Source organism: Nocardia sp. NPDC003693 (genome assembly GCF_053981095.1).
Genome location: NZ_JBSFNO010000035.1, coordinates 1 through 57127, shown reverse-complemented (window position 1 = coordinate 57127; position 57127 = coordinate 1). Strand labels below are relative to the sequence as shown.

At 70.6% G+C, this 57127-nt stretch carries 50 protein-coding genes and 2 tRNA genes; 29 read left to right on the top strand and 23 right to left on the bottom strand.

The annotated features are described in order from the left end of the window. Positions 1-99: 99 nt before the first annotated feature. Both ACWDOP_RS30160 and ACWDOP_RS30155 read right to left on the bottom strand, forming a co-directional pair. A tRNA-Leu gene (locus tag ACWDOP_RS30160) sits at positions 100-182 on the bottom strand. 61 nt (positions 183-243) lie between these two features. Next, positions 244-561, bottom strand: coding sequence for a hypothetical protein (locus ACWDOP_RS30155; RefSeq protein ID WP_456347753.1), 318 nt, complete (start codon positions 559-561; stop codon positions 244-246). 186 nt (positions 562-747) lie between these two features. On the opposite strand from ACWDOP_RS30155, the gene ACWDOP_RS30150 reads away from it, so the two are divergent. Further along, positions 748-3036, top strand: coding sequence for an ATP-binding cassette domain-containing protein (locus ACWDOP_RS30150; protein WP_456347752.1), 2289 nt, complete (start codon positions 748-750; stop codon positions 3034-3036). Between the two features lie 192 nt (positions 3037-3228). Here ACWDOP_RS30150 and ACWDOP_RS30145 read toward each other — a convergent pair whose 3' ends face one another. Further along, positions 3229-4080, bottom strand: a complete 852-nt coding sequence (locus ACWDOP_RS30145; RefSeq protein WP_456347751.1) for a tetratricopeptide repeat protein — start codon at positions 4078-4080, stop codon at positions 3229-3231. 252 nt (positions 4081-4332) lie between these two features. On the opposite strand from ACWDOP_RS30145, the gene mihF reads away from it, so the two are divergent. Together mihF and ACWDOP_RS30135 are read left to right on the top strand one after the other, a co-directional pair. Continuing rightward, positions 4333-4647, top strand: a complete 315-nt coding sequence (mihF, locus tag ACWDOP_RS30140; protein WP_354990665.1) for an integration host factor, actinobacterial type — start codon at positions 4333-4335, stop codon at positions 4645-4647. A 127-nt stretch (positions 4648-4774) separates the two neighbouring features. Next, positions 4775-4857: transfer RNA gene (locus tag ACWDOP_RS30135), tRNA-Leu, on the top strand. Between the two features lie 68 nt (positions 4858-4925). Here the strand turns inward: ACWDOP_RS30135 and ACWDOP_RS30130 are convergent. The 3 genes from ACWDOP_RS30130 to ACWDOP_RS30120 form a co-directional block, all read right to left on the bottom strand. Beyond that, the gene (locus ACWDOP_RS30130) at positions 4926-5915 is read right to left on the bottom strand and encodes a linear amide C-N hydrolase (protein WP_456347750.1); all 990 of its coding nucleotides are present in this window, start codon (positions 5913-5915) and stop codon (positions 4926-4928) included. Between the two features lie 181 nt (positions 5916-6096). After that, complete coding sequence (locus tag ACWDOP_RS30125) at positions 6097-6741, bottom strand: hypothetical protein (RefSeq protein ID WP_456347749.1); 645 nt, start codon at positions 6739-6741, stop codon at positions 6097-6099. Positions 6742-6917: 176 nt separating this feature from the next. Next, the gene (locus ACWDOP_RS30120; protein WP_456347748.1) at positions 6918-7847 is read right to left on the bottom strand and encodes a DUF808 domain-containing protein; all 930 of its coding nucleotides are present in this window, start codon (positions 7845-7847) and stop codon (positions 6918-6920) included. Positions 7848-8065: 218 nt separating this feature from the next. Between ACWDOP_RS30120 and ACWDOP_RS30115 the strand changes: the two genes are divergently transcribed. Then, entirely contained in the window at positions 8066-9223 is a 1158-nt protein-coding gene (locus tag ACWDOP_RS30115) for an AI-2E family transporter (RefSeq protein WP_456347747.1), read from the top strand. Positions 9224-9282: 59 nt separating this feature from the next. On the opposite strand, the gene ACWDOP_RS30110 is transcribed toward ACWDOP_RS30115, so the two are convergent. Continuing rightward, positions 9283-9792, bottom strand: coding sequence for a hypothetical protein (locus ACWDOP_RS30110; protein WP_454208531.1), 510 nt, complete (start codon positions 9790-9792; stop codon positions 9283-9285). Positions 9793-9905: 113 nt separating this feature from the next. Then, positions 9906-10631, bottom strand: a complete 726-nt coding sequence (locus ACWDOP_RS30105) for a FadR/GntR family transcriptional regulator (RefSeq protein WP_456347746.1) — start codon at positions 10629-10631, stop codon at positions 9906-9908. A gap of 142 nt (positions 10632-10773) precedes the next feature. Here ACWDOP_RS30105 and ACWDOP_RS30100 point away from each other — a divergent pair, with 142 nt between their 5' ends. The 6 genes from ACWDOP_RS30100 (at position 10774) to ACWDOP_RS30075 (ending at position 18569) form a co-directional block, all read left to right on the top strand. Further along, positions 10774-11904, top strand: coding sequence for a glycosyltransferase (locus tag ACWDOP_RS30100; RefSeq protein ID WP_456347745.1), 1131 nt, complete (start codon positions 10774-10776; stop codon positions 11902-11904). A gap of 127 nt (positions 11905-12031) precedes the next feature. Next, positions 12032-13624, top strand: coding sequence for an aldehyde dehydrogenase family protein (locus tag ACWDOP_RS30095; protein WP_456347744.1), 1593 nt, complete (start codon positions 12032-12034; stop codon positions 13622-13624). Between the two features lie 9 nt (positions 13625-13633). Then, positions 13634-14647 (top strand): hypothetical protein, encoded by a 1014-nt coding sequence (locus ACWDOP_RS30090; RefSeq protein WP_456347743.1) that lies wholly within the window; start codon positions 13634-13636, stop codon positions 14645-14647. Between the two features lie 14 nt (positions 14648-14661). Further along, a complete protein-coding gene (locus ACWDOP_RS30085) occupies positions 14662-17028 on the top strand; it encodes a GMC family oxidoreductase N-terminal domain-containing protein (RefSeq protein WP_456347742.1) in 2367 nt (788 codons plus the stop codon). A 102-nt stretch (positions 17029-17130) separates the two neighbouring features. Then, entirely contained in the window at positions 17131-17352 is a 222-nt protein-coding gene (locus tag ACWDOP_RS30080; protein WP_454208537.1) for a hypothetical protein, read from the top strand. After that, on the top strand, positions 17349-18569 hold the full coding sequence (locus tag ACWDOP_RS30075) for a hypothetical protein (RefSeq protein ID WP_456347741.1): 1221 nt from the start codon (positions 17349-17351) through the stop codon (positions 18567-18569). Before ACWDOP_RS30080 ends, ACWDOP_RS30075 begins: the two co-directional genes overlap by 4 nt. A gap of 301 nt (positions 18570-18870) precedes the next feature. Here ACWDOP_RS30075 and ACWDOP_RS30070 read toward each other — a convergent pair whose 3' ends face one another. Further along, positions 18871-19740, bottom strand: a complete 870-nt coding sequence (locus ACWDOP_RS30070; protein WP_456347740.1) for an NAD(P)-dependent oxidoreductase — start codon at positions 19738-19740, stop codon at positions 18871-18873. Between the two features lie 145 nt (positions 19741-19885). Between ACWDOP_RS30070 and ACWDOP_RS30065 the strand changes: the two genes are divergently transcribed. Next, the gene (locus tag ACWDOP_RS30065; protein WP_454208540.1) at positions 19886-20242 is read left to right on the top strand and encodes a winged helix-turn-helix transcriptional regulator; all 357 of its coding nucleotides are present in this window, start codon (positions 19886-19888) and stop codon (positions 20240-20242) included. Between the two features lie 79 nt (positions 20243-20321). Here ACWDOP_RS30065 and ACWDOP_RS30060 read toward each other — a convergent pair whose 3' ends face one another. Continuing rightward, positions 20322-21755, bottom strand: coding sequence for an FAD-dependent oxidoreductase (locus ACWDOP_RS30060; protein ID WP_456347739.1), 1434 nt, complete (start codon positions 21753-21755; stop codon positions 20322-20324). Positions 21756-21934: 179 nt separating this feature from the next. On the opposite strand from ACWDOP_RS30060, the gene ACWDOP_RS30055 reads away from it, so the two are divergent. The 4 genes from ACWDOP_RS30055 to ACWDOP_RS30040 all read left to right on the top strand — a co-directional run bounded on the left by ACWDOP_RS30055 (position 21935) and on the right by ACWDOP_RS30040 (position 26187). Next, entirely contained in the window at positions 21935-22483 is a 549-nt protein-coding gene (locus ACWDOP_RS30055) for an adenylate kinase (RefSeq protein ID WP_456347738.1), read from the top strand. A 434-nt stretch (positions 22484-22917) separates the two neighbouring features. Continuing rightward, the gene (locus tag ACWDOP_RS30050) at positions 22918-24135 is read left to right on the top strand and encodes a hypothetical protein (protein WP_454208543.1); all 1218 of its coding nucleotides are present in this window, start codon (positions 22918-22920) and stop codon (positions 24133-24135) included. 131 nt (positions 24136-24266) lie between these two features. Then, positions 24267-25616 (top strand): M20/M25/M40 family metallo-hydrolase, encoded by a 1350-nt coding sequence (locus ACWDOP_RS30045; RefSeq protein ID WP_454208544.1) that lies wholly within the window; start codon positions 24267-24269, stop codon positions 25614-25616. 34 nt (positions 25617-25650) lie between these two features. Continuing rightward, on the top strand, positions 25651-26187 hold the full coding sequence (locus ACWDOP_RS30040) for a YbhB/YbcL family Raf kinase inhibitor-like protein (protein WP_456347737.1): 537 nt from the start codon (positions 25651-25653) through the stop codon (positions 26185-26187). Positions 26188-26267: 80 nt separating this feature from the next. Here the strand turns inward: ACWDOP_RS30040 and ACWDOP_RS30035 are convergent, their stop codons facing one another. Beyond that, a complete protein-coding gene (locus ACWDOP_RS30035; RefSeq protein WP_456347736.1) occupies positions 26268-28097 on the bottom strand; it encodes an AMP-dependent synthetase/ligase in 1830 nt (609 codons plus the stop codon). A gap of 363 nt (positions 28098-28460) precedes the next feature. Here ACWDOP_RS30035 and ACWDOP_RS30030 point away from each other — a divergent pair, with 363 nt between their 5' ends. Next, positions 28461-29294 carry a GTP cyclohydrolase II gene (locus ACWDOP_RS30030; RefSeq protein WP_456347735.1) on the top strand — a complete coding sequence of 278 codons (834 nt, stop codon included), beginning with the start codon at positions 28461-28463 and terminating at the stop codon, positions 29292-29294. A gap of 7 nt (positions 29295-29301) precedes the next feature. Here the strand turns inward: ACWDOP_RS30030 and ACWDOP_RS30025 are convergent, their stop codons facing one another. Then, positions 29302-30825: a carbohydrate kinase family protein gene (locus tag ACWDOP_RS30025; protein WP_456347734.1), complete on the bottom strand. Its 1524-nt coding sequence runs from the start codon at positions 30823-30825 to the stop codon at positions 29302-29304. A gap of 1122 nt (positions 30826-31947) precedes the next feature. Between ACWDOP_RS30025 and ACWDOP_RS30020 the strand changes: the two genes are divergently transcribed. Then, positions 31948-32334, top strand: a complete 387-nt coding sequence (locus ACWDOP_RS30020) for a hypothetical protein (RefSeq protein WP_456347733.1) — start codon at positions 31948-31950, stop codon at positions 32332-32334. A gap of 6 nt (positions 32335-32340) precedes the next feature. Here ACWDOP_RS30020 and ACWDOP_RS30015 read toward each other — a convergent pair whose 3' ends face one another. The 3 genes from ACWDOP_RS30015 to ACWDOP_RS30005 are packed head-to-tail and all read right to left on the bottom strand — an operon-like array spanning position 32341 to position 34717. Continuing rightward, the gene (locus ACWDOP_RS30015; protein ID WP_454208576.1) at positions 32341-33420 is read right to left on the bottom strand and encodes a quinone-dependent dihydroorotate dehydrogenase; all 1080 of its coding nucleotides are present in this window, start codon (positions 33418-33420) and stop codon (positions 32341-32343) included. Positions 33421-33437: 17 nt separating this feature from the next. Next, positions 33438-33701: a DUF5703 family protein gene (locus ACWDOP_RS30010; protein WP_454208551.1), complete on the bottom strand. Its 264-nt coding sequence runs from the start codon at positions 33699-33701 to the stop codon at positions 33438-33440. Further along, positions 33701-34717 (bottom strand): YncE family protein, encoded by a 1017-nt coding sequence (locus ACWDOP_RS30005; protein ID WP_456347732.1) that lies wholly within the window; start codon positions 34715-34717, stop codon positions 33701-33703. Before ACWDOP_RS30005 ends, ACWDOP_RS30010 begins: the two co-directional genes overlap by 1 nt. 279 nt (positions 34718-34996) lie before the next feature. On the opposite strand from ACWDOP_RS30005, the gene ACWDOP_RS30000 reads away from it, so the two are divergent. The 4 genes from ACWDOP_RS30000 to ACWDOP_RS29985 all read left to right on the top strand — a co-directional run bounded on the left by ACWDOP_RS30000 (position 34997) and on the right by ACWDOP_RS29985 (position 38450). After that, positions 34997-35356, top strand: coding sequence for a hypothetical protein (locus ACWDOP_RS30000; RefSeq protein WP_456347731.1), 360 nt, complete (start codon positions 34997-34999; stop codon positions 35354-35356). Between the two features lie 102 nt (positions 35357-35458). After that, entirely contained in the window at positions 35459-35995 is a 537-nt protein-coding gene (locus ACWDOP_RS29995) for a hypothetical protein (RefSeq protein ID WP_454208555.1), read from the top strand. Further along, positions 35995-38097 carry an MMPL family transporter gene (locus tag ACWDOP_RS29990; RefSeq protein WP_456347730.1) on the top strand — a complete coding sequence of 701 codons (2103 nt, stop codon included), beginning with the start codon at positions 35995-35997 and terminating at the stop codon, positions 38095-38097. The genes ACWDOP_RS29995 and ACWDOP_RS29990 overlap by 1 nt, the downstream gene beginning before the upstream one ends. After that, positions 38094-38450, top strand: coding sequence for a YrdB family protein (locus ACWDOP_RS29985; RefSeq protein WP_456347729.1), 357 nt, complete (start codon positions 38094-38096; stop codon positions 38448-38450). Before ACWDOP_RS29990 ends, ACWDOP_RS29985 begins: the two co-directional genes overlap by 4 nt. An 8-nt stretch (positions 38451-38458) precedes the next feature. On the opposite strand, the gene ACWDOP_RS29980 is transcribed toward ACWDOP_RS29985, so the two are convergent. Genes ACWDOP_RS29980 through ACWDOP_RS29960 form a run of 5 tightly spaced genes read right to left on the bottom strand, consistent with a single transcriptional unit; the run spans position 38459 to position 43065 of the window. Further along, positions 38459-38974 carry a GNAT family N-acetyltransferase gene (locus tag ACWDOP_RS29980; protein WP_456347728.1) on the bottom strand — a complete coding sequence of 172 codons (516 nt, stop codon included), beginning with the start codon at positions 38972-38974 and terminating at the stop codon, positions 38459-38461. 55 nt (positions 38975-39029) lie between these two features. After that, complete coding sequence (locus ACWDOP_RS29975) at positions 39030-39890, bottom strand: heme ABC transporter ATP-binding protein (RefSeq protein ID WP_456347727.1); 861 nt, start codon at positions 39888-39890, stop codon at positions 39030-39032. Next, a complete protein-coding gene (locus tag ACWDOP_RS29970; RefSeq protein ID WP_456347726.1) occupies positions 39887-41041 on the bottom strand; it encodes a FecCD family ABC transporter permease in 1155 nt (384 codons plus the stop codon). Before ACWDOP_RS29970 ends, ACWDOP_RS29975 begins: the two co-directional genes overlap by 4 nt. After that, the gene (locus tag ACWDOP_RS29965; protein ID WP_456347725.1) at positions 41038-42081 is read right to left on the bottom strand and encodes a heme/hemin ABC transporter substrate-binding protein; all 1044 of its coding nucleotides are present in this window, start codon (positions 42079-42081) and stop codon (positions 41038-41040) included. The genes ACWDOP_RS29970 and ACWDOP_RS29965 overlap by 4 nt, the downstream gene beginning before the upstream one ends. A gap of 21 nt (positions 42082-42102) precedes the next feature. Then, the gene (locus tag ACWDOP_RS29960; protein WP_454208563.1) at positions 42103-43065 is read right to left on the bottom strand and encodes an aldo/keto reductase; all 963 of its coding nucleotides are present in this window, start codon (positions 43063-43065) and stop codon (positions 42103-42105) included. Between the two features lie 272 nt (positions 43066-43337). Between ACWDOP_RS29960 and ACWDOP_RS29955 the strand changes: the two genes are divergently transcribed. From ACWDOP_RS29955 to ACWDOP_RS29920, 8 genes are all read left to right on the top strand, one after another. After that, the gene (locus tag ACWDOP_RS29955; RefSeq protein WP_456347724.1) at positions 43338-44309 is read left to right on the top strand and encodes an undecaprenyl-diphosphate phosphatase; all 972 of its coding nucleotides are present in this window, start codon (positions 43338-43340) and stop codon (positions 44307-44309) included. A 16-nt stretch (positions 44310-44325) separates the two neighbouring features. After that, positions 44326-45060, top strand: coding sequence for a histidine phosphatase family protein (locus ACWDOP_RS29950; RefSeq protein WP_454208565.1), 735 nt, complete (start codon positions 44326-44328; stop codon positions 45058-45060). Positions 45061-45084: 24 nt separating this feature from the next. Further along, a complete protein-coding gene (locus ACWDOP_RS29945) occupies positions 45085-45675 on the top strand; it encodes a DUF3090 domain-containing protein (RefSeq protein ID WP_456347723.1) in 591 nt (196 codons plus the stop codon). Position 45676: 1 nt separating this feature from the next. Further along, positions 45677-46447 (top strand): SCO1664 family protein, encoded by a 771-nt coding sequence (locus ACWDOP_RS29940; RefSeq protein ID WP_456347722.1) that lies wholly within the window; start codon positions 45677-45679, stop codon positions 46445-46447. Between the two features lie 205 nt (positions 46448-46652). Then, the gene (gene mshC / locus ACWDOP_RS29935) at positions 46653-47891 is read left to right on the top strand and encodes a cysteine--1-D-myo-inosityl 2-amino-2-deoxy-alpha-D-glucopyranoside ligase (RefSeq protein WP_456347721.1); all 1239 of its coding nucleotides are present in this window, start codon (positions 46653-46655) and stop codon (positions 47889-47891) included. Between the two features lie 535 nt (positions 47892-48426). Next, the gene (locus tag ACWDOP_RS29930) at positions 48427-51411 is read left to right on the top strand and encodes a crotonase/enoyl-CoA hydratase family protein (RefSeq protein ID WP_456347720.1); all 2985 of its coding nucleotides are present in this window, start codon (positions 48427-48429) and stop codon (positions 51409-51411) included. Between the two features lie 110 nt (positions 51412-51521). After that, complete coding sequence (locus ACWDOP_RS29925; protein ID WP_456347719.1) at positions 51522-52427, top strand: alpha/beta fold hydrolase; 906 nt, start codon at positions 51522-51524, stop codon at positions 52425-52427. Positions 52428-52835: 408 nt separating this feature from the next. After that, positions 52836-53216: a hypothetical protein gene (locus ACWDOP_RS29920; RefSeq protein WP_456347718.1), complete on the top strand. Its 381-nt coding sequence runs from the start codon at positions 52836-52838 to the stop codon at positions 53214-53216. Between the two features lie 200 nt (positions 53217-53416). On the opposite strand, the gene ACWDOP_RS29915 is transcribed toward ACWDOP_RS29920, so the two are convergent. Genes ACWDOP_RS29915 through fadD11 form a run of 3 tightly spaced genes read right to left on the bottom strand, consistent with a single transcriptional unit; the run spans position 53417 to position 56567 of the window. Then, on the bottom strand, positions 53417-54073 hold the full coding sequence (locus ACWDOP_RS29915; protein ID WP_456347717.1) for an enoyl-CoA hydratase-related protein: 657 nt from the start codon (positions 54071-54073) through the stop codon (positions 53417-53419). A 23-nt stretch (positions 54074-54096) separates the two neighbouring features. After that, positions 54097-54705: a helix-turn-helix domain-containing protein gene (locus ACWDOP_RS29910; RefSeq protein WP_454208574.1), complete on the bottom strand. Its 609-nt coding sequence runs from the start codon at positions 54703-54705 to the stop codon at positions 54097-54099. Between the two features lie 53 nt (positions 54706-54758). After that, positions 54759-56567, bottom strand: coding sequence for a fatty acid--CoA ligase FadD11 (fadD11, locus tag ACWDOP_RS29905; RefSeq protein WP_456347716.1), 1809 nt, complete (start codon positions 56565-56567; stop codon positions 54759-54761). Positions 56568-57127: the final 560 nt, after the last annotated feature.

The following is a 57127-nucleotide window of genomic DNA, read 5'->3' as shown; positions in this document are numbered from 1 at the left end:
ACGCGTTGCCGGCGGACACTGGCAATCGACACGGTTCAGGGGATCGAACAGAAAAGGACCCCAATTTCTCTGCTTTACAAAGAAATTGGGGCCCTGCTGTGTCGAGAGGGGGACTTGAACCCCCACGTCCCTAAGGACACTAGCACCTCAAGCTAGCGCGTCTGCCATTCCGCCACCCCGACCGGTGGTGCTCGACTACAGTAGCCGAGCTGTCGCCCGGATGAGAAATCGGCTGGTCAGAGGCTACTTGTTCATGAAAATGCCTGCGATGTCAGCGTTTTTGATGGGGGTCTCGCTGTTGGCCTGGACCTGGCACAGGGCCTGCACCGTGCTCATCGTGAAATCGACTGAGGTGCCGGTGGGTTCGTTGTCGTTGCCTGTCTGCTGCTTGATGAACTTGGTGACGGTGATCCGCTGGGAGTCCGGCTGCTGGGACAGGTACTCGCTGCACTTGGTGTCCCCGCCCTGATTGAGCGCGCGCTCGACTTCGGTACAGCCGGACAGCACCGTCACGGCGAAGAGGGCGGCGGCCGCGCCGGCCGTCCATCGCAGGGTCTTCATGGTCGATCCTCTTTTCGAATACCGCTGGTCGCGCGCGGCGGATTCGGACCGCCGCGATCGCCGATCAGCGTAGAGCGGCGCGATCGATCGGCAATCCGGACTCGACCCTGAGATTTGTCCGATTCGATGTGATTTGCGTCACACACGTGCGCATGTTTCGGGGGGTGCGTAGGGCATGGTGGTGGGATGCCCACTCCCGCCACGGACATCATTCGGGTGCTCGGCGCCCGCGAGCACAACCTGCGCAACATCTCGGTCGAGATCCCCAAGAACAAGATCACCGTCTTCACCGGCGTCTCCGGCTCCGGCAAGTCCTCCATCGTGTTCGACACCATCGCCGTGGAATCCCAGCGCCAGCTGTACGCCACCTTCCCAGCCTTCATCCTGAACTTCCTGCCGCGCTACGAACGACCGCACGCCGAGGCCATCGAGAACCTCACCGCGCCGGTCATCATCGATCAGAAGGCCGTCGGCGGCGGTCCGCGCTCCACGGTCGGCACCATGACCGACATCTACGCGCTCATCCGAGCCCTGTTCGCGCGCTTCGGCTCGCCCTCGACCGGGCTCGTCTACGACTACTCCTTCAACACCCCGCAGGGCATGTGCACCGAATGCGACGGGCTCGGCATGAGCGTCACCGTCGACCCGGACAAGCTCGTCGATCGCAGCAAATCACTGAACGAGGGCGCGATCCTGCTGACGGGTTACGCGGTGGGCAGCGGGGATTGGCAGCTCTACGGCAACTCCGGGCGCTTCGACCTGGACAAGAAGCTCGCCGACTACACCGACGCCGAATGGCACGACCTGCTGCACGGCACCGGCGGCAAGGTGGAACTGACCTTCAACAAGGGCACGTGGAAGGCGAATTACGAAGGGCTGGCGGACAAGTTCACGCGCTCGCGGGTCAAGCGCGACACCTCCGGGCTGTCGGAGAAGACCCGCGAACAGATCCAGAAGTACCTCACCGAGGGCGTGTGCCCGGCGTGTAATGGCGCGCGGCTCAACGCGAAAGCGCTCGCCACGAAGATCAACGGCCGCAACATCGCCGAGTGGACGCGCCTGCAGATCACCGATCTGCTCGAGGTGCTCGGCGAGGTCACCGATCCCGCGGCGCAGGGGCTGATCGACGCCACCCGCGTCGCGCTGGGCCGGGTCGCCGACATCGGCCTGGGCTACCTGAGCCTGGATCGCCCGACCGCGACGCTGTCCGGCGGCGAGGGCCAGCGCCTGAAGATGATCAAGCACCTGGGCAGCACGCTGGTGGGGATGACCTACATCTTCGACGAACCCAGCGTGGGCCTGCATCCGCGCGATGTGGGGCGGCTCAACCACATGCTCGAAGCGCTGCGGGACAAGGGCAACACCGTGCTGGTCGTCGAACACGACCCCGATGTCATCCAGATCGCGGACCACATCGTCGACGTCGGCCCGCGCGCGGGCGCGCACGGCGGCGAGATCATGTTCACCGGCAGCTTCGAGGACCTGCGCCGGGCGGAGACCCTCACCGGGCAGGCGCTGCGCCGGGCGTTCGCGGTCAAGGAGATCTTCCGGGCCGCGACCGGGGAGCTGCTCGTGGAGAACGCGACCTCGCACAACCTCAAGAACGTGTCCGCGCGGATTCCGACCGGCATCCTGACCGCCGTCACCGGCGTGGCCGGATCGGGCAAGAGCAGCCTGATCCGCGCCGAGTTCATGAAGCGCTATCCCGATTCGGTGTTCGTCGATCAGTCCGCGATCGCGGCGTCCTCGCGCTCCACGCCCGCGACCTACCTCGGGCTCATGGACCCCATCCGCAAGCTGTTCGCCAAGGCCACCGGCGAGCCCGCGAGCCTGTTCAGCTTCAACTCCGACGGCGCGTGCAAGGAGTGCGAGGGGCGCGGGGTCATCATCACCGAGGTCGCCTACATGGACCCGGTGACCACGCACTGCGAATCCTGTGACGGGCGGCGCTTTTCCGACCGGGTGCTCGCACTCACCCTGCGCGGCAAGTCGATTGCCGATGTGCTCGAGATGTCGGCCGAGACCGCGGTCGAGTTCTTTCCGGAGAAGGCGCTGAATGCCAAGTTGCGCACCATGATCGAGGTCGGGCTCGACTATCTGAGCCTGGGACAGGCGATGAGCACGCTGTCCGGCGGCGAGCGTCAGCGCATCAAACTGGCCACGCAGCTGCAGAACAGCGGCAGCGTGTACGTGCTGGACGAACCGACGACCGGCCTGCACATGTCCGATGTGGACACCCTGCTGCGACTGATGGACGGACTGGTCGAGCGCGGCAACACCGTGATCGTCATCGAGCACAATCTCGACGTGGTCGCGCACGCGGACTGGGTGATCGATCTCGGGCCGGACGGGGGCAAGAACGGCGGCGAGATCGTGTTTACGGGCACGCCCGCCGAGCTGCTGCGGGACCCGGATTCGCTGACCGGGCAGTACCTGCGGCTGTACAAGGACGGGTCCGCGGTTCGGGGCGCGTGAGGTGACGGTGTGCGGTGGCACAGGGTGCACGCTGTGCCACCGCGCACGGGATATCGCCCGGTCCGGGCCGCCGTCGAGGTGAACCGACACTGTCGTGACCGCCCGCGCCGCCGAGTTCGGCGCGGGCGTCACGCACGGTCGGGATCCACCCGGAACGTGCCGCGCAGTTCGGCACGTTCCGGTTCCCGCGGCTCAGTGCGAGTGTTCGCTCGCCAGCGTGGCACGCCAGATTCTGGCCTCGGCGAGGTTGCCGCGACGTTCGAGCACCTCGGCGAGACCGGCCACCGCGCGGGTGTCGCCGTGGTCGGCCGCGGTCCGCCACCAGCGTTCGGCCTCGGCGAGATCGCCCTGCCGCAGCAGCACCACCGCCAGGTCGTAGGCCGCGCCCGTGTGGCCGGAATTGGCTGCCTGCCGCCATAATTCGTGGGCCTGGTGATCTTCGCCGCGGCCGTGCATGGCCACGCCGAGGTCGTAGAGCGCGCGCCCGTAGCGGCCGGCGTCGGCGGGCGGAATCGGGTCGGGCGGGGTCGGCGCGGTGCGCAGTTCCACGACCAGTTCGGTGAAGTCCGCGGGGCCGACCCCGGTGCTGCAGTGCAGGACCGCGCAGGTGGGCTCGCGGGTGACGAGCATGCCGTAATTGCCGGTCCAGGAGATGATCTCGCCGAACTCGTCCACCCACACCGGGGTCAGGGCGATGCTCGCCGCGGCGGAGGCCGGGCAGATGCGCAGCTCGATGCCCTCGGCCATGGCATCGGTCCAGACGTCAACCCCCCGCAACTGTCTGCCGTTCAGGAGTACGTGACCGTCCTCGACGCCGAGTCCGATGCCCAGCCCGTGCACCCCGCGCCGGGGCCCGGCGGCGCGCAGCGTGAGGGTGATCGTGGTGGGGGAGACGCCGAGCGCGACCGTGTGGACCGGGTAGACGCTGGCTCCGTTCCAGGTCAGGGGCTCGGCGCCGTCGTATAGGGCCGCCAGCGGTAGGTCGGGTGCGAGGTCGAATCGGTCGGTCACGGTCGAGGAGGCATACGAGAGCGACGTGTTCACTTGCCCCGCCTTTCACCGGTGCTCGGGTGAGTTTCGGGCCCACCGTAGTACTGATTCGCCCCGATGAACCCCGTATTTGCCAGGTGTCTTCGGCACACACCGGCTGGACGCTTGACCTGGGATGTTGGACAGTTTTCAGCAGGTCGCTCGACGTGTTGCACCGAAACACGCGGTGTGTCGTACCTGCGACAGCGCAAGCGTCATGTTTACTCGACGCCGACGTACCAGCGAACGAGTGAAAGGTAAGGACATATGGCTCTGCCCACAATGACCCCCGAACAACGCTCCGAGGCGCTGGCCAAAGCCGCCGCGGTTCGCAAGGCCCGCTCGGAATTGATCGCGCAGGTCAAAAAGGGATCGGTCAGTCTGGCGGAGGTGCTCAAGCGCGCAGACAAGGAAGACCTGGTCAAGAAGACGAAGGTGGCGGCCGTGATCAAGGCGCTCCCGGGAATCGGCCCCGTCAAGGCCGCGAAGCTGATGGATGAGGCGGAAATCCCCGCCGACCGCCGCATCGGCGGTCTGGGCTCTCGCCAGCGCGCCGCGCTGCTGGAGGCGTTGACCAACTGAGTTGATGGGGGTCGCCGACCGGGCTCGATCCGAGCCCGGCGGCAACCGCCCGCACCACCGCGGACCACCCGAAATAGGCCGATTTTGTTTCGGACGGTCCCATCCGATAATCTTGCGGAGCACACCGGTCGGGGTGGCGGAATGGCAGACGCGCTAGCTTGAGGTGCTAGTGTCCTTAGGGACGTGGGGGTTCAAGTCCCCCTCTCGACACAGATACTCGCCGGATTCTTTGCAGGACAAAGAATCCGGCGAGTTTTTTGTTTCCGGCGTGCGCACGACTACGTCGCGACGGACAGGAATTTCATCGGTCCCTTGTCCGCGAACTTGTCACTGACATTGCCCGCGATACCGCCCTGCACGGCCAGATCCCCGATGAGATCGAGTTTCGTCTGCGGGCTGCCCGCGCTGAAGTCCAGGTCCGCGAGATCGACCCAGACCACGTTGGGGCGGGTCGTGGACTCGTAGACGTACCGGCGGTTGGTCAGATCCAGCACCACCTGCCAGAGGGTCTGCGAGGCGTCGGGTTTGCCCGGGTCCGGGATGCGGAAGGGCTGTGCGGCGTTGCGCATCACCGAGAACATCGCGGCGATCGCGGCGACCTGGTTCTCCGGGTGCGGCAGGCGGCCGGAGTAGTAGGAGGCGCGGGCGAACCGGTCGGCGGGCAGCGTCGACCCGGGCAGCGGATCGCCGCCCCCGAGTCCCTCGAACCGTTTCACCAGCTCGAGCTGCTGATCGAAGGTCGGGGAGTTCGTCATCACCCGGTAGTCCGGGGAGTGATAGACCTTCGGCTGCCCGTCGATGTATTCGATGATCGCGGAGTCGCCGGTGGCGTCGTCCAGGGCCAGGTGCAGGCCGGGGCGCACACCGCCGGTGGGGTCGTCCATCTGCACGACCTGCACGTCGGTGTCGGCGATCCAGGCGACGGCCTCGGCGACGGTGGCGAAGTTGTCCAGGAAGTACTGCAACCAGACGGCTTGGCTGAGCTGGGTGCGCGCGGGGTCCGGGTCGCCGTAGGTGGATTCGGCCAGCCACAGGATGTGACCGGCCAGCCCGCGCTCGTTCATGCCGTCGACGGTGGTCATGTCGAAGGCCGCGGCGATGACGCTGCCGTATTCCGAGGTCCAGGTGAGCGATCCGGACACCCCGTCGTCGCGCTCGACCCCGCGCGGTTGCTTCCACAGGTTGGTCATGAGGTCACGCGCGAAGTCCATGTTCCGGCCCACCAGGACCGCCCCGCCCGCGTCGGGCCACAGCACTCGGGTACACATACGACAGGTCCGCCTTCCCACCTCGATGTTGGGGGCCGTTCTCGTCCTGTCGAACAGGTTAGTGCTGGTCAACAGCTATTCACGGGTAGGCCCAGTGGGGCCGGTGGTTCGCGGGCCGGGTCGCCTGGACGTGCGGCGAGGCGGCACCCGGCCGGAACGGCGCCGGGGTAGCGGCACGGGGTCACTCGGCGGGTTGCCACCGGTGACTGGGCTGCCTGTGGCCGGGTGACGGGTCGATGAAGGCGTCCATCACCAGGTGTATCGCGGCGACGACGGCGTCGGCCCCGACCTCGGGCCGGGCATCGAACGCGTCGTACTTCAGCGCAGACGAACCGTGGATGATCAGCTCGTCGGTGTCCGGCGGGTAGAAGCCGAAACCCACGCCGTCGGTGCGCTCGGTCCACTCGTCTCGCGTGGAGTAGGCGGTGTCGAAGACGCCCGGGCCGGGAAACGTCACCATCGCGTCGGCGACCGCGCGGGCTATCAGGGTTTGCACGACTGTTTCGATCTCCAGCCGGGACCCGCGCAGACCGAGCAGCTCGGACCAGTCCCCGAAGGTCGACCGGCGCAGCGGCAGGCTCTCCGGCGGACCGACGACCCACCCGCGAGCCCACCGCCCGATCCCCGAGTCCACGGTGAAAACCCAACTGCGGGACTCGAGTTCCTCGCGCGCGCGTTCGCGGCGCCGGGTGTCCTCGGCGTAGTACGCGGCACGGAACTCCGGCGTCTTGCGGTCGACGACCCGGGATCCGCGCTGCTGCTCGTCCCTGACGTCCCAGCGATTACGGTGTGCGTTGCGCCTGTCGGCGGCCTTCTCCCCACTCATGGTCGTACAGTACCGATTTCGCGATCTCGGCTTCCTTGGCCGCGGCTTCGCTCATCGAATCATCAGATACCGACGAGGTTTTCGGGGTCCCCGCCCTGCGGATGCGCGAAGGCCCGCGGCTGCCTGCCGCGGGCCTTCGGGTGTATCGGTTCGGTGCTGCGAGGGCAGCGACCGGGTCAGTGCTTCTTCTTGCCGAAGGGCTGGAATTGGACCACCAGGACCACGATCGTGCCGACCACGAAGCCGATGATCGCCGAGACGGTGGTGTTGGCGAGCCAGGCCAGGACGCCGCCGACGCCGCCTACCGCGTCGCGGATCGCTTCCTCGGCGTCGTGGACCCAGCCGTAGGGGGTGTGCCAGCCGAGGGTGTCGGTGCCGGTCAGCAGGATGTGGCCGCCGACCCAGAGCATCGCGACGGTGCCGACGGTCGACAGGACCGACAGGAGTTTGGGCATCGCCGAGACCAGGCCGCGGCCGACGGTCTGGGCGAACGACGAGGAACGCTGGGCCAGGGCCAGGCCGGCGTCGTCCATCTTCACGATGATGCCGACCACGCCGTAGACCGCGGCGGTGATGACCAGGGCGACCGCGATCAGGATGATCAGGCGCGGAACGAAGGGCTGGTCGGCGACCTCGTTGAGGGCGATGACCATGATCTCGGCGGAGAGGATGAAGTCGGTGCGGATCGCGCCGGCGGTCATCGCCTTCTCATCGGCCGGGCCCTTGTCCGCGGCCGCGTGATCGTCGTGGTGCAGGAATCGGCCCAGGACCTTCTCCGCGCCCTCGAAGCACAGGTAGGTCGCGCCCAGCATCAGGATCGGGGTCAGCGCCCAGGGTGCGAACTGACTCAGGATCAGGGCCGCGGGCAGGATGAACAGCAGCTTGTTGCGCAGCGAGCCCAGGGCGATCCGCTTGATCATCGGAATCTCGCGGTCGGCGGTGATGCCGTGCACGTACTGCGGTGTCACCGCGGTGTCGTCGATCACGACGCCCGCGGCCTTGGCGGTCGCCTTACCGGTCGCCGCGCCGATGTCGTCGATGGACGCTGCCGCGAGTCGGGCCAGAGCCGCAACATCGTCGAGAAGTCCGAACAGGCCTGCACTCATGAAAGGGAAGGTTACCGGCTGGTCCGGGCCCGGTCGGCGTGCCGGTCGATCGGGTCGCGCCCGTGCGGGCCCGTGATCTCGCGCGCGGGCGATGCCCGTGTCCACCCAGGCCGCGAAGTATCGGGGGATTCACGCTCGCGCCGCCCGGCCGGGCACGTTCGCGCGATAGGTGACCAGGATCCTGATTGCCGGGTTTGTTTCGGGTTACATGCCAGACTGTGGACGTGAAAGACGACGTGACCGAAACCGATAAGGACGAGCGGCCCGACCGCGGCACCGTCATCGGGCGTGGGGTGCTGTGGCTGGCGAAGTGGTCGCTGGCTATCGTGGCCATCGCCGCGGGCGCGTGGGTGCTCGGATTCCTGATCGACAAGTTCTGGGTGGCGCTGCTGCCGGTGGCGCTGGCGATCGTGGTGTCCACCGTGCTGTGGCCGCCGACCCGCTGGCTGACCGAGCGCGGATTGAAACCCGCGCTGGCCGCGTCGATCACCGTGCTCGGGTTCATCGCCATTCTGTCCGGGGTCATCGGATTGATCGTGCCGTCGGTGGTGGATCAGTCCCCGGAACTGGCCGACCGCGCGACCGAAGGCGTCAACCGGGTGCGCGACTGGTTGCAGGGTCCGCCGCTGAATGTGGGCGAGGAGCAACTCAATTCGGGTGTCTCGGCGATCGTGGACAAGTTGCAGTCCAGCGCCGAGCGCATCGCGGGCGGGGTGTTCACCGGGGTCAGCACCGCCACCTCGGCGATCGTGACGCTGTTCCTGGTGCTGGTACTGACGTTCTTCTTCGTCAAGGACGGGCCCCGGTTGCTGCCGTGGCTGCACTCGATCATCGGCAGCAAGGGCGGCACGCACATCGAGGAAGTGCTCAGCCGGGTGTGGGTCACCCTGGGCGGATTCATCCGCACGCAGGCGCTGGTGAGTTTGATCGACGCGGTGCTGATCGGCGGCGGTCTGCTGATCCTGCACGTGCCGCTGGCCGCGGTGCTGACCGTGCTGACGTTCCTGGGCGGATTCGTGCCGATCGTGGGCGCGTTCGTCGCCGGTGCGCTCGCGGTGCTGGTGGCCCTGGTCGCCAACGGCGTGACGACCGCGTTGATCGTGCTGGCGATCATCGTGGTTGTGCAGCAGCTGGAAGGCAATGTGCTGCAGCCGGTTCTGCAGAGCCGCAGCATGCAGTTGCACGCGGTGGTGGTGCTGCTGGCGGTGACCGTCGGCGGATCGCTGTACGGGATCGTCGGGGCGTTCCTGGCGGTGCCGGTGGTGGCGGTGGTCGCGGTGATCATGCGGTACGTGGGCGAGCAGATCGACCTGCTGACCGAGCCGGTGCCCGAACCCGTTGTGGAAGCGGCGGATTCGGGCGACGCCAAGGCTTGACGGGCGCGCCTGTCCGATCTCGGAGGCCCTCGAACATGATGTTCGGGGGCCTTCGCCGGTTATTTGTCGACCGGGATCAGGCGGCCGTCGAGGGTGCGCAGGTGGATGCGGGGTTGTTCGCGGGTGGGGGTGCGGACCAGGGCGAAGGCCAGGCCCGAGGGGGTGACCGAGGTCGTGTGGGTGTCGATGCTCGAGTCCAGGGTGAGGGTCGCGGCGTCGGCGGCGGCGGTGCCCAGGACCGCGAACCAGCTGGTGGCCGCGGGCGCGCCGCCACCGTTGGTGGGGGTGAAGCGTTTTCGGCTCATCCGCAGCAGCGGGCGGTGTTCGAGGGTGCGGATGCCGCGGGCGGGTGCGGGGCGGCGCGGGGTGCCGGTGATCATGGCGGGGGCCACCCAGCCCGCGGCGCGGTGTTCGACGATGACCACGACACGAAAGTCCCTGCTCTCCAGCAGGATCGCCACGGCGGCGTCACCGCGTTCGACCAGGGCGAGGGGGTGGAATTCGTCGTCGAGGGTGGCGAGCACGCCCAGGGCGGCGGCGACGGCGGGGTGTGACGGTACCGAATCCATTGGGGCTGTCCCCTTCTCGCAGAGATGGCCGCAAAGATGAATTCTAGGTACCGGGCGGTGTGCGTGCCACCGGTACGGCGAGAGTGAAACCGGAACGCAGTACGGCGGATCGGCTAGAGCTGGGTGGCGGATTCGCCGGCGAGGGCGGTGGCGAACTCGGTGGCGGCCAGGTTCAGTAGTGACTCGGCGAGGTCGCGGGCGGCGGGGGCGTCGGCGTCCAGGACCGCCTCGGCCAGGGCGCGGTAGAGATCGGCGCGGCCCACCTCGGCGGCCATCAAGACCGCGAGGGCGGCCAGGGCGGGCTCGTAGACCGCGCGCAGATCGTTGTAGAGCAGGCGGAAGACCAACGAGTCCGCGGCGTCGACCAGCAGGTCCCAGAAGTTCAGGGCGTGCAGCTGGCGGGCGATCGGATCCTGGGTCGCGGCAAGGGCTTCCACGATCTCGGTCAGGGGTGCGGCGAGGTCGGCGCCGGCGCGTTCGGCGGCCAGGCCCGCGGCTTCGCGGCCGATGAGGCGGCGGGTCTCCAGGATCGAGCGCATGACCGCGGGATCGAGTTGCCCTTTGCGCAGCAGCAGGCGCGGGAGCATGTCCATGCCGGCGTGGCGGCGGTAGTCGCGGACCGTGGTCGAACCGCCCTGGCGGACCTCCACGAGTCCGGTGTGCGCCAGGCGCTGCAGGGCCTCGCGCACGGTCGGGCGGGAGACGCCGAGGGTCTCGGCGAGCTGGCGTTCGGCGGGCAGGGCCGAGCCGGGTGGCAATTCGCCGTCGAGGACCTCGTCCACGAGCTGTTCGAAGACGGTATCGGGCACCGTCCGGCGGTCGATCCGCTTGATTGCCATGATCGGAACGCTAGGGGCGGGTTCGCGAGAGGTCAAGCGGCCAGACCAGTGCGTCGGGGTTGGCCGGTTCTTCGGGGGGAGTTCACCGGGTGTTCGTCGCCGGGGTGCCGCCGGTCACCCGGGGCCCTGCACGATCAGCCGGGTGCGCATCGTTCAGTTGGCCAACTTCTACGGTCCGCGCTCCGGGGGACTTCGCACCGCACTGCATCATCTGGGCGCGGGGTACGTCGCAGCGGGGCACGAGGTGGTGCTGATCGTGCCGGGGGCGCGGCGCTCGGAGGAGATCCTGGACTCCGGTGTCCTGCGCGTCACGGTGCCCGCGCCGCGCATCCCGGGCACCGGCGGGTATCGGGCGGCGGATCCGCGACGGGTGGCCGACGTGCTGCGGGGGATGCGGCCCGAGGCCCTGGAGGTGTCGGATCGCTTGACGCTCAGGGGTTTCGGCCGCTGGGCGCGGCGGCGGGACGTGGCCGGGGTGATGATCTCGCACGAGCGCCTGGACCGGCTGCTGGGTCAGGCGCTGCCGGGCCCGGCCGCGCGCGCCGCGGCGGACCTGGCCAATCGGCGCACCGCCCGCGAGTACGACATCGTCATCTGCACGACCGAGTTCGCGCGCCAGGAGTTCGAGCGGATCGACGCGCCGAACGTGTCGCTGGTGCCGCTGGGGGTGGATCTGGACATGTTCAGCCCGCACCGCCACGACCATCGGTTGCGGGCGGACCTGGGCGCGGAGCGGTATCCGCTGCTGGTGCACTGCGGGCGGCTCTCGGTGGAGAAGCGGGTCGATCGCAGTATCGAAACCGTTGCGGCCCTGCGCCGTGACGGTGTGCCGGCGCGGTTGGTGGTGGCCGGGGACGGGCCGCGCCGCGAGGCGCTCGAGCGCCGGGCGCGCACGGTGCCCGCGCTGGCGGACGGGCGGCCCGCGGTGCGGTTCACCGGTTTCATCAACGACCGCACCGCGCTGGCGACCCTGCTTGCCAGCGCCGATGTCTCCCTGGCCCCGGGCCCGCACGAGACCTTCGGCCTGGCCGCGCTCGAGGCCCTGGCCGCGGGCACCCCGGTGGTGGCGAGTCGCTCCTCGGCCCTGGCCGACATCGTGACCGCGGACTGCGGCGCGGTCGCCGCCGACCACCCCGCCGCCTTCGCCCACGCGGTGACCGGCGTCCTGGCCCTGCCCCCGACCCAGCGCCGCCACGCCGCCCGCACCCGCGCCGAACAGTTCACCTGGCCCGCCGCGGTCGCGGGGATGCTGGAGCTGCTGGCCTCGGCCTGACCGCCCGCGCCCGGCCATGCCGACGCGGGCGAAGTCTCGTTGCGCTGTTGACTCACGGAGCCCGATCGCTATATTGGTCTGACCACTTGGCCACCTGGCCACGGTTCGATGTCGACAGGAGATGGCGATGACGCCCCTCGAGCAGATGCGGGGTGCTACGGGCACCGAGGGCATTGCGGCCGCCGGTGACACCTCGGGTACCGGAGACACCCCGGGTAGCGACGTCGTGTCCGTCGCTGCCGATACCGACGATCGGGCCGTGGCGTTGCTCGAGCGGGCGCGGGCCGCGCAGGGCGCGTGGGGGGCGCTCGAGGTCGGGGAGCGGGTTCGGATCCTGGCGGGGCTGCCGGGGATTCTGCTGGGGAGTATCGACCGGATCGCGGGGGCGATCGTGGCGGAGAACGGGAAGCCGCGGGCCGAAGCGCTTGCGCACGAGGTGGTTCCGGCCATCGCGCTCGCGCGGCACCATCTCGACCACGCGGTCGCCACTCTGGGGCCCGCGCGGATCGGGTCGCCGACCGCGCCCTATCGCAGCGCCGTGCGCACGCACCGGCCGTACGGGACCGTGGTGGCCATCGCGCCGTGGAACCTGCCGTTCCTGATCCCCTTCAGCCAGGTGCTGCCCGCGCTCATCGCGGGAAACGCGGTGGTGCTCAAGCCTTCCGAGCTCACGCCGCGGATGGGGGAGCTGCTGGTGGAGTTGATCGCCTCCTGCGGGCTGCCCGCCGATCTGCTGCAGTGCGCCACCGGCGACGGCGCGCTCGGGGCCGCGCTGGTGCGGGCCCGCCCGGACAAGGTGCTGTTCACCGGGTCGGTGGCCACGGGGCAGCGGGTCATGGCGGCCGCGGCCAGGTTCCCGATTCCGGTCGGTCTCGAGCTGGGCGGTGTCGACGCGGCCGTCGTGCTGGCCGACGCGGACCTGGAGTTCACCACCTCGGCGGTGGCCTGGGGCGCGACTTTCAATGGGGGACAGGCCTGTTGCTCGATCGAACGGGTGCTGGTGCACGCGGATCTGTTCGAGGCCTTCCGGGTCCGGCTCGAGGACAAACTGCGGCGTGTGGACACCCGCGCCGATCTCGCGCCCGCGATCGACGACCGCCAGCGCGAGATCTGGCGGCAGCACGTGCGGGCCGCGCGCGAGTGCGGGCTGGATGTGCGCGGCGGGGCGGACCTGCCCGGCCGCAAGATCACCCCGGCGCTGGTCAGCGGCCCCCGGGTCACCGGCGCCGCGGTGTGGTCGCAGGAGACGTTCGGGCCGGTGGTCGCGCTGGCCCCGTTCGAGACCGACGAACAGGCCGTGGCCCTGCACAACGACACCGACTACGGGCTGACCGCGAGCGTGTTCTCCGCCGACGTGGACCGGGCGCGCGCCCTGGCGGGGCGCTTGAACGCCGGGTCGGTGGCGATCAACGATGTTGCCGCGACCATGTATTCGACGCCGGAGTATCCGTGGGGCGGTGTCGCGCGCTCGGGCTTCGGTCGGTCGCACGGCACCGACGCGCTGCTGGACGCGGCCTGGGTGCAGGTCATCGACGCCCCGCGCGGTCCGGCCTTCGGCCCCAAACGCCCCTGGTGGTACCCCTACGCCCCCGATCTCGAGGACGCGATGCGCGCGCTGGCCGGCGCCATCGCCGAACCCCGGCTCGGCTCGCGCCTGCGCGGGTACGGCCGCGCCGGCCACCACCTGCTCACCCTGCTCGGCCGCACCCCCACTCTCTGAGGACCCATCATGATCGCCATCGACCAGAACGCCCCGCGCCTGCGCCCGGGCACCGACCACGTCGAATCGTGGTTCGTCCGCGCCAACGACCCGCGCTCCCCGCGCGCGCTGTGGATCAAGGCCACCATACTTACCGGCCGCGACGGCACCGCCCTCGCGCAGGCCTGGTGCAGCATGTTCGACGGCAAGCGCACCCGGGCCTGGTGCCGCGACATCGCTTTGCCCGCGGCGTGTTTCGAGCAGAACGCGCTCGGGCAGGAGATCGCGGTGGGCCCGCTGGCGATGACCCTGCACGGGCGCGGCGGCGATTCGCGGGGCGCGCTGTCGGACGAGAACTCCACGGTGCGATGGGATCTGGCGTTCACCCGGTCCGCGGTGGCGGGCGCGCCGTTGTCGATGCTGCCGTCGGATCGGCTGCTGGACGCGAAGCTCCCGCGCAACAAGCTGGTGACCCCGTTCCCGGTGGCCACGATGTCCGGGTTCGTGGAGTGGGACGGCGAACGCTGGGATCTGGACGGCTGGCACGGCATGCAGGGCCACAACTGGGGCGCCGAGCACAGCCCCGAATACGCCTGGGGGCATTGTGTTTTCACCGAGACCGGCAGCGCGGAGCCGTTCGCGGTCATGGAGGGCGCCTCCGGGCGCACGCGGATCGGGGGCCGGGTGTCCCCGCTGCTGTCGATGCTGGTCGTGCGCCGGGGTGAGCGCGAGTTCCGGTTCGACCGCGTCGTCGACCTGTGGCGTCAGCGCCCGGAACTGGATTTCCCGCACTGGACCCTGCGCATGCGCGGGCGCGACGGCAGCGCCGAGGTGCGGATGAGCGCGGATCCGGCGCAGATGGTGTGCCTGGCCTATCGCAATCCCGCGCGCGCGACGAGCTACTGCCTCAATTCCAAGACCGCGGCGGTGTCGGTGCACGTCGCGCCGGTCAACGCCAACGCCTTCACCCTGCGCAGCGAACACGGTGGCGCGCTGGAATTCCTGGCGCCCGAGCCCCGTGCCGACGTGCAGCCGATCGTCTGAGTGGAGCACCCCCGATGCCTGTGACCTTCTTCGAGACCATGCGCGGCGAACTGTTCGACGCCGACGGGCACGCCCATCACGTGGCCATGGACCTGCGCTGTGAATCCGGGCGGGCGCGCGGATTCATCACCAACGGCCGCGCCCGCATCACCGGCACCATCCGCGCGGCCCCGTGGGTGGACGGTGCCGCGGTGACCGGCACCCTCATCGCGCTGCCGGTGACCAAACGGCTGATGAGCTACGAGATCGACTTCCGGGACGAGGCGGGCCGGGCGTGGCACCTGAGCGGGCGCAAGGATGTGCGCTGGGTGCGGCGCGCGCACGCGAGCCTGACCACCCTGGCCACCACGCTGTCCCGCGAGGATCGCGAGATCGCCTCGGGCACCATGCAATTCTTCGCCAACGACTACCCGAGTTTCCTGCGCTCGTTCCAGCCGTGGACCTCGCTGCGCGCGGATCTGCCCGACGGGTCGCATCCGGCGGGGATGCTGGGCGAATCCCAGCGGGCCACGCTCGGCGCGCTGGCCGGTGCGCTGATCGAACCGGGCGGGGCGGTGCCGCCGGTGCAGGCGGGGACCCTGGATCGATTCGACGAGTACGTGGGCAACGTGACCCCGCTCATGCAGTCCGGGGTGCGCCTGGCCCTGCGCGGGCTCGACACCGCGGCGCGCACCCGGCACGGGCGCGGGCTCGCTGGCCTGGACGAGTCCGCGCGCGCCGCGGTGGTAACGGCCGCGCGGGCCAACCCCGCACTGCAGCACGCGGTCGCCGCGATCGAAACACCTTTGCGGATAGCGCATTTCAGTGACCGCCGCTATCTGGACGCGATCGGCATGCCGCGCTACGACGAGCCGGTGCGGGGGCGCAGGCCCGGGTGGATGGCCAACGTCAGCACCCCGGACGAGGTGCCGGCGGTCGATCTGATCGCGTGCGATGCGGTGGTCATCGGCACCGGAGCCGGCGGCGCGGCGGTGGCGGCGCGCCTGACCGAGCGGGGCCTGGGCGTGGTCATGGTCGAGGAGGGCCACTACGCCGGGCGCGCGGAGTTCACCGGCGAACCGCACGATCGGACCCAGAAGTATTGGCGCGACGGCGGATACAACCTCGCGGTCGGCAACTCGGTGCTGGGGGTGAGCACCGGCCGCCTGGTCGGGGGCACGACCGCGATCAACTCCGGCACCGCGTTCCGCACCCCGGACGCGGTCCTGCGCGAATGGCTCGACCTCGGTTTTCCCGCCGATTTCGCACCCGAGGCGTTCGCCGGGCACCTCGATGAGGTGTCGGCCGAACTCGGCATCGCCTACGCCGAGCCGAAGTATCTGGGCCGGGTCGCGGAGATCATCGGCCGGGGCGCGGACGCGCTCGGGGCCGGGCACGGGCCGCTGCCGCGCAACGCCGCGGGCTGTGACGGGCGAGGCCAGTGCGTGTACGGGTGTCCCACCGACGCCAAACGCAGCAGCAATGTCAGCTGGGTGCCGCGTGCGCTCGAGGCCGGGGCGCAGCTGTACACCGGGCTCAGCGTCACCCGGATCCTGATGGACGACCGGCGGGCGGTGGGGGTGCTGGCCGAGGGGCAGGACACGCACGGGGCGCCGCGCGCGCTGGAGATCCGGGCGCGGGCGGTGGTGGTGGCGACCGGCACGCTCATGACGCCACTGCTGTTGCGCCGCAACGGTATCGACCTGCCCGCGCTGGGCCGCAACCTGTCGGTGCACCCGTCGCTGGGCGCGGTGGCGATGATGGCCGAGCCCGGGACGCCGTGGGAGGCGATTCCGCAGGGCTATCACGTGCACGGGCTGGGTGATGAGCTGTGCACCTTCGAAGGGGTGTCCATTCCGCCGCAGTTCGCGGCCGGGGTGCTGCCGTTCCACGGCGCGCGCCTGACCGAGTGGATAAACCGCTGGGCGCACACCGAGCAGTTCGGGGCCATGGTCCGCGACACCGGGGTGGGCAGCGTGGGTATCGGGCCGGGCGGGCGCACCCTGATCCGCTACAGCGTGACCCCGCGCGTGCTGGCCGCGCTCCAGCACGCGTGCGCGGGGCTGGCGGAGCTGTTCCTGCACGGCGGCGCGCAGGCGGTGGCCCTGCCGATCGCGGGGATGCCGCCGATCCGCACCCTCGAGCAGGCGCGGGCGGTGGCCGAGACCTCGCTCGGGGCGCGGCGATTCCGGATGATGGGACCGCATCCGCTGGGTACCGCGCGCATGGGGGCCGACGCGCGCACGGCGGTGGTGGACTTCGAGCATCGGGTCTTCGGTACCAGCGGGCTGTACATCGCCGATGGTTCGGTGGTGCCGACCTCGCTGGGGGTCAACCCCCAGGTAACCATCATGGCCATGGCGTTGCGGGCGGCCGAGGCGATCGCGGCCGATCTGCGGTGAGCGGCAATCGATTCCGGGGCTGGCGCCGATACCCCCGATCTTGGTACACCTGGGGGGAGACAACGGGGTGATCCGACTCGGTTCGCCAGACAGGGGCCCATCGTGAATTCCAGAGCCGAACTCGAGCGTGAACTGGGCGGGCCCGTGGCCGCCCTGGACGGACTCACCGAGGCCGAGACCGCTGATCTGCTCGAGATCTTCCGCCGGGCCCAGCGCACCGAGGCCGCGGACATGGTCGAGGCGGTGGACAAGACCGTGGGCGCGCTGCCGTGGCCGTTGAGCACCGCGGCCAAGAAGATCATGTTCGGGAACAAGCTCGGATGAGCGACCTGCTCACCCGGGCGCAGCTCACCCTGCTCTCGCGGACCCTGCACGTGCCGGTCGAACGGCTCGAGCATCTCGGGAAACTGGGTGCGGCGCGGCTGCACGAACTCCAGGAGAGTACGGCCCGGGTCATGTTCGACCGGCACGCCGCGGTGTTCTCGCGCCTGACGCTGCTGGTGCCGATCGTGCCGCTGAGCATCTCGATTCCGCTGGTGCAGCGGGTGGTTCCGCCGGTGATGGCCGGGCGCGCGGCCGGTGCGCTCGGGGTCGAGCACCCGCGCAAGGCCGTCGAGGCGACCACGCTGCTCGAGCCCGGCTACGCCGCGCAGGCCGCGCCGTTCATGGATCCGCACGCGGTGGGCAGGCTCGCCGAGATCGCACCTGCCGCGCCGGTGGTGGCGATCGTGAACGAGATCCTGCGTCGCGGGGACTACGTGACGGCCGGGCCGTTCCTGGCCTATGCCACACCGGAATTGATCCGCGCGGTGGAACTGGGTGTGCACGATGACGAGGGGTTGATCCGCTCGGCGTCGTACGCCTATTCCGGGGAGAGCATCTCGCTGATCGTGCGCCAGCTGCTGGCCGGCACCGAGCGGCGCATTCCGCGACTGCTGGGCGCGGTGGTGCACGGCTCGCCGGAATTGCGGCTCGCGGCGCTGTCGGTGTTCGCGCGCTGCGACGCCGACGTGGCCGCGGGGATCGGGGACGCGCTGGTCGAGGTGGCCTCGGCCGCGGAGATCGAGGCCCTGTTCCGGACGTTCCTGGACGCGGGCGCGGCGCCCGAGACACTGCGGTTCGTCGGGAATTTCGGTGCGGGCGCGGCGGATTCGATCGCGGGCAACGCGGTGTTCGCCGATCCGGCGGTGTTCGAGACGCTGACCACCGCGCTCTCGGACGGTCCCGAGGCGGGCGCGTGGCGCGGGCTGTTCACACTGGCCGGGCGGGCGGACGGGGCGGCCCGGCGCGTGGGCGGGACGATCTCCCACTTCGCGCCGGCGACGCTGACCGGGGTGGCCGCGACGCTCACCACCGCGGGGTTGTGGCCGGAGCTGGTGCGGGTGCTGGCCGCGGCCGAACCCGACGCCCAGTCCCGGATCGGGGAGGTCTTCTCGGCCCTGCCCGATGCCGACCGCGCGGACCTCGAGCGGAGTCTGGCCGCCGCCGGCTCGGACGAGGCGCTGACCGCGTTCACCGCCACCCTGCGCCTGCCCCGATGAGAACCATCCGGATAGCCGAGGTCGGAAAGCGCTCCGGGCGAGCGTGATTCGGCTCGCAGGCCCTGACCGATCGCCGTGTCCCCGCGGCGGCGGTCCGGATCCGTAGGCTGCACGAGCGCGAATCGCGGTGTGCGCGCCGGGCCGGGTCGCCGGGGCACGCTCGCGCGTCCGGATGCACATACGCGGTGGTTCGGGCTCCGGGGCGGGCCGTGCGGGTTCGTCGCGCGCGCCGCCGGTCACGATCGCCACGGCCGGTTCCGGAGTGCGCCGGATTGTGTACCGGGCCGAATGAGCCTGGTGGTCAGGCCAACTCCTCGACGACGCGTTCGAAAGCCGAGGCGCCGTTGCCCGCGGCGATCTGCTTGTCTACCAGGGCGCTCAGGGGTGCGATCAAGGTGGCGTCGACGCCGGCGTCGGTCGCCGAGCGGGTGATGGCATCGAGGGCGGACTTCTGGAAGGCCAGGTGCTGGACCTCGGCGGTGTAGTCGCCGGAGTCGATCACGCGGGCGAACTCGGGCAGGCTCTGGGTCATGGCGGTGACCCACGGGACGGCGCGGGCGGCGAAGTCGGTGGCGGTGAAACCGGCGGTGCGGGCCATGGCGGTGCCTTGGAAGAAGCCCGCGAACATCAGGTACATGCCGGCCAGCAGGGCGAAGTCGAGTTGGGCGGCGGTGCCGGGGTCGGTGTCGAAGTACTCGGCGGAGCCGAAGAGTTCGACCAGGGGGCGGTGGGTGTCGAACACCGTGCGCGAACCGCTGTAGAGCAGCGCCGAGGCGGGGGTGCCGATCATGGGCGGGACGGCCATGATGCCGCCGTCGAGGAAGTCGATGCCGTGGGTGGCGGCCCAGCGCGCGAGCTCGCGGGACTCCTCGGGCGAGGTGCTGGTGAGGTTGACCCACCGGCGGCCGGACAGGGTGTGCGCGATGGGGTCCAGGGTGTCGTGGATCGAGGCGTGATCGAGCAGCACGGTGATCAGCAGTCCCTCGTGCCGCACCGCGTCGGCCGGGGTGCTCGCGCCGTGCGCGCCCGCGGCCACGAGGTCGGTGTCGCGGCCGGGGCTGCGGTTCCAGACCGTGGTCGCGACACCGGCTTTCACCAGGGTCTGGGCCAGGGCCCGGCCCATCGCGCCGAGGCCCAGGACGGTGGCGGGTCCGAGCGGGGTGTTCGTCATGGCGGGAGCGCTCCTTCGCGGGTCGCCGCCGTCGGGAGCGGCGGGCTGGAATCGAGCGTGCCGGTGTGCGCGTTGGGCGACAAGTACGCACTATGTTCGAGGGATACGCACCGAAAGGTGAGTATCGAGCCAGTGAGGGTGAGCGATGGGCGAGAAGAGATACGGGCCATACTTCTGCGGGATCGACGCGGCCATGGATGTGCTGGGCGGGAAGTGGAAGTCGCTCATTCTCTGGGAGCTCGACGCGCACGGGTCGCGGCGGTTCGGGCAGTTGCGGCGCGCGCTGCCCGGGGTGTCGGAGAAGATGCTGACCCAGCATCTGCGCGAACTCGAGCAGGACGGTGTGGTGCATCGCGAGATCTACGCCGAAGTTCCGCCGCGCGTGGAGTATTCGCTGACCGAGGAGGGCGCGGCGCTCAACGCGGCGCTGGCCCCGCTGGGTGCGTGGGGCAAGCGCCGCATCGAGCGCATCGGGGCCGAGCGGGTGCACGCGCCGGTGTGAGCCGGACACCGTGTCCGGGCGCGGGCCGGCGGGTGCGCCTACCGGGATGAACCGCGATGGCGCGGACCGCGGGCTCGGATCAGGAATTGGCGGCGGCGTGCTGTCCGGCGACGCGGCCGAACGCCAGGGCGTCGGCGATGTGGAAGCCGCCGTCCTTGCAGCGGGAGTAGGTGGAGCTGACGTTGCCCGCGGCGTAGAGCCCGGGGATGGGGGCGCCGAAAGGGTCCAGAACGCGGGCGTTTTCGTCGCGGCGGGGTCCGCCGTTGCTCCAGCCGAGCAGGGGTGCGGAGGCGAAGGCGTAGTAGGGGGCCTCGGTCAGGGGGATCAGGGTGCGGGGGTGGCGGCCGAACTCGGGATCGTGGCCCGCGGCGCAGGCGGCGTTGTAGCGCTCGACGGTGTCGGTGAGGGCCGCGGGGTCCAGGCCGATCAGGGTCGCGAGTTCGGCGAGGGTGTCCGCGCGCTGGATCCAGCCCCTATCGATTTCGGCGGTGTTGTCCGCGCTCCAGTCGTAGCCTTCGATCTGCTGGGCCCAGCTCACCGCGAGCACGTCGCGGCCGGGGACGATCGGGCCCGCGCGCCGGGTGTTCTCGTCGAACAGGATGTGCATGGGTTCTACGGGGAACAGCTGGTAGCTGCCGTGCACGCGGGCGTGGCCGTGGCCCAGGGCGACGGTTTCGTTGCAGCAGCGGCGGCCGTCGCGGCCGAGGTAGAGGTAGCCGCGCGCGTGCGGGAACGCGGTGTAGAAGCCCGCGGTGTAGCCGGGGGCGCGCAGTCCGGGCAGGGTCATCATGTTGGACATGTGCCACAGGTCCGCGCCGGCCTTCATGGCCATGCGGTGGCCGTCGCCGGTGGCGGCGGGGGTGCCCCACACGACCGGGTCGGGCAGGCCCAGGTGGTCGCGGACCATGTCCGGGTCGGCTTCGAATCCGCCGGTGGCCAGGACGATTCCACGCCGGGCGCGCACGCGCAGGGTGCCGTCGGCGGTGTCGGCGAGGACGCCGGTGACCGTCCCGTCGGCCACGACGAGCTCGCGGGCGGGGGTGGCGAGGCGGACCTCGATGCCGCGGGCGCGCACCGCCTCGGACAGTGCGGCCCACAGCTTTCCGCCGCCCATGACGCCCTCGACGCCGATCCAGCCGCGCATGACGTCGCTGCCGTCGAGGTCGGGATACTCCGGCGGCGCGGGCACGGCCAGGCCGACCTCGATGCCGAGCGCGCGCATCCAGTCGGAGTTGCGGGCGGTTTCGGCGGCCCAGGTCCGCACCACCGGTTCGGGGATCGGCAGGCCGGCGCTGAGGCTGCGCAGGTAGACCGCGGCGCGGTCGGGATCCTGGTTGTCGAACCACACCGCGCCCGAGACCCGGGTGCTGCCGCCCGCGTGGTCGGCGGCCATCTTCTCCAGGATCAGTACCCGTGCGCCGGCGTCGTGGGCGGCGATCGCGGCGGCGCAGCCCGCGCCGCCGAATCCCACCACCACGACGTCGGTGTCGATATCCCATTGCGTCTCGGTCATGACCGCGTCGTCCTTCCGTTGGCCCCGGCTGCGAACGGAACCAGCCCGCGCCCGGACCGGATAACGTCAGTCCCGCTGACCGGGACCCGGCCGCGAGCGCGCTGTCGCTCCGGTATCCAAAAACGCTCTGGCACACTGGATATCCAGGGGAACTTCGATCGGAAGGGTCGTCGCGCCGCATGCATGTCGTACTCGTGGGACCGCCGGGCGCGGGCAAGGGCACCCAGGCCCGGGGCGTGAGCGCGGCGCTGGGCGTGCCGCACGTGTCCACCGGCGATCTGCTGCGCGCCCTGGCCGAGCAGCCCACCGAGCTGGGTCGTGAGCTGCGCGCGACCCTGGCCGGCGGCGCCCTGGTTCCGGACGCCGTCACCAACGAGATCGTGCGCGCCCGCCTGGCCGAACCCGACGCCCGGGCGGGGTCGCTGCTGGACGGCTACCCCCGCAACCGCGCCCAGGCGCGCGCCCTGGACACCGCCCTGGCCGCCCACGGTCGCGCACTGGATCGCGTCCTGGAACTGCGCCTGGACGACGAGCTCGCCCTGACCCGCCTGCTGGCGCGCGGGCGCGCCGACGACACCGAGGCGGTGATCCGCCACCGCCAGCACCTGTACCGCACCCAGACCGAACCCGTTCTCGCGCATTACGCGGGCAAGGTGGTCACAATCGACGCCGACGGGAGCGTCGAGGAGGTCGCCGAGCGTGCCCTGCGGGCCCTGCGCGAGCGGTAGAGATCCCGGGCGCATGTTCACCGATTCGCGAAGGCGAAGGAAACCCCGAACGTCCCTGGCGGGCCGGGTGGCGTGATAGCCCGGTGGATGCTCACGCCGCACGACGCAGGGTGTGCCGGATCCACCGGGCCGGTTGCTGTGCGAGTGATCGTGAATCATGCTGCGGCCCCGGGTGATCGGGTGCGTGGGCTGCGGGCGGCTCGGCCGGGATCCGGGTGGGCGGAACGGTCGGTGTACACCCTGCACGGGGGAACCGGGGCCGGTGTTGTGACAGGTCAGCACCGGCCGGCTTTTTGCGATTTTTGCGATATTCCCACCTCTATGATGGGCGGTCGATCGCGGGGCGCCCGGTCGTGTCGCCGGAGAAAAGGGGAACGCATGTCCGCCACCGACGAGGTCGGCTGCCAGGGGAGACCGACGAACCGGACCGGCCTATGACCGATCTGGTGACCGGCGCCCAGCTGGCGCTGCTCGCGCGAACCCTGCGCGTTCCGGTCGAGCGCATCGCGCACCTGGAACGACTGGGCGCGCACCGGCTGCACGAGTTGCAGCAGCGAATGTCGGGCACGCTGTTCGATCAGCACGCGCCGATGTTCGAGCGCATCAGCGCGCTGGTGCCCATCGTGCCGCTGAGCATCTCCCTGCCCATCGTGCAGCGCGTGGTGCCCCCGGCGATGACCGGGCGCGCGGCGGGCGCGGTCGGGGTGCTGCATCGCAAGAAGGCGATCGACGCGCTGCTGCGCCTGAATGTCTCCTACGCCGCGGACTGCGCGCCGTATCTGGATCCGCGCACGGTCGGCCAGCTCGCCGACGACGCCCCGCCGGGGCCGGTGATCGAGATCGTGAACGAGTTGCTGCGCCGTCGCGACTACGTGACCGCGGGCCCGTTCCTGGCCTATGCCACCCCGGAGCTGATCGACGCGGTCGAGAGCGGGGTGCACGACGACGAGGGCGTGATCCGCTCGGCGTCCTACGCCTATTCCGGGGAGAGCATCAGCGCGATTGTGCGCCAACTGCTTTCGGGTCCGGGCGGGCGGATTCCACGACTGCTGAGCACGGTCGTCGACGGGTCCAAGGAGCTGCGGCTGGCGGCGCTGTCGGTGTTCGCGCGCTGCGCGCCCGACGTGGTCGCCGCGGTGGGGGACATTCTGTTCGAGGTCGCCCCGCCCTCGGCGATCGGCGATCTGGTCACCACCTACATCCACGCCGGGGCCACCGAGGACATGCTGCGGTTCATCGGCCAGCTGAGCCCGCAGGCGCTGACCAAACTGGCCTTCAACCCGGTGCTGGCCGAGACCGCGGAGACCCTGGTGGCCGCCGTGGACGGCACCAGCGAGCTGGGCCTGTGGCGCGGGGTCCTGGAACCGCTGGCCCGCACCCCCGCCGAGGTGCGCCGGCGCGCCGCGCGGCGCCTGGTCGAGCTCGACACCCCGACCCTGATCATGCTGCCCGCCATCGCGCAGGCCGCGCGCCTGTGGGCGCCGCTGCTGTGGGTGCTCGCGGCCGCCGACGTGGATGTGCAGGCGCGGATCGCCGACCTGTGGGCCACCGCCACCCGCCTCGAGATCCCGCTGCTCGAACGGCGCATCGCCGATCAACACCTGGAGTCGCAGCTGACCACCCTCACCGCGACGCTGCGCCTGCTGCGCTGAGGCCCGCGACCCGGAACCGCTTGCGCCAGGGCTGATTCGAATCGGGTCCGGGTGCGATCACCTGGGCCGCACGGGTGTGCGCGCCGCGCCGGGAGTCCGCGGCCGCGCGCGGAGGTGGTAGGAAAGGAGACGTGTCCGAAACTGGCGAACCTCGCGCATCCCGTGCCGTCTCCGAGGTTGTCGACCTGGTCAGCACGCTGATCAGGTTCGACACCTCCAACACCGGCGAATTGGAGACCACCAAGGGCGAGCGCGAGTGCGCGCTCTGGGTGGCCGAGCAACTGGAGCAGGCCGGCTACACCACCGAGTACGTCGAGTCCGGGGCGCCGGGGCGCGGCAACGTGTTCGCGCGGTTGGCCGGCGCGGATTCGAGCCGGGGCGCGCTGCTGATGCACGGGCACCTGGACGTGGTGCCCGCCCAGGCCGCGGACTGGAGTGTGCACCCGTTCTCCGGGGCGATCCAGGACGGTTACGTGTGGGGCCGCGGCGCGGTCGACATGAAGGACATGTGCGGGATGATGCTGGCGGTGGCCCGCCAGTTCAAGATCGAGGGCACGGTGCCCCCGCGCGATATCGTGTTCGCGTTCCTGGCCGATGAGGAGAACGGCGGCAAGTGGGGCTCGCACTGGCTGGTGGACAATCGCCCCGACCTGTTCGAGGGGATCACCGAGGCGGTCGGTGAGGTCGGCGGTTTCTCGCTGACCGTGCCGCGCCCGGACGGCACCGAACGCCGGCTGTATCTGGTGGAGACCGCGGAGAAGGGGCTGGGCTGGATGCGCTTGCGCGCCAAGGCCCGTGCCGGGCACGGTTCGTTCCTGCACGAGGACAACGCGGTGACCATCCTGGCCCAGGCGGTCGCGCGACTGGGCACGCACACCTTCCCGCTGGTGGTCTCGGATTCGGTCGCGGAGTTCCTGGCCGCGGTGCAGCAGGAGTCCGGTATCGAATTCGATCCCTCCAGCCCCGACATCGAGGGCCAGCTGGCCAAGCTGGGCACGATCTCGCGCATCATCGGCGCGACGCTGCGCGACACCGCGAATCCGACCATGCTGGCGGCCGGATACAAGGCCAACGTCATTCCCCAGACCGCCGAGGCCGTGGTCGACTGCCGGGTGGTGCCGGGCCGCCAGGCCGAGTTCGAGAAGGAGGTCGACGCGCTGATCGGCCCCGATGTCGAGCGCGAGTGGATCACCAAACTCGATTCCTACGAGACCACCTTCGACGGGCATCTGGTGGACGCCATGAACGACGCCATCCTCGCCCACGACCCCAACGGTCGCACCGTGCCCTATATGCTCTCCGGCGGTACCGACGCGAAAGCGTTCGCGCGCTTGGGCATTCGCTGCTTCGGCTTCGCCCCGCTGCAGCTGCCGCCGGAACTGGATTTCACCGCGCTGTTCCACGGGGTGGATGAGCGGGTGCCGGTGGAGTCGCTCGAGTTCGGGGCGAGCGTGCTCGAACACTTCCTGCTGAACTGCTGACCCGTCGCACCCGCCGTCATCGAAAGGACCTGTCGTGCCCGATTATTCGTACAACCCCTACGCCGCGCTGCCGCAGCTGCCGGAGTTCACCGTGACCTCCACCGACATCACCGAGGGGCAGGCGCTGCACCTGGATCAGGTCAGCGCGCTGGGCGGGGCCGGGGGCAAGGACATCTCCCCGCAGCTGAGCTGGTCCGGATTCCCGGCCGAGACCAAGAGTTTCGCGGTCACCGTGTTCGATCCCGACGCCCCGACCGCCTCGGGTTTCTGGCACTGGGTGGTGGCCAACATCCCGGCGACCACCACGAGCCTCGAGACCGGGCAGGGCAGCAAGGGCGGTGTGCTGCCCGCGGGCGCGGTCACCCTGGGCAACGACGCGGGCCTGACCGAGTACACCGGCGCGTTCCCGCCGGCCGGACACGGCGCGCACCGCTATTTCGTGGTCGTGCACGCGGTCGGGGTGGAGCGGCTCGAAGTCGACGAGAACGCCTCCCCGGCGTACCTGGGGTTCAATCTGTTCATGAACGCGATCGGGCGCGCGACGCTGATCGGCACGCACGAACAGCTCTGAGCAGACCCCGGACATGGCTGTGGCCCTGGAGTCGACGCTCCAGGGCCACAGCGGTTCACCCGACGATCAGGGGTCCCGGATCAGGACAGGTTGATCACGTTGTCCGGGGCGGGGGTGGTGTAGAGCGCGGCGATCTCGGCCGCGTACTTGGTGGTGATGGGGTTGCGCTTGAGCTTGAGGGTGGGGGTGAGCTCGTCACCGCCGGGATCCCAGCCCGCGTCCAGCACCACGAAGCGCTTGATCTGCTCCACGCGCGAGAGTTTGGCGTTGGCGGCGGTGACCGCGGCCTTGATCTCCTCGACGATCTCCGGGTGCTGCGAGAGCGCCTTCAGATCGGCGTCGGGGGTGCCCAGGGCCTTGGCCCGCACGACCGCGGTGTCGGGGTCCAGGACCACCAGCGCGGCGATGTAGGGCTTGGCGTCGCCGATGGCCACGATCTGCCCGATCAGCGAGGACTGCGCCTTGACGCTGTTCTCGATGTTGGTGGGAGACAGGTTCTTTCCCGCCTCGCTGATGATCAGTTCCTTCTTGCGGTCGACGATGGAGATGTAGCCGTCACCGTCGATGGTGGCCACGTCGCCGGTGTGCAGCCAGCCGTCGGAATCGATGGCCTCGGCGGTCTTGTCGGGCATCTTGCGGTAGCCGTGGGTGACGATGTCGCCCTTGATCAGCAGTTCGCCGTCCTCGCCCAGGCGGACTTCCACCCCTTCCATGGGGATGCCGACGGTGCCGGGCTTGGGCTTGTTGAGCGGGGTGTAGGTGCCCACGCCCGAGGTCTCGGACATGCCCCACACCTCGGTGACGGTGAAGCCGAGGCCGAGCATGTACTCGAGGGTCTCGGGCGGGATGGCCGCGGCGCCGGAGGCGGCGACCTTGAGTTCGTCGAAGCCCAGGGCGTGGCGCAGCTTGCCGAGCACGAGGGCGTCGGCGAGCTTGTGCTGGACGTTGAGCAGCGGGCCGCGCCCGGTGCCGGCGAGGTCCGCGCGCGCGGCCTGCACACCGACGCCGATGGCCCAGTTGGCCAGGGACTTCTTGACCGGGCTGGGCTCGGTGGCGAGTTTGGCGTCGATGCCGGCCTTGATCTTCTGCCACACGCGCGGCACACCGAAGAACGCGGTGGGGCGGGCGTCGGGCAGGGCGGCGGCGATCTCGCGCGGGTCGGGCACGGTGGTCATCTGCACGCCGGTGAACAGGTTGGCGCAGTGGCCCGAAATGCGGTCTGCCACATGGGCGGCGGGCAGGTAGGACACCGAGCGGTCGTCCAGGCCCACGGTGAGCGGGCCGGTGACCAGTCCGGCGATCTGGGCGACCACGTTGCGGTGGGTCAGCTCCACGCCCTTGGACGGGCCGGTGGTGCCCGAGGTGTAGATCAGGGTGGCGATGTCGTCGGCCTTGACGGCCTTCCAGGCGGCGTCGAAGTCGAAGTCGGCGGCGGGCGCGGCTTCCACCTCGGCCAGGGTGACGGTGCCCGCGGCGCTGCCTTCGACCAGGACGATGTGCTCGAGCTCGACCCCGGCGCCGCGGACCGCGTCCAGGAACGCGGGTTCGGTGATGACGACCTTGTTCCCGGCGTTGGTGAACAGGTGCGCGATCTGCTCGGCGGAGGAGGTGTTGTAGATCGAGAACGGGGTGGCGCCCAGGTGCAGGGCGGCGGTGTCGACCAGGTTGAACTCGGGCCGGTTGGTGAGCATGATCCCGACGGTGTCACCGTGCGATACGCCCAGTCCGGCAAGTCCGGCCGCGATGGTGCGTACGTGTTCCCCGTACTGCGCCCACGTGATCTCCGTGGTGCCGCCCACCGTCCGCAGTGCCACCTGTTCGGGGCGCAGGGTGAGCGTTTCCTGGAACGCCTCCGGAATCGTGAAGACCGTTTTGCCCGATTTGTGCGGATAACCGATGTCTGTCGTCATAGCCCTTTTCCGATTGCCTCTCGCTTCACCCGCCACACGCGCACCCCATCCGACCTGCGCGAACTCCGGCGTTTCGATGAACGAGAAGTACCTCACGCGATGGCGCGACGCCCTGTGTGTGGCGCGGCTCACTCATCGTAGCCAGAAAATCGCAGCTGTGTCTCGCGCTACAGCACCCCGGCCCAAAATCGGGCATATCGGACATGAACGTCCGGTGGCGAGCACCCCGTCGCGCCCGCCCGCGCGCGCTCGGCCGCCCCGCCGTCCACCGCGGCGGCCCCGGGCCTAGGCTGATCCCAGCCCGGCAGTGACCTACGGCACAGGGCGGACGGCCCGTGTCGCCCACCGTTCGAATGGAGAACCGTGTTCGCCCTGCTCGAGCCGCCCGCGTCGGGCGGGCGCCGGCTCGACCGGCTGACCCGCGCGCTGCGTGCGCGCACCGCCGGCCACCGGGTCCCGCCGACCCCGGACCTGTCCCCGGGGACCGAGCATCCGCTCACCCGGGCGGGGCGCGAGCTGCGGGTGCAGGTGCTGGAACTGGCGGACCCCGATGACGGCGGGCACGTGCTGGTGTTCGGCGCGATCACCGAGAACTGCCTGGTGCGCCTGCACTCGGCGTGCCTGTACGGGGACGCGCTGGGCTCGCAGGACTGCGACTGCGGACCCGAACTGGATCGGGCCCTGGATCTGATCCAGGACGAGGGTTCGGGTGTGCTGGTGTATCTGCGGCAGGAGGGCCGGGGCGCGGGGCTGCTCACCAAGGCGCGGGGCCTGCGCCTGAGCGAGGAGCGCGGGGTGGACACCTTCACCGCCTACCGGCTGCTGGGGGTCGAGCCCGATCCGCGGCGGTATACCCCCGCCGCGGAAAGCCTGCTCGCACTGGGGCTTTCCTCGGTGCGGCTGCTGACGAACAATCCGCGCAAGGTGCGCGAACTCGAGGCCGCGGGCCTGGCGGTGACGATGGTGGGACTGCATCCGCCCCCGGGCAGCGCGCGCGCGGCCCGGTATCTGGCCGCGAAACGGCGCCGGGCCGGGCATCGGCTGCCGCTGCACTATCGATCGCGCACGCTGATCCCGGTCCTGGCGCTGGGTGTGGCGGGCGGCGGGATCGCGGTGGGGTGCGCCGGGTTGGTGGCGCTGGGGGCTGGTGTGACGCTGGCGGGCTGTGCGATCGCGGTGATCGCCCGGACCGGGTAGGGCTCGATCACCGTGCGGGGCGCAGGGATTCGGCGTCGCGGTCGATGCCGTGCGCGTAGGCGGCGGCGATCGCGGTGACCGCGGGCATCGACCCCGGGATGTCCAGGGCCGAGTGCCGGGCCACGATCGCCGCGGTGGCCCAGGCGAAGTCCTCGTCGGTCAGGGTGCCGCCCGCGCGGATCGAGCGGTAGGCCAGCGCGGCCGAGAACGCCGAGCACGCGCCCGCCGCGCCCGCGCCCGCGACGGCGCCGAAGTGCGAGATGGTCAGCTCGCGCCGGTGTGCGCGGGTGACGGTGCAGCGCGATCCCTCGATCGCGCAGACCGCGTTCACCCCCAGGTGCAACAGTCGTTCGGTGGTGTCCCCGGCGCGCCCGCCCGGCCACAGCGCGGCCACCTCGCCGCGGGTGCCGATCACGCAGTCCACCGCGTCCAGGCGCAGGTGCAGGTGCTTGGGCAGCACGGTGGGCGGGGAGACGTTCAGGAACACGCGCGGGCGGGTGGGCATGCGCCGCACCAGATCCAGGACGTGGCTGACGATCTCGCCGGACTGTTCCAGGGTCACCAGCACCGCGTCGCACGAGTGCACGGCCTGGCGGATCGCGGCGCTGGCGAGGTCGTGCGCGCTCAGGCCGATGCGGTCCTGTTTGAACGCGATGGTCGCCGATTCACCGCTGAGCAGCATGAGCACGGTGGCCACGGGGGTCCGCACGCCGGGCACGACCTTGATCAGGCTGGTGTCGATGCGCTGGCGGCGCAGGTAGTCCAGCACGGTGCGCCCGTCGGGGTCGTCGCCGATGGCGGTGATCAGCCGGGCGTCCAGGCCGAGGCGGGCCAGGGCCACCGCGCGGTTGAGGCCCTTGCCGCCGGGGTGGCGCTGGAAGTCGCCCCACACCGAGGTGCCCAGGGCAGGTATGCGTTCCACGACGTTGATCTGGTCGATGGCGGCGTCGCCGATGATCGCGACCGACCCGTGCGGGGGTGCGCCGGCGGCGGGGTCGGGCAGGGCTTGGGTGTCGAAGACCGAGGCGCCGGACAGGCGCGCGGCGAGCGCGGTGACCGCGTGTTGCCCGCGCAGGCCGCGCAGGGTTCGCACCGAGGGGGCGGGCGGGGGGTCGGCGACCCCGAGCGCGGCGTGCAGTTCGCGCCAGTGCGCGGCCAGGTAGGTGCGGCGCTCGGCCAGGTCCGGGGCGTACAGCAGGGCGGGTTCGATGCCGTGGACGCGGTGCTCGCGCAGCAGGCCCAGGCTCAGTTCGGCGTCGACCACCACGCGTTCGCTGGGGGGCATCTGGCGGGCCAGCAGGGCGACGGCGCCGAGCAGGGCGGGGGCGTCGGGCAGGTTCGTCAGGTGCGCGTAGCGGCGCACGGCGGGTAGCTCGAACAGTGGCGCGACGTCGACTTCGGTGCGGCGCAGGCGATCCAGGCTCAGGCCCGAGCGTTTGCGCAGGCGCATCAGGACATCGCGCACCGCGAGGGTGCCGGCGTCCTGCGGGGGCGCCACGGCCTCCGGGCCGGATACTCGACGATCGACCATTGGCAACCCACGGTAGCGCGTGCCGGTCAGGCAATCGGCCGGACGAGTCTGTCAATTCCGTTCTACGATACGGCGTTTGCCGCGACGCGACGGCGTTTGGCACGCACCCGCGCGGGTCGCGGCGACGGTCACGCCGGTGCGTGGGGCGTCCGGTGGCGGTCGGCGGTAGCGTGATCGAGTTTTCATGATCGATTTCCCGCCGGGCGCCCGCGGCGCGCTTCGGCCGCGGGCGCGGATTCGACCGTCTTTTCACCGATTTCGCTTCCCCGGTGGGCGAAATTAGCAAACTACGCTACCGCCGGTCATGTTTTGCAGACAAAGGAAACGTCAATTCCCTTGTGGTAGTGGCAAATGCCGGGCACGAGCGGCAAATGCCATACTGGTGTCGGCGAAATATCGCCTCCGCCAGACTGTTCGGGAGGTTCTGGTGCAACCAGCGCGTGTACCGTTTCGACCATCGCGGCGAGCCGGGCGGGGGCGCCACGAGCGGAGCAGTACGACGCACAGCCGGGGGCGGCGGGGCGGGGTCGTCGTGATCTACGAGAGCAGCCGGTCGATCACCGGCAGCCGCAGCCAGGAGTGGGTGCGCGACACGCACGCGGGCCGGAACCGGCACGGAAGCCGATCCGGTGGCCGGGACAGCGATTCACGCGCGCGCGGGCGGGGGCCAGGACTCGCCCGGCCGAGATGTGCGCCGGGCCCGGGGAACCCGGGGGCGCGGCCGAGACGTTGGCACAGGAATTGGGAACCACGGTGAAACAGGTCATGGCGGTACCGCATCGGCGGATGATGGAGCGGGGCAGAGCGTGACCCGATTCTTTTTCCGGTCGGCGGACGGACCACCGGCGCCCTCATCGACGAGGGCGCGCCGGGGGTGGCGTTTGCGTGCCGGTCGGCGTGGCATCCGGGAGGAACTCGGAAAAGAGTCAGTGAAAAAAGTACGGAATACCCTCCGGGCATTCCGACAATTCGGGCGGGAGTGGACCATTGATGAAATACCGACCGCCCGGCACTCGATGAGTGACATACCAGAGACGACGCGACCGAAACGATCGGCCGCCGCGCTCGCGCACACGGCCCAGGGAGGACCCCGCTGTGACAATCGCTATCACCCACCGGGCGATGACAAGTGACATCACCCCCGAATTCGCCATTCGCGGTAAAGGCGAACAACTCTGGTCACTGAGCTGGCTGCCCGCTCAGACCCTGACCCGCGAACAGGCCCGCGCGGGAATGGAATTGGACGAGATCCTGTCCGACCCGGATGTGGTTTTCGACGACGACGCCCACTGCGAGGCCGCCGATCGCGCCGCGGCCCTGGGCATTCTGGTCGAGCACGCGGTCATCATGCTCGCCCAGCGCATGGCCGAACGTACCCACCCGCGCGCGGCCACCGCTCGCCCCGAGGACGTCGGCCCGGCCGAGGCGGTGATGGCCGGCTGGTACAGCACCCCGGCCCCGCGCACGCCCGCCGCCTCCGGCGCGCGGTCGCGGCATCTGTGGGCGTGAGGGCGATCAGGTGCGGGTGGTGTGTCCCGCGCCGACCGCCTCGGACAGGGTGGCGTACCCGTGCGCGCGCAGCTTGGCGGCCAGTCCGCGATGAATGCGGCGCGCCCAGAACGGCCCGCCGTAGATGAATCCGGTGTAGCCCTGCAGCAGCGAGGCCCCGGCCAGGATGCGTTCGAAGGCCTGGTCGGCGGTTTCGATTCCGCCGACCGAGATCAGCACGAGGCGATCGCCGACGCGCGCGTACAACCGGCGCAGTACCTCGAGCGAGCGGTCGGCCACCGGCGCCCCGGACAGTCCGCCCGCCCCGAGCGCGGCCACGGCCTCGGCGTCGGTGTTCAGCCCGTCGCGGCGAATGGTGGTGTTGGTGGCCACGATTCCGGCCAGCCCGAGTTCGACCGCGAGGTCGGCGACCGCGTCGATGTCCTCGTCGCTCAGATCGGGGGCGATCTTGACCAGCACCGGCACCGACACGCTGTCCAGGACCGCGCGCAGCAGCGGGCGCAGCGAGGCCACCGCCTGCAGGTCGCGCAGGCCCGGGGTGTTGGGGGAGCTGACGTTCACGACCACGAAGTCCGCGAGCGGGCCCAGGAGTTTGGCGCTGATCGCGTAGTCGTCGGCGGCGTCCTCGGGTTCGACGATCTTGGTTTTGCCGATGTTCGCCCCGATCGGCACGCCGCCGGGCCGGCGCCCGGCCAGGTGCGCGGCGGCGGCTTCGGCGCCGTGGTTGTTGAACCCCATGCGGTTGATGAGCGCGCGGTCCGCGGGCAGCCGGAACAGGCGCGGCGCGGGATTGCCGGGCTGGGCCTGGGCGGTGACGGTGCCGATCTCGGCGTAGCCGAAACCCAGTGGGCCCCAGGCGTCGGCGCCCTCGGCGTCCTTGTCGAATCCGGCCGCGAGCCCGAGCGGGGCGGGGAAATCGACCCCGAACACGCGACTGGCCAGCGTGGGTTCTTGCGCGACAAGCAGTTTCGAGGTCAGCCGGCGGCCGGGAGCGAAACGGGTGGCGAGTTTCATGGCACCGAAGGCCAGGTGATGGATGCGCTCGGGAGGGAGCAGGAACATCACCTTGAGCAGCAGGGCGTACAGGCGCTCGGACATGCGGGTTACATCACCGCCTCGGGTGTCGGGGATAGTAGTGAACTCTTTCGCCTGCGCAGCAGGACGCGGCGGCTGCCGTCGGTGTAGGCGCGCACGCGCGATAACTCCCAGCCGCCGAACTCGGCCTGGATGCTCAGGCGCATGGAGGCGGTGACGCGGTTCATCTCCGGGGGCAGGCGCAGGGGTACGTATTCGTACTCGTCGCTGGATTCCTCCCAGCCTGCCGGTAGGTCGCGCGCTGATCGCGCAGATCGTGAGGCCCGAGCCATCACTGCCCTCTCTTCCGCTGGTCCGCGCCGATCCGCTGCAGACCGTCGCCGGTCGCGGATCCCACGAACATGTCACCGGTGCGGTCGTCGATGGTCACCGAGTCGGGCTGGCGCACCGTCGGGTAGCGCCCCACCTCCACCGGTATCCCCGTCGACAGGTCGTAGCCGACGACTTCGTTCTGGCCTGTCAGCGTCACCCACACGGTCTCGGACCGCTGATCGTAGGCGAGTGCGTAGGGCGAAGAGCCTACCGGGAAACGCTGGTGCAGGACCAACGGATCGGCGGTGTAGACCAGCAGTTCGCTGCCCAGGGTGTCGGTGACGATGCGGCGCCCGAAGTGGTCGCCGATCATGTGGGTGGCCCCGTCCCCGGCGCGCAGGGACAGTCCGGGCCGATCCTTGTCGAGGTTGAGTTCGGTGATGATGGTCTGGCGGCGGTCCAGCACGACGATCTGATCGCCGGTGGCGTCGATCTGATCGGCCGAGACCAGGCCCGAAACGCTGTGCCGCACGGTCCCGTCCGGCTTCAGGACCAGGACCTTGCCCGAGCCGAGTCCGGCGACCAGGTCGCCGTCGGCGCGGCGGGCGACCGCGCGCACGTCCCCGTCCACGCGCACCAGGGCGCCGAGTCCGGTCGCCGCCTCCACGCGCAGGACGGCGTCGGGGACCGCGACCAGGATTTCCCCGGGCGCGCCGGGCGCCAGGTCCGCGGCGTTGCCGGGCAGGGTGAGGGTGGTGCGGATACGGTCCGAGCCCGGATCACGCAGGCGCAGTACGTTTCCCGGCTCGATCACCTCGGCCAGGATCCCGGTCTGCGGTTCGCTGAACAGGGCCTCGATGGGGGCGCCGGCCGTCACGGTGCCGGCGGGGGCGGTCGCGGGGACCGGCGCCGCGGCGGGGGTGGGCGGGTCGATGGTGGGCTTGTCGGTGGTGTCCTCGTCCGAGGAGCATCCGGCCAGCAGGGTCAGCACGGCCACGCCCGCGAGGGCCGACCGGATCCAGCCGCGACGGCGCATGCAGCGAACTCCTTACCTGACCGACAAAATCATGCGTGCTCGTTAATCTGACCATGATCCCCGACCCGGGCCGATGGGCGGGGGTGCCGGTGACCGGCGCGCCGTGACGTGGGGCACCCCGGGTCCGTTCCCGCATGACCGGGGTTCCCCGGTTCGCCCGCGGCCAATCCCGGGTACCCGATCCGGGCGGGTCGCATGACATGACATGGGGTTTCGCGGGTGCTGTCGGTGGGCACGGTTACCGTGGAGGGTGCATATGGGCTGGGTCAGGGAGATCTGTTGGTGAGCGAGCACATCCCGGGCGTGCCGGGTTTCGCCGTGGAGGACGTGACCGTGGGCGTGTACGCGCACGGGTTCGGGGTGACCGGTGACGGCCGGTCGTTCGCGTTCCGCACCGTGCGCTCGACCCTGACCCTGGAGATCTACCGGCCCGATCTGGACACCGAGGTGCCCGCGGCCGAAGACGTGGTGGCAGTGGCGGTCACGCGGGTCACCGATATCGATCTCGACGACGAACGCAGTGTGGTGGCGCTGGTGCGCGACCTGATCCCGCAGGCGGCGCCGGTGCCCGCGCCCGGGGAGGGTGTGACCGTGCGCGCGCTGCTGGGGCGCCTGGGCGCGGTGATCGACGGCATGTGAGGGCGCGCCCGCGCGGGCGGGGCTGTGACGCAGAGATCATCGGCGCGGCGCGCGCATGACAGACTGTCGGCAAGCAACCGCAGTTCGAGCCCGAGGATGTTGATGGCCTTTCCACGCACCCCCATCGCCACCGCCGCCGTTGTCCTCGCCGTGCTCGGCGTCGCCGGGTGCGGTGGCGGATCCGGTGACGACGCCTCGGTGGACGCGGCGCGCTCCTCGGCGTACGCGGCGCTGAGTTCGTCGTCCGCGGCCGCGGCGGCCACCAGTGCCGCGCGCCCGCCGATCCCGACCGCGGCGGAGTTGGACGCGCAGATCAAGTCGGCCCTGGATCCGACGCTGCCCGATGCCGAGCGCACCGCGCTGATCGAGGACGGGGAGGCGTTCAAGGACGCGATTCCGGACATGTACAAAGCGCTGCAGGACAATCCGCGCGCGGTGTACGGGGTCAAGGATCCGGTGTTCGACAATCACGACGGCACGCTGACCGCGACGCTGAGCCTGGACAAGGACGGCACCGGCTCCAATGTGCGCACCACGGTGGTGCATTTCGTGAACAAGGACGGGCGCTGGCAGATCTCGCGCACCGATCTGTGCGGCATTCTGCGCTCGGCCGACTATCGCACCAGCGCCTGCGGCTGATGCTCGAATCGGGTTCGCTGCGGTGGGGGCGTTTCATCCACCGGTATCGGTTCGCGGTGTTCGCGGTCTTCGGATTGCTGGTGCTGGCCTCGGGGTTCTACGGGCGTGATCTGGGCGATCACCTGACCCAGGAGGGCTGGTTCGACGAGAGCAGCGAATCGGTGGAGGCCTCCAAGCTCGCCGATTCCACGTTCGGGCGGGACACCGACTCGGATCTGATCGTGCTGTACACCGCCCCGGCGGGGCTGACCGTGGACGACGAGCCGGTGCGCTCGGCGGTGGCCGCGGAGCTCGAGCGCCTGCGCACCGAGTACGGCGAGCAGATCCTGAAGATCGACTCTTATTGGGACGGCCCGCTGATGGGCCAGTTCGCCGATCCCGCGCGCACGCACGCGTTCGCCAGTATCGGGTTGCGCGGTGACGGCGGGACCGACACGGTCGAGAACTACATGGCCGTCAAGGATCACTTCGGCGCGGGCGCACCGGGCGCCGGCCCGGGTGGGACGACGGTGCAGCTGGCGGGGATGCAGCCGGTGGTCGAGGGCATCAACACCGGGATGCAGGACGACATCCTGCGCGCGGAGATCATCGCGTTGCCGATCGTGGCGCTGCTGCTGTATTTCGTGTTCGGCGGGGTGATCGCGGCGCTGCTGCCGGTGCTGATCGGCGGGATGACGATTCTGGGCAGTCTCGGGATCATGCGGATGCTCACGAACTATCTGCAGGTGAACGTGTTCGCCTCGGCGGTGGTGACTTTGGTGAGTTTGGGGTTGGCGATCGACTACGGGTTGTTCGCGGTGACCCGGTTCCGCGAGGAGCTGGCGGCGGGGCGGACGGTGGAGGAGGCGACCGCGCGCACGATCGCCACCGCGGGGCGCACGGTGTTGTTCTCGGCGGCGATCATCGCGGTGAGCCTGGGGGCGTTGTTCATCTACCCGAACGGGGTGCTGCGCTCGGTGCCGCTGGGCGGTATCTCCTCGGTGCTGCTGGCGGCGGTGTTGTCGGTGACCGCGTTGCCCGCGGTGCTCTCGATCGTGGGTGAGCGGATCGATTTCCTGGGCTGGAAACGGTTTTCGAGTCTGCGCAGCGCCGCGCAGATCGATGCCGGGTTCTTCTCGCGGCTGGCGCTGTTCGCGATGCGCAAGCCGTGGCTGGTGATCACCCCGATCGTGTTGATGCTGCTGGCGTTGATCCTGCCGTTCCGCAACATCGAGTTCGGCGGGTTGAGCGAACGCTATCTGGCCTCGGACAACGCCGCGCGGGTGGCGCAGGAGGATTTCGACGCCACGTTCCCGCAGTTCCGGACCGAGCCGTTGAAGCTGGTGGTCACCGGCGCGAACGCCCAGCAGCTCAGCGATATCCGGTACGAGGCCAATCAGGTGGCGGGTCCGTGGATGACGGGTCCGTTCGATCCGGTGGCCCCGAGCAAGGACGCGATCACGGTGCTGGGCAGTGGCCTGGCCGACAAACGCGACGCCGATACGGTGATCGCGGCGCTGCGCGATATCGACACCCCGCCGGGGGTGCGGGCGATGGTGGCCGGGGTGCCCGCGCTCGAGCGGGACAGCATCCTGGGGTTGATCGAGGGGTTGCCGTTGCTGGCGGGGATTCTGATCGCGGCGGCGCTGGCGCTGATGTACGCGGCGTTCGGGTCGATCGTGCTCGCGCTCAAGGCGGTGGCGATGAGCGCGCTGTCGCTGGGGTCGACGCTGGGCATTCTGACGTGGATCTTCGTCGAGGGGCACGGGGCGGGGCTGTTCGATTTCACGCCGGGGCCCTTGATGTTCGCGGTGCTGGTGTTGATCGTGACGGTGTTGTTCGGGCTCTCGACCGATTACGAGGTGTTCCTGCAGTCGCGGATGGCCGAGGCGCGCAAGGACGGGGCGTCCGCGCAGGAGGCGATCCGGTACGGGATCGCGCACACCGGCGGGGTGATCACCTCGGCGGCGGCGATCCTGATCGTGGTGACGGGGGCGTTCGGGTTCTCGGATCTGGTGCTGATGAAGTACATCGCGTACGGGATGATCGCGGCGTTGGTGTTGGACGCCACGGTGATTCGGATGCTGCTCACCCCGGCGGTGCTGAAGCTGGTGTGGAAGTGAGCGCGGTCAAGGCCGGCAATCTGCTGGTGATGTTCGTCCTCGAGCTGACGGTGCTGGGGTCGGCGGCGTTCTGGGGTGCGACGGTGCCCGATCCGGTGCCCGCGCGGATCTTCGCGGCGGTGGCGGCGCCGACGGTGTTCATCGTGGTGTGGTCGTTCTTCGGGGCCGCGGCCGATGCCCGCTATCCGCAGACCGGGTGGCGGCGGGCGCTGCTCGAGCTGGTGTGGTTCGGCGGGGGCGCGGTGGCGCTGGGGTGGGCGTGGACGCCGTGGGCGGGGGTCGCATTGTTCGTGGTGTGGGCGGTCAACGCGGTGTTGCGGGTGGTGTGGGGGCAGGTCGGGCAGGTGCCCTGAGGCCGGGCTCAGATGTCGCCGAACGCCTTGGCGTACTGGATCTTTCCACTGGGCAGCGGGGTGTTCGGGTCCAGGCTCAGGGCCATGAGCGCGTCGTCGGGGACTTCGACGTTCATGGCGATGCCGTGGATAGAGGCGCGGGTGAAGCCGAAGCGCGGGTAGTAGGTGGGATGCCCGAGCACGGTCACGAACGTCTCGCCCTGGGTCTTGGCCGCGGCCAGGCCCGCGCGGGTCAGGGCCTCGCCCATGCCGCGGTTCTGGTGTTCGGGCAGGACCGAGACCGGCGCCAGGCACAGCGCGGGGGTGGCGCCGATGTGGTTGCGGGTCAACAGCACGTGTCCGATGGGGGTGTCGAATTCGTCGACCGCGACCAGGGACAGGGCCGGGATCCAGCCGGGGTCGGTGCGCAGGGCGTCGACGAGTTCGGCTTCGGCGCCGGTGTCGAAGGCCGCGGCCACGATGTCGTGGACGGCGTCGTGGTCGGCGGGGTTCTCGGCACGGATCGTCCAGGTGGGGGTGCGCACAAGGACCGCACGCTACCCGACCCGATGGCGAACCTCCAGCTATTCGAGTGTGTGGTCAGTGGTTTGCGTGGCGTCCGCGCACCGGCAGGACCAGTTGCGCGCCGGTGGTCGGGTGGTCGAACACGTCGACCGGGTGCTGGTAGACGCGGGTGAGCAGCTCGGCGGTCAGGACCGCGCGGGGTGGGCCGTCGGCGGCGACGCGCCCGTCCTGCAGGACCGCGACGCGGTCGGCGTAGGCGGCGGCGACCCCGAGGTCGTGCAGGACCACCACGACCGCGGCGCCGGCGGTGGCGCGTTCGCGGGCCAGGCGCAGGACCTGTTCCTGGTGTCCGAGGTCCAGGGCGGCGGTGGGTTCGTCCAGTAGCAGGGTGGCGGTGTCCTGGGCCAGGACGCGGGCCAGGGCCACGCGGGCGCGTTCGCCGCCGGACAGGGCCGGGAAGGTGCGCCCGGCCAGGTGCTGCACGTCGGTGGCGGCCAGGGCGGCGGCGATGCGGACCTCGTCCTCGTGTTGACGCGGGGTGCGGGTCCAGGGGGCGCGGCCCATGGCGACGACTTCGCGTGCGGTGAAGGGGAATCCGACGGTGTGGTTCTGGGGCAGGACCGCGCGCCGGCGGGCCATGTCGATCGGGGCCCAGTGCGAGAGGGGTTTTCCGTCGAGGGTGACGGTGCCGGCGCTGGGTTCGAGTTCGCCGGCCAGGGCGGCGAGCAGGGTGGATTTGCCGGCGCCGTTGGGTCCGACGAGGGCGACGATCTGTCCGGCGATGACGTCGAAGTCGACCCCGGACAACACTTTCCGGCCGCCGCCGCGTTCGAGGTCGACTCCGCGCGCGGACAGGGTGATCGCGCCGGGCGCGGGGGTGTGGGGTAGGTCGTGCTGCCGGGTGAACAGGGCGGTGAGTTTGTTGGTGGTGGTCATGCCCAGCCTCCCGCGCGGGCGCGGGTGCGCCGTAGCAGCCAGAAGAAGAACGGTCCGCCGACCAGGGAGGTGAGCATGCCCAGGGGCAGGTCGGCGTTGTGGACCAGGGAGCGGGCGCCGATGTCGGCCGCGACGAGCACGACCGCGCCCAGGATCGCCGAGAGCGGGATAAGCACGCGGTGCGCGGGTCCGACGAGCATGCGCACCAGGTGCGGGACGATCAGGCCGACGAACAGGATGATGCCGGTGAACGCGACGCCGGCGGTGGCCAGGATGGCGACCACGACGATGACGTTGCGGCGCAGGCGTTCCACGTCCACGCCCAGGTGCGCGGCTGCGGATTCCCCGAGCGCGAGCAGGTCCAGGCGCGCGGCCATGACGATCGCGGCCAGGACCCCGGCGGCGGTCAGGGGCGCGACGATCGCGACCGAGGACCAGGTGGAGCCGTTGAGGCTGCCCAGTTGCCAGAACACGATCTGATCGCGGGCGGCGGGGGAGGCGGTGAACAGCAGGAACGAGATGAGTCCGCCGGCGAAGGCGTTGATGGCCACGCCGGTCAGCACCAGGGTGACCACTTCGGTGCGCCCGTTCGAGCGTGAGAGCGCGTACACCAGGAACGTGGTGATCAAGCCGGCGACGAACGCGCCCGCGGCCACGGACCAGGACGCGACGAACGCGCCGCCGACGACGATGACGGTGCCCGCGCCCACGGCCGCCCCGGCCGAGACGCCGATGACGCCGGGTTCGGCCAGGGGGTTGGCGAACACGCCCTGCAGCAGGGCGCCCGCGGTGGCCAGGGCCGCGCCCACGAGCACGGCCATGACCACGCGCGGGAACCGCACCTCCCACAGGGTCAGATCTCCCGCGGGGTGCGCGGGCATGGGCCCGAAGTCCAGGCCCATGCGGTGGAACAGGCTGCCCGCGACCTCGGCGGGGGTGGTGGGCACCTGCCCGACCGCGGCCGAGATCAGCGCCAGCACGAGGAGGGCCAGGACGGCGGCGGTGAAGATGAGCGTGGTCCGCGACCACGATCCGCGCCGCGCGGGCGTGGCTCGTGGGGTGTTCGTCGAATTCGTGTGCGGTGCCGGGGTTTTCGTGAGATCCGGCACGGGCGGTACTGCGGGCCGATCCGGGGGGTCGTGGGGGGTCATGCGGTCTTTTCGCCGTAGACGGCCTGGGCCAGGGCCTGCACGACGCGGCCGGTGTTGGGGCCGAAGGACAGCAGGACCACGTCGGACATGTCGACCACGCGTTTGTTCTTGCCGGCGGGGGTCTGGGCGACGCCGGGGATCTTGGCCAGCCCGTCCACGCCGCCGACCGAGGACAGGCCGTCGCTCATCACCAGCAGGACGTCGGGGGCGGCGGCGATGAGGGCTTCGCTGGTGATGGCGATGAACGGCTCGCTGACCCCCGACGCGGTGCCGGCGTCGACGCCGCCGACGGCGGTGATGAGCGAGTCCGCGCCCGAGCCGGGGCCCGCGATCATGGCGATGGCGGTCGAGCGCAGGTACAGGAACGCGATGCGCGGTTTCGGGTCGCGGACCGGGACCGCGGCGGTGGCGGCGTCGATCTCGGCGCGGGTGCGCTGGCCCAGGGTCCTGCCCGCCTCGGGGACGCCCAGGGCGGCGGCGACGGCTTCGATCTGCGGGACGACCCCGTCCATGGTGCGCTGGGGGTCGAAATAGACCACGGTGATGCCCAGAGCTTTGAGCTGGTCGCGCATGACCGGGGTGGCGCTGGTGGTGTCGGTCAGGAACACCGAGGGGCGCAGCGCGGCAATGGCTTCCACGTTCAGGGTGCCCGATCCGGCGGTGACGTTGGGCAGGTCCTTGACCGCGGGGAAGGCCGCGGAGGTGGAGCGGCCCACGAGGTTGGGTCCGAGTCCGAGCGCGACGACGGTCTGGGCGAGGGTGCCGTAGCGGTCGGCGGCGATGATGCGGTCGGCGGCGGTGACGGTGACCTCGCTGCCGTCGAACGAGCGCACGGTCACCGGCAGGACCGGGACCGGGGCGGGTGCGAGCGGGACGGGGTCCAGGTCGGTCAGGGTCGCGGTGGCCGGGCCGGTCGGGCCGGTGGCGGAGGTGCTGTCGCCGGTGCCGCAGGCGGTGGCGCCGATCAGCAGACCGGCGCCCAGCAGCACCGACACCGTTCGCAGGAGCACGGCCGGGCGACGCTTCACGGAAGACCTCATGCAGGTAAGGCTAACCACGGGTCATTCGGTGCGTGCACTGACGTCTCCGAGTGCGGCCGCGATGGCGCGCGGCAGCTCCAGCGTCTCGGCAGCAATCACGCCGGTGAGCTGGCCGATGTCGCGGGCGCCCACGATGAGCGAGGTCACCCCGGGCTGGTCTCGCACCCAGGCCAGGGCCACGGCCAGGGGTGAGGTGCCCAGTCCGTCGGCGGCGGTGACGACCGCGTCGACCACGCGTACGGCCAAATCGTCCAGGCGCGCGGTGATCTCGGCGGCGGTGGCCTCGTCGGCCCCGCGCGAGTCCGCGGGCACCCCGTCGCGGTATTTGCCGGTCAGGATGCCCCCGGCCAGGGGTGCGGTGGCGATGACGCCGATGCCGTGATGCTGTGCGGCGGGCACGAATTCGTGTTCGACTCCGCGCGCGAGCAGCGAGTACGGGTGCTGGGCGGCGGTCAGGGGCGCGGTGGCCGCCAGGGTCGCCAGTTGCCAGCCGTCGTAGCCGCGCGCTCCGGCATAGCGCACGCGCCCGGTGCGCACCGCGTATTCGAGTGTGGCCGAGACCTCTTCGAGGGGGGTGTGCGGGTCCCAGGCGGCCACGGTCCACAGGTCCAGGTGGTCGACCCCGAGCAGGGTCAGGGTGCGGTCGAGCTGGCGCATCATGGTGCGCCGGGAGGCGTCCACGCGCCAGCGAGTCGGGGCGGGCGCGGGTCCGGCGGCGGGGTTCACCCGCACCGGCACCTGGCCGGAGCAAACACTGAGCACCAGATCGTCGCGCCCGATTTCCTTGACCAGCGGGCCCAGGATCTGTTCGGCGGCGCCGTCACCGTAGGCGGGCGAGCAGTCCACGAGGGTGCCCCCGGCCTCGGCGAACGCCATCAATTGCGCGCCGGCGTCCTCGGCGTCGGTCTCGCGGCCCCAGGTGTGGGTGGCCAGCCCGATCCGGGAGACTCGAAGTCCGCTGCGTCCCAGCGTGCGCTGTTCCATCACCGCGCTTGCTCTTTCATCACGGCACCCAGCCTAAGGGCACGGGTCCGCTGTTCCGGGGTATGCCTCGCGGCGACCGTAAATGCCTGCGCGTCTTGGACAATCGCCCGGCACCGCGGGTGGTGCTCGCGCGCGGGCCGATACCGCGCGCGCGGTACCCGGGGACGCACCGCTGTCGGGGATTCGGCCCTGCCCTGTAGGGTCGCTGCGGTGTTCGGCGGTCGATACCGCCGCAGGTGGGCGAATTGTCCACCGGCAGCCGACGATTCGGGATGGGAGGTCGTGTGGTCGTCGAGTCGATGACATGGATACAGGCCCTGGTGTTGGGCGCGGTGCAGGGGCTCACGGAGTTTCTGCCGATCTCGTCCTCGGCGCACATGCGCATCGTGTCGGCGGTGTTCTTCGGCGACGACGCCGGCGCCTCGTTCACCGCGGTCACCCAGCTGGGCACCGAGCTGGCGGTGCTGGTGTATTTCGCCAAGGACATCTGGCGGATCCTGGTGGCCTGGTTCAGCACGCTGTACATGCAGGTCACCGGTACCCGGCCCGCGCCGCTGCCCGCTTCGGAGCAGCTGACCGCGCAGTTGCCGATGTACACCGACGGCACCCTGGACTACGACGCGGAGTACGAGCTCGATCCCGATGCCCAGCGCGAGCTGGACTATCGCATCGGCTGGTATGTGATCATCGCCACCATCCCGATCGGGGTGCTGGGGTTCCTGTTCAAGGACGAGATCCGTACCGGCGCACGCAATCTGTGGTTGATCTCGGTGAACCTGATCCTGTTCGCGCTGGTGATCGCCGCCGGTGAGTACTACGGGCGCAAGGTCCGCCCGATCGAACAGCTCACCACCCGCGACGGCCTGGTGATGGGTTTCGCGCAGTGCCTGGCGCTGATCCCGGGCGTGTCCCGCTCGGGCGCGACCTCGACCGCGGGGTTGTTCCTGGGGCTCAAGCGCGAGGCGGCGGTGCGGTTCTCGTTCCTGCTGGCCATTCCCGCGGTGGTGGCCTCGGGGTTGTTCAGTCTCCCCGATGCTTTCGAACCCGCCGGTGAGGGCCTCAACGCCTCGGGCGCGCAGATCCTGGTGGCCACGGTGGTGGCGTTCGCGCTGGGCTATGCCTCGGTGGCGTGGTTGCTCAAGTTCGTGTCCAAGCATTCGCTGGACTGGTTCGTGGGCTATCGCATCGTGCTGGGCCTGGTGGTGATGGCGCTGCTGGCGACCGGCGTCGTGCAGGCGACCTAGTCGGTAGGCTGTCCCGGTGACGGTGATCCTGTTGCGGCACGGCGTCTCCACGTCGAACACTGCCCACACTTTGGCTGGTCGGAGCGCCGGTGTCGATCTCACCGATCGAGGTCGTGAACAAGCGCAGAATCTGGTGCAACGGCTCGGGGCCCTGCCGATCGAGCACATCGTGTCCTCTCCGCTCTTACGCTGTCAGCGAACGGTGACCCCGCTGGCGGACAAGCTCGGGCTCGAGGCCGAACCCGATGAGCGGTTGCTCGAGGTCGATTACGGCGACTGGACGGGCCGCCCGTTGAGTGAGCTGGTGAGCGAGCCGCTGTGGAAGGTGGTGCAGCGTCATGCCTCGGCGGCGGTGTTCCCCTCGGGAGAAGGCTTGGCGCAGGTGCAGTTCCGTGCGGTCGCGGCAATCCGCGAGCGTGATCGGGTCTTCGCCGAGAAGCACGGTGGTGACGTGCTGTGGGTGGCGTGCACGCACGGCGATGTCATCAAGTCGGTGCTGGCCGACGCGTTCGGCATTCACCTGGACGGATTCCAGCGCATCGTGGTCGAACCGGCGTCGGTCAGCGTGGTCCGCTACAGTCCAACCGCTCCGTACGTGTGGCGGGTGAACGATACCGGCGCGGATCTGTCCAGCTTGGCGGCGATTTCGCCGCAAACCGGTCGCGAATCGCGATCGGGGCCGGTGCCCGGAGGTGAAACGGGTACCACCGGTAGTACGGGTAATGGGGATGCCGAGCACCCCGATTCTTAAGGTGAACAGCTGTCAGGAGGTGCCATGGGCCGAGCTATCCATATTTTCCGCACCCCCGATCGTTTCATCGCCGGCACCGTCGGCGAGCCGGGCGACCGCGCCTTCTACCTGCAGGCCGTGCAGGAGCCGCGCGTGGTCAGCGTGTTGCTGGAGAAGCAGCAGGTGAAGGTTCTGGCCGATCGGATGGGGTTGCTGCTGGACGAGGTGCAGCGCCGTTTCGGCACGCCGGTGCCGCCCCAGCCCTCGGATGTGGCCGATGTCGCCCCGCTGGTGACCCCGATCGAATCCGAATTCCGGGTCGGCACCATGGGTTTGGGCTGGGACGCGGACGCGGGCGCGGTGGTGGTGGAGTTACTGGCGATCACCGAGACCGAGGTCGACGAGTCGGTGGTCCTCGATGACACCGAGGAGGGCCCGGACGCGGTGCGGGTGTTCCTGACCCCGATCCAGGCGCGGGAGTTCGCGTTGCGTTCGACGCGGGTGATCGCGGCCGGGCGCAAACCGTGCCCGCTGTGCGGGGAGCCGCTCTCAGCGCAGGGGCACATGTGTGTGCGCACGAACGGGTACAAGCGCGGTGACATCTTCGGCGCGAGCGACGACGAGGCCGAGGACTGAGATGAGTTCGGATCCGCTGTACACCGCGGACCTGTCGGTGATCGGGCAGGTGACCACGGCCTCGAACGTGACCCTGGTGTGCGCGGCCGGGGACCTGCGGGTGGTGTACAAGCCCGAGCGCGGGGAGCGCCCGCTGTGGGATTTCCCGGACGGCACCCTGGCCGGGCGCGAGGTGGCCTCGTATCTGGTCTCCGACGCGCTGGGCTGGGGGGTGATCCCGGAAACGATCCTGCGCGAGGGGCCGTTGGGTCCGGGGATGGTGCAGCGCTGGATCGAGGTGATCGAGGAGCCCGAGCGCACCGATCTGGTGGATCTGTGCCCGGTGGGCGCGGTGCCGGCGGGGTATCGGGAGGTGTTGCGGGCGCTGGATCCGGGTGGGCGCCCGGTGTCGCTGATCCATTCGGTGGACGAGCGCCTGTATCGGATGGCGGTGCTCGATGTGCTGATCAACAACGCCGACCGTAAGGGCGGGCACGCGCTCGAGGGCCGCGACGGGCGCGTGTACGGGGTCGATCACGGGATCTGCCTGCACGCCGAACCCAAGTTGCGCACGGTGCTGTGGGGGTGGGCGGGGGAGCCGGTGGCCGATGAGTTGCTCACCGACATCACGGTTTTGGTGAAGGCGCTCTCGGGTGAGCTGGGTGGGCGGTTGAGCGAGCACATCACCGATGCCGAGATCGAGGCGCTCGAGGCGCGCGGGCGGGCGTTGCTGGAGAATCCGGTGATGCCGTTGCCGGCCTCGCAGCGCCCGATTCCGTGGCCGGCGTTCTGATCCTGTCGTCACGGTGACCGGGTCCGCGAGCGGGCGTGCGGGCGGTGGGATCGGAAAAACGTTGTAAGCATCATGATTTCAAGCATTGACGTGTGTGTACCGGGCAATAAGGTGCTGGTCGGGGTGGCCTTACCCGCCGATAGCGGGGCGGGTGTGCGCGGGGGCGGGCGGGTCGCGTACCGGGGGCACCGTTAACCTGAAATCCATGCAGTCCTGGTCCGATATCGCTGTCCCGACCGTCCCCGGATCCGGACCGCCGTTGCGGTTGTTCGACACCGCCGACCGGCAGGTCCGCCCGGTCACCCCGGGCAAGACCGCCACCATGTACGTGTGCGGCATCACCCCCTATGACGCCACCCATCTCGGGCACGCGGCCACCTATCTGGCCTTCGATCTGGTCAACCGGTTGTGGCGCGATGCCGGGCACGAGGTGCACTACGTGCAGAACGTGACCGATGTGGACGATCCGCTGTTCGAGCGGGCCGCGCGGGACGGGATCGACTGGCGGGATCTGGGCGCGCGTGAGGTGGAGCTGTTCCGGGAGGACATGAGTGCGCTGCGGGTGGTGCCGCCCGCGCACTACGTGGGTGCGATCGAGTCGGTGCAGGAGGTCGTGGAGCTGGTCGACAAGCTGCTGGCCTCGGGTGCGGCGTACGTGGTCGACGACCCGGAGTTCCCGGACATCTATTTCCGGCACGACGCGACCGAGCAGTTCGGCTACGAGTCGGGCTATGACCGGGCGACCATGGATCGGTTGTTCGCCGAACGCGGCGGTGATCCCGAGCGCGCGGGCAAGCGCGATCCGATCGACGCGCTGCTGTGGCGGGCCGCGCGCGAGGGTGAGCCGTCGTGGCCGGCGCCGTTCGGTGCGGGCCGCCCGGGCTGGCATATCGAGTGCGCGGCGATCGCGTTGAATCGCATCGGCACCGAGTTCGACATCCAGGGCGGGGGCAGCGATCTGATCTACCCGCATCACGAGTACTCCTCCGCGCACGCCGAGGCGCTGGTCAAGGGTCGCCGGTTCGCCCGCCATTACGTGCACGCGGGGCTGATCGGCTATCAGGGCGAGAAGATGTCCAAGTCGCGCGGCAATCTGGTGTTCGTGTCGAAGTTGCGCCGGGCGGGCACCGATCCGGGTGCGATCCGGCTGGGGTTGTTCGCGGGTCACTACCGTCAGGATCGCGAGTGGACCGATGCGACCCTGGCCGAGGCGCTGGCCCGCCTGGACCGCTATCGCGCCGCGGTCGCCCTGGCGTCGGGCCCGTCCGCCCACGACACCGTCGCCCGGGTGCGCCAGCATCTGGCCGATGATCTGGATACACCCAAAGCCCTGGCGGCCCTGGACAATTGGGTAAACCAGGCACTGACCTACGGTGGCCCCGACGCCGAGGCTCCGGCGCTGATCCGCGATACGGTCGATGCCCTGCTGGGTGTTCGCCTCTGAATCGGTTCCGGTAACCGGCATTGCGCGTCGGCCCGCTCGCACCAGCACGGTGCGGGCGGGCCGAGGTCGTTGCGCGCCAGGCTCGTACGGACGCTCGATCCGCGTGATCGGCGTGCCGCGGCGGACGGGTTGTCATAGCCCAGCCGGGCGATGCGTTCGGCGCGGGCTCGTGACCCGGGAATCGCGGTCGGCGAGTGCGTCGCGGTGAGCCGGACCCTCGCGTGGTGTCGTGGGCCGGTGGCGTCGCGGAATACGGTGCCCGGATAGCGGCGTCGGTCGTCGAAATCCGAACGCGTCGGCGCGGTCTCGCGCCTTGCCCCGCGGTGGCGCACAGCGCGCGGGTCGCGTCACCGGCCGGGTGGCGGTGTCGATGCCGGCGGTGTGCGGGTGGTCGGTCGATCCGGGGCCGATGCCCGCCGGTTCGGTCGCCGATCTCACCATGTGGGCGGCGGGTCCCGTTCGGTCTTCCGGACGGCCACTCGGGGGCGATACGGTGAGGCTTTCACTCTCTCACCCTCAATGAGGAGGTTCGACGGTGACCGAGGTTCCCGGGTTCGGACGGTTGCGCACGGTGCTGGCGCAGGGTCGTGTGGTGCGCAAGCAGATTCGAGCCGGGGGTGATCTGCTGGGGGCGGTGCGCCGTGATCCGCGGATCGTGCGGGATCTGGTGGCCGGGCTGACCGGGCGCGAGAGCGCGCCGGCCCCGGTGACCGAGCTCGGGGACCATGTGCCGCCGGCGGGGCTGGGCGAGTTCACCCGGACCGCGCACGCCGCCCAGGCTCTCGAGGTCGACCCGGGCGTGGCGGCGCGCTATCTGCTGGGGCTGCAGCACATTCCGGACTGGTTCACCTTCCACGCGGGCTGGCGTGGGGAGGCGCCCGGGCCCGCCGAGACCGGGGCCGAGTTCGTCCAGGTCGCCAAATTCATGGGCATTCCGGCCGATCTGCGCTGGACGGTCGCCGCGGTCTCCGACACCGGGCTCGAGCTGCGCGGCACCGGCCCGCAGGGGTTGAGCCTGGCGCTGTGGACCTCGGTGGTGCCCGAGGGCACGGGGTCGATGGTGTATCTCGATGCCGGGCTCGCGGGGCCGCCGATCGAGGGCCCGCTCGGGGGGACGGTGGCGCGCAGTCTCGGTGAGGCACTGACCGATTCGCTGGCCGCGCTGCCCGCGGTGCTGGCGTCCGCGCCGGCCGAGCCGGTGCGTGCCGCGCGCAAGGCGGTGCGGCATCGGGCCTCGGGCGTGGTGCTCGCGCCCACGACGCCGGTGCTGGTGGGTGTGGGTCAGGTGGTGACCCGCACCCCGGAGGCGGACTATCCCGATCCGTCGGCGCTGGCGGTGCGCGCGCTGCGGGCCGCGGCGCAGGACACCGGCGCCGGGGTGGAGTTGCTGGGGCGTGCGGACGCGGTGTTCACCGTGTCCCCGACCTCGTGGCAGTACCGGGATCTGGGCGCGCTGGTGGCGCGCGGGGTCGGTGCGGGCGCGGTGGATACGGTTCAGTCGAGCCCGTTCGGCGGGGACGGCGGCCAGTTGGTGATCAACGAGGCCGCGGCCGCCATCGCCGCCGGGGACTACGAGATCGTCCTGGTGACCGGCGCCGAGGCCGGGGCGACCGCGGCCGCGGCCCAGCGCGCCGGGATCGATCCGGGCTGGCCGGTGCAGGAGTCGAGTGTGCGGCCCACGCGCACGGTCGGTATCGACAAGCCCGCCAACAATGCCGCCGAGACCAGCGCGGGCCTGCTGGCCCCGATCAACATGTACGCCCTGATCGAGTCCGCGAACCGGCATCGCCTGGGCCGCTCGATCGGCGAGCACGCGCGCGCGGTGGCCGAGTTGTGGTCGCGGTTCTCGGGTGTGGCCGCGGCCAATCCGTACGCGTGGGCGCCGCGCGAGGTCTCCGCCGAGGAGATCGCGACGGCCTCGGAGGCCAATCGGATGATCTCGTCGCCGTACACCAAGCTCGAATGCGCGAATCTGACCGTCGACATGGCCAGCGGCATCATCGTGACCAGCGCGGCCGCGGCCGAGGCGGCCGGGATCGCGCAGGACAAGTGGGTGTTCCTGCACGCGGGCGCCTCCGGCAGCGACGACTGGTTCGTCAGCGAGCGCACCGAGCTGGCGGCCTCGCCCGCGATCGCGGCCCTGGGGTCGGCGGCGCTCTCGCATGCCGGGATCGGCGCGGACGAGCTCACGCACGTGGATCTGTACGCGTGTTTCCCGGTGGCGGTGCAGATCGCCGCGCGCGAGCTGGGCTTGCCCGCCGATGATCCGAAGCGCCCGCTGTCGGTGACCGGCGGGCTGACCTTCGGCGGCGGCCCGGGCAACAACTACGGCGGGCACGCGGTGGCGACCCTGGTGCAGCGTCTGCGCGCCGAGCCCGCCGCCTACGGGCTGGCGACCTCGCTGGGCTGGTATCTGACCAAACACGCGCTCGGGGTGTATTCGGCGACCCCGCCCGCCCGCGCCTACGAGCATCTGACCCCGGTGATCGAGCATCCGCCCACACGCCGAGCCCGCACCGGCTACCAGGGCCCGGCCGTGGTGGAGGCCTACACCCTGCCCTATGACCGTGACGGGGAGCCCGAGGCGGCGATCGTGAGCCTGCTGACCGCGGCCGGTGAGCGAATCCTGTTGCGCACCACCGATTCCGGCACCGTGACCGCGCTGGCCGACTCGGATTGGCTGGGTCTGCCGGTCACCGTCGAGGGCGAGGCCCTGCGTGCGGAGGGCACCGAGCGGGTCGCGCTGCCCGCGCCGCCGCCGGCGCCGGTGCTGATCGAACGCCGCGGCCACATCATGATCATCACGATCAATCGCCCGCACGCGCGCAACGCCATCGACCTGGCCACCGCGCGCGGGATCGAACGCGCCATCGACGCCTACGAGGCCGATCCCGGGTCCCGCATCGCCATCCTGACCGGCGCGGGCGGCTATTTCAGCGCGGGGATGGATCTCAAGGCGGCCGCGCGCGGGGAGGTGCCGATCACCGAGAAGCGCGGCATCCTGGGCCTGGTCGCGCATCCCCCGCGCAAACCGTTGATCGCAGCGGTGGAGGGCCCGGCGCTGGCCGGGGGCTGTGAGTTGGCGCTGACCGCGGATCTGATCGTGGCGGCCGCGGATTCGGTGTTCGGGATCCCGGAGGTCAAGCGCGGTCTGGTCGCGGTCGGGGGCGGGGTGCTGCGCCTGGCACAGCGCCTGCCGCGCGCGATCGCGATGGAGCTGACCCTGACCGGTGATCCGATCACCGCCACGCGCGCGGCCGATCTCGGGTTGATCAATCAGGTCGCCGAACCCGGTCGGGCGCTCGAGGCGGCCCTGGCGCTGGCCGAGCGGGTGGCGGTGAACGCGCCGTTGAGCATCGACGCGGGCAAGCAGATCATCGACCAGAGCCCGGACTGGTCGGTCGAGGAGGCGTTCGCCGAACAGGGGCGGATGGCCGCGGCGGCACTGTCCTCGGAGGACGCGGGTGAGGGGATGCGCGCGTTCGTGGAGAAGCGCCCGCCGGTGTGGCGCGGCCGCTGAGAGGTACGCCGGCCTCGAAACCGCCGACGCGGCAGGCGATGTGGTGCACACTCTCGGTGTCGCGTATCGCCCCAGGCCGGTACGCGCCCGAGTAGGAAGAACGATTGTCGATGAGCTCCGCGATTCCCGGGGAATCCACCCTCAAACTGCACCGTGACGGCCTGGCGCTGACCGCCCGCCATGCCGGTCCCGCCGAGGCGCCGCTGGTGGTGCTGTTGCACGGTTTCCCCGACACCCCGCACACCTGGGACGGGCTCATCCCGCACCTGCTCGAGGCCGGCTATCAGGTCCTGGCGCCGTGGTTGCGCGGCTACACCCCCGGCTCGGCCGCGCGCCGCGCCCGCTACGACCTGCTCGCGGTGGCCGAGGACATCGCCGCGTGGCGGCACGCCCTGGGTGATCCGCCCACCCATCTCATCGGGCACGACTGGGGCGCGTTCGCGACCTTGATGCTGGCCAAAGGTGAACCCGCGCACTGGCTCTCGGTGACACTGCTGGCGATCCCGCCGTTCGGCGGCGGGTTCGCCCCCGCCATCGCCCGCTATCTGCCCGCCCAGACCCGCATGTCCGCCTACATCGCCCTCATGCAGTCGGGTGCGTCACCGCGCCTGCTCACCCGCGCCGACGCCGCCCTGGTGCGCCGCCTGTGGCGGCGCTGGTCCCCGGGCTGGTCGTTCACCGACGCCGAGTTCGCCCCCACCGCACGGGTTTTCACCGACCCCGCCCTGGCCTACGCGACCACCCGCTACTACCGCTCCCTGTTCCGGTTCCACCGCGCCCCCACCCGCGCGTTCCACCGCCGCCTGATGGCCGCCCCCGCCCCGCTCCCGACCCTGGTCCTGTCGGGCCTGCGCGACGGCTGCCTGTCCCCGGGCCTGGTCCGGGTCCTGAGCGCCCACGCCGGCGCCGACCTGGTCCAGCTCCCGGACTGCGGCCACTTCCTGCAGGCCGAGCAACCCGCCGAGGTGGCCGCCCACCTGCTACCCCACCTGAACGCCCATTCACCCGGGCGATAGACCCACGCACGCTGGAACTCCCGGCCGCACCGGAACCCGACGCTCGCGCAGGCTCGGGTGCTCAGGCCGGTTCGGACGGTGTCGGCGCAGGACCGCGAGAAACCACCGGATGAGCGCGAACCGATCAACCGCGACCGACAGCGCGCCCGCGCCGCCCTATCGGCATCCTCACCGGGGATAGCAACCGACCCGGCCGCGAGCGGTGTCCCAAGCGCGGGGAACCATCGGCCGCCGGCATCGAGTACGCACGGCCCGTGACTGCTCGGGTGGGCGAGTTGAAGTGTTTCCCGCGCCGGACACTTGGACGAACGGGCGAACGAGCCGCGGCGAGTGTGTCCTGCTCCGGTTGCGGGCACTCGAGTAGTTTCGCGGTGGGCGGGCGGGCCGAGGGTGGGCAGGATCGCAGCCATGAGCGATGAATCGGGTACGGCGGGAACGGTTTCGGACCGGGTGGGGGCGCGGCGGGTGTGGGATCTGGTAGCGGGGTGGTGTTTGCTGGCGGTGGCGGCGATGCTGGCGGTGGGGACCGGGGTGATCACGGTCTTTTTCTCGATCGCGGACGCGGACTGTGAGTTTCGGGCGATCGAGTGCCGGCCCGAGTTCATCGGGTGGGCCATGGGTGTGTCGTGGGGCGGGGCCGTGGTGGGGGTGTTCGGGGCGTTGGTGATGGTGATCGCGGGGACGGTGCGCGAGCGGGTGGTGTGGTTCTGGCCGGTGCTGGGGATGGTGGTGATCGCGGCGGGATTCGGGCTCGGGGCGGTGCTGATCGAGCAGGTCGTACCGAAGTAGCGGGTCGCCGGTGGCAGCCTCGTAGGGCTCGAGCGGGGCCACCGCTACCGGACAGGGAGCGCCGGTGGCGGGGAAAAGCGGTTACCGGGAGGTGGACTCATCGTCCCCGAGGAAGTTCGACTCGGGTTGCGCGCCTCGGCCGCTTCCCGCGTGCGGCGGGCATTGACTTCGTCTGCCGCACAGGGGGTTCGGTGCCCGGGTCAGGGCAGGGCCAGGGCGGTGAGGGCGTCGGCGAACATGACGCTCTTGATCGCGGTCAGGGTGCCCTGGTCCTTGGCGCCCAGGGGGGTGAGCAGGTCCAGGGCCGTGGGGGTGAGGGCGTCGAGGTCGGCGACGGCGTCGACGATGTCCAGGGTCAGGGCCTGGGGTGCGGGGAAGCGGTGGGCGGTGGTCATCGAGGCGATGGCCGCGCGGGGGGTGAGTTTGGCTTGGATGAGCGCGGCCATGCCCTTGGTGAAGGGGATGCGGATGTCGGCTTCGGGGAAGCAGAAGAAGCCGCGGTCCGCGCGCATGACGCGGTAGTCGTGGGCGATGGCGAGCATGGCGCCGGCGCCGAAGGCGTGCCCGGGCAGGGCCGCGGCGGTGGGCAGGGGGAAGGCGAGTACGCGCGCGAACAGCGCGTGGACGCGGGCGACGTACCACTGGGCGCGGTCGCCGTTGGCTGCGAGCCAGTCCAGGTCCAGGCCGTTGGAGTAGAACTTGCCGCTCGCGGTGGTGATCAGCGCGTGCGCGCCCTCGTTCACGACGGTGTCCAGGGCAGTCTCGACGGCGGTGAGCCAGTCGGGGGTGAAGCGGTTCTCCCCGTCGCCGAGGTCCAGGACGGCGATCTTGTCGTGGTGGGTGAGGGTCGGGCTCATGGCGTGTCCTTCGATCGGTGTGTTCAGCGGGGTGTTCGGGGTGCGGGTCCCACGGCCAGGACCGCGCGCACCGCGGCTCGTAGCTGGGTGCGCGCGACGGGGTCGGCGAGCCGGTCGCGGTCGAGCAGGATCGCGGTCGGCAGGTCGACCAGGCAGATGGTCAGGGTGTCCACCGCGCGTGCGTCCCTCCGTCCCCACAGCGCGTGCGCGAGCTCTTTCATCAGCTCGATGAGCCGGCGGTCCAGTGCGGTGAGTTCGGCGGTGAGGTGGTCGGGCAGTGGGTCGGTGAGCAGGTCGTCGCGGCGCAGGGTGAGCAGCAGCCGGGAGGAGGCGGGGAATCGTTCGGCGAAGACCGCGGGGGCGTCGGCGGCGGCCACGACCGCGTCGGTGTCGTCGCCGCGGTGCGCGTCCACGAGTTCGCGTTGCACGCTCAGGAAGCGTTCGGCTGCCCGGATCCAGGTGCGCGCGCACAGCTCGGCGCGGGAGGAGAACGTGTGGTAGAGCGCGCCGTTGGACATGCCCGTGGCCGCGGCGACCGCGCGGATGGTGACCGCGGCGGGTCCGGTGGCCGCGACCAGGGTTTCGGCGGCGTCCAGGACGGTGTCGGGGTCGTAGGTGCGGGGGCGGGGCATGCCACGAACCATAACAGAGCAAGTGCTCTGTTATGGGTGTGAGGTGGGTCTCGCTAGAGCTCCGGCACGGCGGCCGGCTCGTGCACGCCCTCGGACAGCACGGGGGAGTACATGCGCTCGATCGCACCGGCGTACTTGTCCGCGATCGGGCCGCGCCGCAACTTCATCGTCAGGGTGATCTCGTCCCCGCCCGGCTCCCAGAACACCGGCAGGATCGTGAACCGCTTGACCTGCTCCACTCGCGACAGGCGCGCGTTACCCGCGGCGATCCCGGCCGCGATCTGCTCGATCACCCCCTTGTCCACCGCGAGCGCGCCCGCCGAGGCATCGGGCAGATCATGGTGTGCGGCATAGGGTTGCGCGGATTCGGCGTCCAGCACCACCAGCGCGGTGTTGTAGGCGCGCGCGTCCCCGATCGTGGCCAGCGCGCCGATCAGCGGGGTACTGGCCTTGAGGGTGTTCTCGATCGTGGCCGGGGACATGTTCTTGCCCGCGGCGTTGATGATCAACTCCTTCTTGCGGTCCACCACCCGCAGATACCCGTCGGCGTCCTCGGTGATGATGTCCCCGGTGTGCAGCCACCCCTCGGAGTCCACCGCCTCGGCGGTCTTGCCGGGCTCCTTGCGATAGGCCCGCATCAGCAGCGGCCCGCGCACCAGGAACTCCCCGTCCGCCGCGATCCGCGACTCGAGCCCGGGCAACAGGGTGCCCACGGTGCCCAGGCGCGCGAGCTCCGGTGGGCTGACACTGGCCACGCAGGTCAGCTCGGACATGCCCCACACCTCCGAGATCGGGATACCGAGCCCGAAGAAGAACCCCAGGGTCTGCGGTGGAATCGGCGCCGCCCCCGACAGCGCCCACCGCAGCCGATCCAGGCCGAGCCGCTCCCGCAGCCGCGACAGCACCAGCTCATCGGCGCGCGCCCACTCCGCGGCGTGGGCCGCGTCCGGCTCCGCCCCCGCCAAATGCGCCTCGGCCTTGCGCCCGGCCACCTCGAGCGCCCAGGTCATCGCGGCCTTGCGCGCGGGATCGGTTTCGGCGGCGACCGCGAATTCCACTCCCGCCTTGAGCTTTTCCCACACCCGCGGCACCGCTCCCCAGATGGTGGGCCGCACATCTGCCAGCGCGGCGGGCAACTGCGTGCGATCGGGCACCACGGTGATCTGGGTGCCGAAGAACTCCTGCAGATACAGCGCGGTCACCCGGTCGGCCATGTGCGCGGTCGGCAGATAGGAGGTGATCCGGTCACCGAACTCGATCGGCATGACCGAGGCGTAGGCGCGGCATTCGAACGCCAGCGCCGCGTGCGTGATCTCCACGCCCTTGGGATGACCGGTCGTGCCCGAGGTGTAGCACAGGGTCACGATGTCCTGCGGGTCCACCGCACCCCAGGTGGCCTCGAAATCGAAGTCCGAGCGCGCCAGCGAGGTCAGCTGGGCCACCGACAGCGTCCCGGGCACGGCCCGGTCCACGCACACGATCGTCTCGATCGGCACGCCCGCGGCGCGAATACGGTCCACGAATTCGGCCTCGCAGCACACGATCCGGTTCCCGGCGTTGGCGAACACGTGCCCGAGCTGTTCGGGCGAGAGCGTGTTGTACACCGAGAACGAGGTCGCGCCCGCGTGCTGGGCGCCCACCTCGAGGGGATAGAACTCGACCCGGTTGGACATCATCAACGCCACGGTGTCCCCGCGACCGATCCCCAGCGCCGCCAGCCCACCGGCCACCGCCCGCACCTGCGCCGCGTACTCACCCCAGGTCAGGGACTGCGCGCCGCCGATCGAGCGCACCGCCACCGCCCCCGGATCGATCGCCGCGGTCAGCTGGAAGGCCGCACAGGACGTATTCGCCTCGCTCATAACACTTTTCCGATCACTCACCGCCGACTTTCTCAGACGGTAAGTCCTGCACGCCCGGCCCGTGTCCGCTTCGGCGACATCGCCACCGGACCGGCACCTCGCGGAAGACACAACGACTGCACGGCATTCGCGCTCCCGGTGCGAGATGTCCACCCGCCCAGGCCCGCCGGCCCGACCCGCACCGGGCGTGCGGGAGACACCGTGCGGGTCGGGCCGCCGCATCTCCCGCACGCCCGCGCGGCGGTCGTCCGGCGCCGGCCGGACCGGTGCGCGAGGTCCCCGGGCTCCCGACCGCACCCGCCGGCGCCGCCCGACACCCGGACCTCACACACCCCACCGAAGGGGAACCTAAGTGCGGCAAGACATTTGGGGCAATACCCCGGAACCGGGGGCTGGCAGCACACCCCGCGATCGGGTGTGATCGACACGTCGCACCCGCGCGGAGGGTTGTGGCCATGTCGTGCCGGCCACCAGGGCGGGTGGGTGAGGGCTTTCAGGTCGGTGATCAGCGTGTCGATCGCCGCGCGATTGGCCTTGTCGGTCAGCTTCGTGCCCGCGGG

Bases quoted from the DNA above. Each gene is read 5' to 3' on its own strand.
- ACWDOP_RS30155 (WP_456347753.1), bottom strand. From the start codon at position 561: ATGAAGACCCTGCGATGGACGGCCGGCGCGGCCGCCGCCCTCTTCGCC.
- ACWDOP_RS30150 (WP_456347752.1), top strand. From the start codon at position 748: ATGCCCACTCCCGCCACGGACATCATTCGGGTGCTCGGCGCCCGCGAG.
- mihF (WP_354990665.1), top strand. From the start codon at position 4,333: ATGGCTCTGCCCACAATGACCCCCGAACAACGCTCCGAGGCGCTGGCC.
- ACWDOP_RS30130 (WP_456347750.1), bottom strand. From the start codon at position 5,915: ATGTGTACCCGAGTGCTGTGGCCCGACGCGGGCGGGGCGGTCCTGGTG.
- ACWDOP_RS30125 (WP_456347749.1), bottom strand. From the start codon at position 6,741: ATGAGTGGGGAGAAGGCCGCCGACAGGCGCAACGCACACCGTAATCGC.
- ACWDOP_RS30120 (WP_456347748.1), bottom strand. From the start codon at position 7,847: ATGAGTGCAGGCCTGTTCGGACTTCTCGACGATGTTGCGGCTCTGGCC.
- ACWDOP_RS30110 (WP_454208531.1), bottom strand. From the start codon at position 9,792: ATGGATTCGGTACCGTCACACCCCGCCGTCGCCGCCGCCCTGGGCGTG.
- ACWDOP_RS30105 (WP_456347746.1), bottom strand. From the start codon at position 10,631: ATGGCAATCAAGCGGATCGACCGCCGGACGGTGCCCGATACCGTCTTC.
- ACWDOP_RS30095 (WP_456347744.1), top strand. From the start codon at position 12,032: ATGACGCCCCTCGAGCAGATGCGGGGTGCTACGGGCACCGAGGGCATT.
- ACWDOP_RS30090 (WP_456347743.1), top strand. From the start codon at position 13,634: ATGATCGCCATCGACCAGAACGCCCCGCGCCTGCGCCCGGGCACCGAC.
- ACWDOP_RS30085 (WP_456347742.1), top strand. From the start codon at position 14,662: ATGCCTGTGACCTTCTTCGAGACCATGCGCGGCGAACTGTTCGACGCC.
- ACWDOP_RS30075 (WP_456347741.1), top strand. From the start codon at position 17,349: ATGAGCGACCTGCTCACCCGGGCGCAGCTCACCCTGCTCTCGCGGACC.
- ACWDOP_RS30070 (WP_456347740.1), bottom strand. From the start codon at position 19,740: ATGACGAACACCCCGCTCGGACCCGCCACCGTCCTGGGCCTCGGCGCG.
- ACWDOP_RS30065 (WP_454208540.1), top strand. From the start codon at position 19,886: ATGGGCGAGAAGAGATACGGGCCATACTTCTGCGGGATCGACGCGGCC.
- ACWDOP_RS30060 (WP_456347739.1), bottom strand. From the start codon at position 21,755: ATGACCGAGACGCAATGGGATATCGACACCGACGTCGTGGTGGTGGGA.
- ACWDOP_RS30055 (WP_456347738.1), top strand. From the start codon at position 21,935: ATGCATGTCGTACTCGTGGGACCGCCGGGCGCGGGCAAGGGCACCCAG.
- ACWDOP_RS30050 (WP_454208543.1), top strand. From the start codon at position 22,918: ATGACCGATCTGGTGACCGGCGCCCAGCTGGCGCTGCTCGCGCGAACC.
- ACWDOP_RS30035 (WP_456347736.1), bottom strand. From the start codon at position 28,097: ATGACGACAGACATCGGTTATCCGCACAAATCGGGCAAAACGGTCTTC.
- ACWDOP_RS30025 (WP_456347734.1), bottom strand. From the start codon at position 30,825: ATGGTCGATCGTCGAGTATCCGGCCCGGAGGCCGTGGCGCCCCCGCAG.
- ACWDOP_RS30020 (WP_456347733.1), top strand. From the start codon at position 31,948: ATGACAAGTGACATCACCCCCGAATTCGCCATTCGCGGTAAAGGCGAA.
- ACWDOP_RS30010 (WP_454208551.1), bottom strand. From the start codon at position 33,701: ATGGCTCGGGCCTCACGATCTGCGCGATCAGCGCGCGACCTACCGGCA.
- ACWDOP_RS30005 (WP_456347732.1), bottom strand. From the start codon at position 34,717: ATGCGCCGTCGCGGCTGGATCCGGTCGGCCCTCGCGGGCGTGGCCGTG.
- ACWDOP_RS29995 (WP_454208555.1), top strand. From the start codon at position 35,459: ATGGCCTTTCCACGCACCCCCATCGCCACCGCCGCCGTTGTCCTCGCC.
- ACWDOP_RS29990 (WP_456347730.1), top strand. From the start codon at position 35,995: ATGCTCGAATCGGGTTCGCTGCGGTGGGGGCGTTTCATCCACCGGTAT.
- ACWDOP_RS29975 (WP_456347727.1), bottom strand. From the start codon at position 39,890: ATGACCACCACCAACAAACTCACCGCCCTGTTCACCCGGCAGCACGAC.
- ACWDOP_RS29970 (WP_456347726.1), bottom strand. From the start codon at position 41,041: ATGACCCCCCACGACCCCCCGGATCGGCCCGCAGTACCGCCCGTGCCG.
- ACWDOP_RS29965 (WP_456347725.1), bottom strand. From the start codon at position 42,081: ATGAGGTCTTCCGTGAAGCGTCGCCCGGCCGTGCTCCTGCGAACGGTG.
- ACWDOP_RS29960 (WP_454208563.1), bottom strand. From the start codon at position 43,065: ATGGAACAGCGCACGCTGGGACGCAGCGGACTTCGAGTCTCCCGGATC.
- ACWDOP_RS29955 (WP_456347724.1), top strand. From the start codon at position 43,338: ATGGGAGGTCGTGTGGTCGTCGAGTCGATGACATGGATACAGGCCCTG.
- ACWDOP_RS29945 (WP_456347723.1), top strand. From the start codon at position 45,085: ATGGGCCGAGCTATCCATATTTTCCGCACCCCCGATCGTTTCATCGCC.
- ACWDOP_RS29940 (WP_456347722.1), top strand. From the start codon at position 45,677: ATGAGTTCGGATCCGCTGTACACCGCGGACCTGTCGGTGATCGGGCAG.
- mshC (WP_456347721.1), top strand. From the start codon at position 46,653: ATGCAGTCCTGGTCCGATATCGCTGTCCCGACCGTCCCCGGATCCGGA.
- ACWDOP_RS29925 (WP_456347719.1), top strand. From the start codon at position 51,522: ATGAGCTCCGCGATTCCCGGGGAATCCACCCTCAAACTGCACCGTGAC.
- ACWDOP_RS29920 (WP_456347718.1), top strand. From the start codon at position 52,836: ATGAGCGATGAATCGGGTACGGCGGGAACGGTTTCGGACCGGGTGGGG.
- ACWDOP_RS29915 (WP_456347717.1), bottom strand. From the start codon at position 54,073: ATGAGCCCGACCCTCACCCACCACGACAAGATCGCCGTCCTGGACCTC.
- ACWDOP_RS29910 (WP_454208574.1), bottom strand. From the start codon at position 54,705: ATGCCCCGCCCCCGCACCTACGACCCCGACACCGTCCTGGACGCCGCC.
- fadD11 (WP_456347716.1), bottom strand. From the start codon at position 56,567: ATGAGCGAGGCGAATACGTCCTGTGCGGCCTTCCAGCTGACCGCGGCG.